This window comes from Candidatus Gracilibacteria bacterium, from assembly GCA_041661045.1.
In the GTDB taxonomy this organism is placed as follows: domain Bacteria; phylum Patescibacteriota; class Gracilibacteria; order UBA1369; family 2-02-FULL-48-14; genus 2-02-FULL-48-14.
This window is the reverse complement of sequence record JBAZVE010000001.1, coordinates 576,717-634,387: the sequence shown is the minus strand read 5'-3', so window position 1 is coordinate 634,387 and position 57,671 is coordinate 576,717. Positions and strand designations below refer to the sequence as shown.

58 protein-coding genes, 1 tRNA gene and 1 pseudogene (2 of these 60 cut by a window edge) are annotated in these 57,671 nt (G+C 48.0%); 29 read left to right on the top strand and 31 right to left on the bottom strand.

The window, feature by feature from the left end; translation table 25 throughout:
• The 5 genes in view from rplO to WC777_02990 are tightly spaced (at most 24 nt apart) and all read left to right on the top strand, a layout consistent with a single transcriptional unit that may run on beyond the window.
• On the top strand, positions 1 to 383 hold the 3' portion of the coding sequence (gene rplO / locus WC777_03010; protein ID MFA6024159.1) for a 50S ribosomal protein L15. 55 nt of this gene lie to the left of the window's left edge; the window shows 383 of its 438 coding nt (coding positions 56-438); the start codon falls outside the window, past its left edge; the stop codon is at positions 381 to 383.
• Between the two features lie 13 nt (positions 384 to 396).
• The gene (secY, locus tag WC777_03005) at positions 397 to 1,719 is read left to right on the top strand and encodes a preprotein translocase subunit SecY (protein ID MFA6024158.1); all 1,323 of its coding nucleotides are present in this window, start codon (positions 397 to 399) and stop codon (positions 1,717 to 1,719) included.
• A 24-nt stretch (positions 1,720 to 1,743) separates the two neighbouring features.
• Entirely contained in the window at positions 1,744 to 2,400 is a 657-nt protein-coding gene (locus WC777_03000) for a nucleoside monophosphate kinase (protein MFA6024157.1), read from the top strand.
• Positions 2,379 to 3,155 (top strand): type I methionyl aminopeptidase, encoded by a 777-nt coding sequence (gene map / locus WC777_02995; protein MFA6024156.1) that lies wholly within the window; start codon positions 2,379 to 2,381, stop codon positions 3,153 to 3,155. The genes WC777_03000 and map overlap by 22 nt, the downstream gene beginning before the upstream one ends.
• Before the next feature lie 12 nt (positions 3,156 to 3,167).
• Entirely contained in the window at positions 3,168 to 4,031 is an 864-nt protein-coding gene (locus tag WC777_02990; GenBank protein ID MFA6024155.1) for a hypothetical protein, read from the top strand.
• A gap of 18 nt (positions 4,032 to 4,049) precedes the next feature.
• Here the strand turns inward: WC777_02990 and WC777_02985 are convergent, their stop codons facing one another.
• Together WC777_02985 and WC777_02980 are read right to left on the bottom strand one after the other, a co-directional pair.
• Entirely contained in the window at positions 4,050 to 4,811 is a 762-nt protein-coding gene (locus WC777_02985) for an LCP family protein (protein MFA6024154.1), read from the bottom strand.
• Positions 4,697 to 6,196, bottom strand: coding sequence for a hypothetical protein (locus WC777_02980; protein ID MFA6024153.1), 1,500 nt, complete (start codon positions 6,194 to 6,196; stop codon positions 4,697 to 4,699). Before WC777_02980 ends, WC777_02985 begins: the two co-directional genes overlap by 115 nt.
• 120 nt (positions 6,197 to 6,316) lie before the next feature.
• On the opposite strand from WC777_02980, the pseudogene infA reads away from it, so the two are divergent.
• From infA to WC777_02920, 12 genes and pseudogenes are all read left to right on the top strand, one after another.
• Positions 6,317 to 6,544 (top strand): annotated as a pseudogene (gene infA, locus WC777_02975) (translation initiation factor IF-1).
• Between the two features lie 137 nt (positions 6,545 to 6,681).
• A complete protein-coding gene (gene rpmJ, locus WC777_02970; protein ID MFA6024152.1) occupies positions 6,682 to 6,795 on the top strand; it encodes a 50S ribosomal protein L36 in 114 nt (37 codons plus the stop codon).
• A 20-nt stretch (positions 6,796 to 6,815) separates the two neighbouring features.
• Positions 6,816 to 7,196 carry a 30S ribosomal protein S13 gene (gene rpsM / locus WC777_02965; GenBank protein ID MFA6024151.1) on the top strand — a complete coding sequence of 127 codons (381 nt, stop codon included), beginning with the start codon at positions 6,816 to 6,818 and terminating at the stop codon, positions 7,194 to 7,196.
• Between the two features lie 16 nt (positions 7,197 to 7,212).
• Positions 7,213 to 7,680 carry a 30S ribosomal protein S11 gene (gene rpsK, locus WC777_02960; GenBank protein MFA6024150.1) on the top strand — a complete coding sequence of 156 codons (468 nt, stop codon included), beginning with the start codon at positions 7,213 to 7,215 and terminating at the stop codon, positions 7,678 to 7,680.
• Between the two features lie 20 nt (positions 7,681 to 7,700).
• Entirely contained in the window at positions 7,701 to 8,315 is a 615-nt protein-coding gene (rpsD, locus tag WC777_02955) for a 30S ribosomal protein S4 (GenBank protein ID MFA6024149.1), read from the top strand.
• Between the two features lie 23 nt (positions 8,316 to 8,338).
• Positions 8,339 to 9,319: a DNA-directed RNA polymerase subunit alpha gene (locus WC777_02950; GenBank protein MFA6024148.1), complete on the top strand. Its 981-nt coding sequence runs from the start codon at positions 8,339 to 8,341 to the stop codon at positions 9,317 to 9,319.
• Between the two features lie 34 nt (positions 9,320 to 9,353).
• Entirely contained in the window at positions 9,354 to 9,746 is a 393-nt protein-coding gene (rplQ, locus tag WC777_02945; protein ID MFA6024147.1) for a 50S ribosomal protein L17, read from the top strand.
• Positions 9,747 to 9,754: 8 nt separating this feature from the next.
• Positions 9,755 to 10,195, top strand: a complete 441-nt coding sequence (rplM, locus tag WC777_02940) for a 50S ribosomal protein L13 (GenBank protein MFA6024146.1) — start codon at positions 9,755 to 9,757, stop codon at positions 10,193 to 10,195.
• A gap of 16 nt (positions 10,196 to 10,211) precedes the next feature.
• Positions 10,212 to 10,610 (top strand): 30S ribosomal protein S9, encoded by a 399-nt coding sequence (rpsI, locus tag WC777_02935; GenBank protein ID MFA6024145.1) that lies wholly within the window; start codon positions 10,212 to 10,214, stop codon positions 10,608 to 10,610.
• 66 nt (positions 10,611 to 10,676) lie between these two features.
• Positions 10,677 to 11,423: a tRNA (guanosine(37)-N1)-methyltransferase TrmD gene (gene trmD, locus WC777_02930; GenBank protein MFA6024144.1), complete on the top strand. Its 747-nt coding sequence runs from the start codon at positions 10,677 to 10,679 to the stop codon at positions 11,421 to 11,423.
• Positions 11,327 to 13,963, top strand: a complete 2,637-nt coding sequence (locus WC777_02925; protein MFA6024143.1) for a cation-translocating P-type ATPase — start codon at positions 11,327 to 11,329, stop codon at positions 13,961 to 13,963. The genes trmD and WC777_02925 overlap by 97 nt, the downstream gene beginning before the upstream one ends.
• Positions 13,948 to 14,235 carry a DUF167 domain-containing protein gene (locus WC777_02920; protein MFA6024142.1) on the top strand — a complete coding sequence of 96 codons (288 nt, stop codon included), beginning with the start codon at positions 13,948 to 13,950 and terminating at the stop codon, positions 14,233 to 14,235. Before WC777_02925 ends, WC777_02920 begins: the two co-directional genes overlap by 16 nt.
• Here the strand turns inward: WC777_02920 and WC777_02915 are convergent.
• The 8 genes from WC777_02915 to WC777_02880 all read right to left on the bottom strand — a co-directional run bounded on the left by WC777_02915 (position 14,232) and on the right by WC777_02880 (position 23,275).
• Positions 14,232 to 14,522: a hypothetical protein gene (locus WC777_02915; protein MFA6024141.1), complete on the bottom strand. Its 291-nt coding sequence runs from the start codon at positions 14,520 to 14,522 to the stop codon at positions 14,232 to 14,234. The two genes, WC777_02920 and WC777_02915, sit on opposite strands and share 4 nt — an antisense overlap.
• A gap of 247 nt (positions 14,523 to 14,769) precedes the next feature.
• Entirely contained in the window at positions 14,770 to 15,876 is a 1,107-nt protein-coding gene (pyrF, locus tag WC777_02910) for an orotidine-5'-phosphate decarboxylase (GenBank protein ID MFA6024140.1), read from the bottom strand.
• 9 nt (positions 15,877 to 15,885) lie between these two features.
• On the bottom strand, positions 15,886 to 16,530 hold the full coding sequence (pyrE, locus tag WC777_02905; GenBank protein MFA6024139.1) for an orotate phosphoribosyltransferase: 645 nt from the start codon (positions 16,528 to 16,530) through the stop codon (positions 15,886 to 15,888).
• A gap of 3 nt (positions 16,531 to 16,533) precedes the next feature.
• Complete coding sequence (locus tag WC777_02900; GenBank protein ID MFA6024138.1) at positions 16,534 to 17,346, bottom strand: dihydroorotate dehydrogenase electron transfer subunit; 813 nt, start codon at positions 17,344 to 17,346, stop codon at positions 16,534 to 16,536.
• Positions 17,333 to 18,274, bottom strand: coding sequence for a dihydroorotate dehydrogenase (locus tag WC777_02895; GenBank protein ID MFA6024137.1), 942 nt, complete (start codon positions 18,272 to 18,274; stop codon positions 17,333 to 17,335). Before WC777_02895 ends, WC777_02900 begins: the two co-directional genes overlap by 14 nt.
• A gap of 106 nt (positions 18,275 to 18,380) precedes the next feature.
• Positions 18,381 to 20,432: a hypothetical protein gene (locus tag WC777_02890; protein ID MFA6024136.1), complete on the bottom strand. Its 2,052-nt coding sequence runs from the start codon at positions 20,430 to 20,432 to the stop codon at positions 18,381 to 18,383.
• An 87-nt stretch (positions 20,433 to 20,519) separates the two neighbouring features.
• Positions 20,520 to 22,505 (bottom strand): aspartate carbamoyltransferase, encoded by a 1,986-nt coding sequence (pyrB, locus tag WC777_02885; protein MFA6024135.1) that lies wholly within the window; start codon positions 22,503 to 22,505, stop codon positions 20,520 to 20,522.
• Positions 22,506 to 22,564: 59 nt separating this feature from the next.
• Positions 22,565 to 23,275: a hypothetical protein gene (locus WC777_02880; GenBank protein ID MFA6024134.1), complete on the bottom strand. Its 711-nt coding sequence runs from the start codon at positions 23,273 to 23,275 to the stop codon at positions 22,565 to 22,567.
• Positions 23,276 to 23,396: 121 nt separating this feature from the next.
• Between WC777_02880 and carA the strand changes: the two genes are divergently transcribed.
• The 3 genes from carA to WC777_02865 are packed head-to-tail and all read left to right on the top strand — an operon-like array spanning position 23,397 to position 28,698.
• Positions 23,397 to 24,482 carry a glutamine-hydrolyzing carbamoyl-phosphate synthase small subunit gene (gene carA / locus WC777_02875; GenBank protein ID MFA6024133.1) on the top strand — a complete coding sequence of 362 codons (1,086 nt, stop codon included), beginning with the start codon at positions 23,397 to 23,399 and terminating at the stop codon, positions 24,480 to 24,482.
• A gap of 21 nt (positions 24,483 to 24,503) precedes the next feature.
• Entirely contained in the window at positions 24,504 to 26,792 is a 2,289-nt protein-coding gene (locus tag WC777_02870; protein ID MFA6024132.1) for an exonuclease domain-containing protein, read from the top strand.
• Entirely contained in the window at positions 26,773 to 28,698 is a 1,926-nt protein-coding gene (locus WC777_02865; GenBank protein MFA6024131.1) for a quinone-dependent dihydroorotate dehydrogenase, read from the top strand. Before WC777_02870 ends, WC777_02865 begins: the two co-directional genes overlap by 20 nt.
• On the opposite strand, the gene WC777_02860 is transcribed toward WC777_02865, so the two are convergent.
• From WC777_02860 to WC777_02810, 11 genes are all read right to left on the bottom strand, one after another.
• Positions 28,625 to 29,035, bottom strand: a complete 411-nt coding sequence (locus tag WC777_02860; GenBank protein MFA6024130.1) for a F0F1 ATP synthase subunit epsilon — start codon at positions 29,033 to 29,035, stop codon at positions 28,625 to 28,627. The genes WC777_02865 and WC777_02860 overlap by 74 nt on opposite strands.
• 5 nt (positions 29,036 to 29,040) lie before the next feature.
• Complete coding sequence (gene atpD, locus WC777_02855; GenBank protein MFA6024129.1) at positions 29,041 to 30,429, bottom strand: F0F1 ATP synthase subunit beta; 1,389 nt, start codon at positions 30,427 to 30,429, stop codon at positions 29,041 to 29,043.
• A 27-nt stretch (positions 30,430 to 30,456) separates the two neighbouring features.
• Positions 30,457 to 31,350: an ATP synthase F1 subunit gamma gene (gene atpG / locus WC777_02850; protein ID MFA6024128.1), complete on the bottom strand. Its 894-nt coding sequence runs from the start codon at positions 31,348 to 31,350 to the stop codon at positions 30,457 to 30,459.
• A 2-nt stretch (positions 31,351 to 31,352) separates the two neighbouring features.
• Positions 31,353 to 32,861, bottom strand: a complete 1,509-nt coding sequence (atpA, locus tag WC777_02845) for a F0F1 ATP synthase subunit alpha (protein MFA6024127.1) — start codon at positions 32,859 to 32,861, stop codon at positions 31,353 to 31,355.
• A 6-nt stretch (positions 32,862 to 32,867) separates the two neighbouring features.
• Entirely contained in the window at positions 32,868 to 33,503 is a 636-nt protein-coding gene (locus tag WC777_02840; protein ID MFA6024126.1) for a F0F1 ATP synthase subunit delta, read from the bottom strand.
• 5 nt (positions 33,504 to 33,508) lie between these two features.
• The gene (locus WC777_02835) at positions 33,509 to 34,018 is read right to left on the bottom strand and encodes a hypothetical protein (protein ID MFA6024125.1); all 510 of its coding nucleotides are present in this window, start codon (positions 34,016 to 34,018) and stop codon (positions 33,509 to 33,511) included.
• Positions 34,019 to 34,063: 45 nt separating this feature from the next.
• Entirely contained in the window at positions 34,064 to 34,294 is a 231-nt protein-coding gene (gene atpE / locus WC777_02830) for an ATP synthase F0 subunit C (GenBank protein ID MFA6024124.1), read from the bottom strand.
• A gap of 49 nt (positions 34,295 to 34,343) precedes the next feature.
• Positions 34,344 to 35,198: a FoF1 ATP synthase subunit a gene (locus WC777_02825; protein MFA6024123.1), complete on the bottom strand. Its 855-nt coding sequence runs from the start codon at positions 35,196 to 35,198 to the stop codon at positions 34,344 to 34,346.
• Between the two features lie 355 nt (positions 35,199 to 35,553).
• Positions 35,554 to 37,527, bottom strand: coding sequence for an excinuclease ABC subunit UvrB (gene uvrB, locus WC777_02820; protein MFA6024122.1), 1,974 nt, complete (start codon positions 37,525 to 37,527; stop codon positions 35,554 to 35,556).
• On the bottom strand, positions 37,508 to 37,780 hold the full coding sequence (locus WC777_02815; GenBank protein MFA6024121.1) for a hypothetical protein: 273 nt from the start codon (positions 37,778 to 37,780) through the stop codon (positions 37,508 to 37,510). Before WC777_02815 ends, uvrB begins: the two co-directional genes overlap by 20 nt.
• Positions 37,781 to 38,059: 279 nt before the next feature.
• Positions 38,060 to 38,671, bottom strand: a complete 612-nt coding sequence (locus tag WC777_02810; GenBank protein MFA6024120.1) for a hypothetical protein — start codon at positions 38,669 to 38,671, stop codon at positions 38,060 to 38,062.
• Between the two features lie 231 nt (positions 38,672 to 38,902).
• Between WC777_02810 and WC777_02805 the strand changes: the two genes are divergently transcribed.
• From WC777_02805 to WC777_02790, 4 genes are all read left to right on the top strand, one after another.
• Complete coding sequence (locus tag WC777_02805) at positions 38,903 to 39,697, top strand: inositol monophosphatase family protein (protein MFA6024119.1); 795 nt, start codon at positions 38,903 to 38,905, stop codon at positions 39,695 to 39,697.
• A gap of 17 nt (positions 39,698 to 39,714) precedes the next feature.
• Positions 39,715 to 41,832: an S-layer homology domain-containing protein gene (locus WC777_02800; GenBank protein MFA6024118.1), complete on the top strand. Its 2,118-nt coding sequence runs from the start codon at positions 39,715 to 39,717 to the stop codon at positions 41,830 to 41,832.
• 60 nt (positions 41,833 to 41,892) lie between these two features.
• Positions 41,893 to 41,969 (top strand) — tRNA-Arg (locus tag WC777_02795).
• A gap of 435 nt (positions 41,970 to 42,404) precedes the next feature.
• Entirely contained in the window at positions 42,405 to 45,701 is a 3,297-nt protein-coding gene (locus WC777_02790; GenBank protein MFA6024117.1) for a helix-turn-helix domain-containing protein, read from the top strand.
• 210 nt (positions 45,702 to 45,911) lie between these two features.
• On the opposite strand, the gene WC777_02785 is transcribed toward WC777_02790, so the two are convergent.
• Positions 45,912 to 46,577 carry a hypothetical protein gene (locus tag WC777_02785; protein ID MFA6024116.1) on the bottom strand — a complete coding sequence of 222 codons (666 nt, stop codon included), beginning with the start codon at positions 46,575 to 46,577 and terminating at the stop codon, positions 45,912 to 45,914.
• 103 nt (positions 46,578 to 46,680) lie between these two features.
• On the opposite strand from WC777_02785, the gene WC777_02780 reads away from it, so the two are divergent.
• Together WC777_02780 and WC777_02775 are read left to right on the top strand one after the other, a co-directional pair.
• Positions 46,681 to 47,091: a hypothetical protein gene (locus tag WC777_02780; GenBank protein MFA6024115.1), complete on the top strand. Its 411-nt coding sequence runs from the start codon at positions 46,681 to 46,683 to the stop codon at positions 47,089 to 47,091.
• The gene (locus WC777_02775; GenBank protein MFA6024114.1) at positions 47,084 to 47,734 is read left to right on the top strand and encodes a VTT domain-containing protein; all 651 of its coding nucleotides are present in this window, start codon (positions 47,084 to 47,086) and stop codon (positions 47,732 to 47,734) included. Before WC777_02780 ends, WC777_02775 begins: the two co-directional genes overlap by 8 nt.
• Here the strand turns inward: WC777_02775 and WC777_02770 are convergent, their stop codons facing one another.
• From WC777_02770 to ndk, 7 genes are read right to left on the bottom strand one after another with little or no spacing between them, the layout of a single operon-like run.
• Positions 47,735 to 47,902: a hypothetical protein gene (locus tag WC777_02770; protein MFA6024113.1), complete on the bottom strand. Its 168-nt coding sequence runs from the start codon at positions 47,900 to 47,902 to the stop codon at positions 47,735 to 47,737.
• Between the two features lie 33 nt (positions 47,903 to 47,935).
• Positions 47,936 to 48,592, bottom strand: coding sequence for a ribulose-phosphate 3-epimerase (gene rpe, locus WC777_02765; GenBank protein MFA6024112.1), 657 nt, complete (start codon positions 48,590 to 48,592; stop codon positions 47,936 to 47,938).
• The gene (rpiB, locus tag WC777_02760; protein ID MFA6024111.1) at positions 48,582 to 49,025 is read right to left on the bottom strand and encodes a ribose 5-phosphate isomerase B; all 444 of its coding nucleotides are present in this window, start codon (positions 49,023 to 49,025) and stop codon (positions 48,582 to 48,584) included. Before rpiB ends, rpe begins: the two co-directional genes overlap by 11 nt.
• On the bottom strand, positions 48,959 to 49,966 hold the full coding sequence (locus tag WC777_02755) for a ribose-phosphate pyrophosphokinase (GenBank protein MFA6024110.1): 1,008 nt from the start codon (positions 49,964 to 49,966) through the stop codon (positions 48,959 to 48,961). The genes rpiB and WC777_02755 overlap by 67 nt, the downstream gene beginning before the upstream one ends.
• A 38-nt stretch (positions 49,967 to 50,004) precedes the next feature.
• A complete protein-coding gene (locus tag WC777_02750) occupies positions 50,005 to 51,114 on the bottom strand; it encodes a 1-deoxy-D-xylulose-5-phosphate synthase N-terminal domain-containing protein (GenBank protein MFA6024109.1) in 1,110 nt (369 codons plus the stop codon).
• A gap of 7 nt (positions 51,115 to 51,121) precedes the next feature.
• Positions 51,122 to 51,541 (bottom strand): hypothetical protein, encoded by a 420-nt coding sequence (locus tag WC777_02745; protein MFA6024108.1) that lies wholly within the window; start codon positions 51,539 to 51,541, stop codon positions 51,122 to 51,124.
• Between the two features lie 2 nt (positions 51,542 to 51,543).
• A complete protein-coding gene (gene ndk, locus WC777_02740; GenBank protein MFA6024107.1) occupies positions 51,544 to 52,014 on the bottom strand; it encodes a nucleoside-diphosphate kinase in 471 nt (156 codons plus the stop codon).
• 123 nt (positions 52,015 to 52,137) lie between these two features.
• Between ndk and WC777_02735 the strand changes: the two genes are divergently transcribed.
• Complete coding sequence (locus WC777_02735) at positions 52,138 to 52,614, top strand: hypothetical protein (GenBank protein ID MFA6024106.1); 477 nt, start codon at positions 52,138 to 52,140, stop codon at positions 52,612 to 52,614.
• Here the strand turns inward: WC777_02735 and WC777_02730 are convergent.
• Positions 52,611 to 53,879 carry a pitrilysin family protein gene (locus WC777_02730; protein MFA6024105.1) on the bottom strand — a complete coding sequence of 423 codons (1,269 nt, stop codon included), beginning with the start codon at positions 53,877 to 53,879 and terminating at the stop codon, positions 52,611 to 52,613. The genes WC777_02735 and WC777_02730 overlap by 4 nt on opposite strands.
• Positions 53,880 to 53,940: 61 nt before the next feature.
• Here WC777_02730 and WC777_02725 point away from each other — a divergent pair, with 61 nt between their 5' ends.
• Positions 53,941 to 56,238, top strand: a complete 2,298-nt coding sequence (locus WC777_02725; GenBank protein ID MFA6024104.1) for a penicillin-binding transpeptidase domain-containing protein — start codon at positions 53,941 to 53,943, stop codon at positions 56,236 to 56,238.
• Here the strand turns inward: WC777_02725 and WC777_02720 are convergent.
• Complete coding sequence (locus tag WC777_02720; protein MFA6024103.1) at positions 56,235 to 57,224, bottom strand: hypothetical protein; 990 nt, start codon at positions 57,222 to 57,224, stop codon at positions 56,235 to 56,237. The genes WC777_02725 and WC777_02720 overlap by 4 nt on opposite strands.
• Positions 57,225 to 57,286: 62 nt before the next feature.
• On the opposite strand from WC777_02720, the gene WC777_02715 reads away from it, so the two are divergent.
• On the top strand, positions 57,287 to 57,671 hold the 5' end (the start) of the coding sequence (locus tag WC777_02715) for an S-layer homology domain-containing protein (protein ID MFA6024102.1). It continues 986 nt past the right edge of the window; 385 of the gene's 1,371 nt are visible here — the first part of the coding sequence; it begins with the start codon at positions 57,287 to 57,289; its stop codon lies beyond the right edge, outside the window.

Below are 57,671 nucleotides of genomic sequence, written 5' to 3'. Positions count from 1 at the left end.
GTGGCCGTGGCCGCACCAAAGGAAATTTCTCCGGACGAGGAGTGAAAGGAGCGGGCGCTCGAACAGGCGCCAAATCCCGAGCAGCGTTTGAAGGAGGTCAAACTCCATTGGTTCGTCGAATGCCAAAACTGAAGGGATTCAACAATTTCAACAAAGAAGTTTACCGAACCGTTAACCTCAACCAGTTGGATGTGTTTGAAGATGGAGCAACGGTAAATGCCGAAGCTTTACATGAAAAACGCATCGTAACTCGAAAAGGAAAGATCAAATTGCTCGGAACCGGTGACCTTAAGATAAAACTCAAAATCACTGTTAACGCCGCTTCTGAAAACGCCAAAAAGGCGGTAGAAAAAGCTGGTGGTGAGTTGACCTTGATTCAGTAATTAACCCCCACTCGTGAAAGTTTTAAAGCAAATCTGGCACTCAAAGGATCTGCGAAAAAAGATTCTTTTTACTTTGGGAATCGTTGCGGTTTACCGTTTGATGACTCACATCACAATCCCGGAGGTAAATATTGAGGCTCTTCAATATGTATTTGATAAAAACTCTCTTCTTGGAGCTTTCAGTCTCCTCACCGGAGGAAGCAGCGAGAACTTCTCCATCGTTTTGATGGGGCTTTCTCCATACATCAATGCGTCCATCATTATTCAATTGCTCACCGTTATTATCCCCCGTTTGGAAGAAATTTCCAAAGAAGGAGAAGAAGGCCGCCGAAGAATGAATCGCTGGACCCGTTGGCTCACCTTGCCTTTGGCCTTTTTGCAGTCTTATGGAATGATCACCCTCATCAATGCGCAAGCCCAAGTGCCCATCATTGAAGGTCTCGATGGAAGCCTCGTGGGCTGGGACTACTGGGCAACCATGCTCCCCATCATGCTCACCATCTCCGCAGGAACACTCGTGCTCATGTGGCTGGGTGAAGTGATCTCGGAAAAAGGAATCGGAAACGGAACTTCCGTACTGATTTTTGCGGGAATTATTGCCGCAATGCCCCCCCTCATCGGACCCACTCTCACTCTGGCACAATCTGAACCCGAACGACTTTTGCCACTCGTAGCCGTGCTTTTGTTCTCTCTCCTCTTCACTCTTGTGGTGGTGCTCTTCACCGAAGGACAGCGCCGGATCCCCGTCACTTATGCGGGACAACGAGGTCGTGGAAAAGTGGAACAATCCTTCTTACCTATTCGAGTGAATCAAGCCGGAATGATCCCTATCATTTTTGCAGTCTCTTTGGTGACCTTCCCTTCTATCATCGGACAATTCCTTTTGTATGCTGATTCCGAATGGGTCAAGGCACTTGGCCGCTTCGCAACCACTCAATTCAACGGACAAAGCTGGACTTACATCGGAATCTATTTCTTCTTGGTTATCGCCTTCACCTTCTTCTATGTCAGCATTGTCTTCAACCCCGATCAGGTAGCTGAAAACATTCAAAAACGAGGTGGATTCGTACCTGGACTTCGACCGGGAAAAGAGACCTCGGAATACCTGGCAAAGGTGTCCAATCGTCTCAACTTATTTGGAGGTACCATGATCGCTTTCGTGGCTGTTCTCCCCATCGCACTTCAACTTATCTTCGCAAAATTAAGCCTCGGTTCAATGCCAATGGTCGTGAGTGGAGCAGGAATCATCATTGTGGTGGGAGTGGTATTGGATTTGGTTCGTCGCATCAACACAGACCTCCTCACGCATCACTACGAGAGGTTTTACAAAGGATAGCGAGCCCCCTTCACTCTCAAAGCTATGGATCTCATAATGTTTGGAATGCAGGGCTCCGGAAAAGGAACTCAAAGCCAAAGGATAGCCGACCGTTGCTCTCTGCAGATTTTTGAAACCGGTGCGGAATTGCGTCGCCTCGCAGCAGAAAACAGTGAGCTCGGGATGCGAGTCAAAAGCATCATCGAATCCGGACGACTCGTACCCACGGAAGTAGTGATGGAAATCATTGCAGATTTTCTACACCACTTACCCGAAGGCAAAGCCGCTTTGTTCGATGGAATTCCACGGTCAGACGATCAACAAAAACTCTTCGACGAACTCATGCAAAAAGAGGGCCGCTCTTTTGTGGGTTTACTCATTGAACTCACCGAAGAAGAAGCCATCAAGCGGCTCACCACTCGTCGTCTGTGCCCGGAGTGTAAAACCATCTACCCCGCTTTTTATGAAAAGGAAACTTGTGAAAAAGATGGAAGCACTTTGATCACCCGCCAAGACGACACGCCGGATGCGATCCGCGTTCGACTCGATACTTTCGTGGAAAAAACCGTCCCTGTCATCGAAGCCTATAAAGCACAAGGAAAAATGTTGATTGTAAAAGGAGAACAATCTATAGATGAGGTGACCAAGGATATTTTTGAAGTCCTTAAACCTCATTTCTCATGCGAGGAAAAGTCAGCATAAAAACACCAAATCAAATCCGTGCGATGCGCGAATCCGGCAAAGCTCTCGCGGTGATTTTGAGTGAACTCGAAAAAGTTTTAGAAGTCGGAATGAGCACCATGGACCTGGAAAGAAAAGCCGAAGAGCTATTCAAAAGATATCAAGTACAACCGGGTTTTAAAGGGTACAACGGCTACCCCAACATTCTGTGTACTTCGGTGAACGATGAAGTGGTCCACACCATTCCCAACAAAATCCCCATGCAAAAGGGGGACATCCTCTCCATCGACTGCGGAGTGATTATTGATGGAATGAACAGTGATTCCGCTGTGGCCTGCATTGTGGGAAACGAGACCATCAGTGAAGCCAAACGACTGGTGGACACTTGTATTACCGCTTTATGGAGCGGAGTGGCACAGGCCAAACCCGGAAACCATGTTGGCGATATCGGTCACGCCATCCAAACCATTGTGGAAGCGGCGGGATTTTCAATCATTCGTGAACTCACCGGACACGGCATCGGCACTCGTCTGCACGAGCCTCCCTTCGTTTGCAACTATGGGGAACCCGGAGAAGGAGAAGAATTGGTTCCCGGTATGTGCATCGCCATCGAACCCATCATTGCCATGGGCCGTCCCGAAATTCAAACGCTCGACGACGACTGGACCATCATCACCGAAGATGGCTCCCTCGCCATTCAACACGAACATACCCTCCTTATCACCGACCGTGGCAACGAAATCTTAACTCTGCGGGAAGGAGAGAAACGCCAATAAGCTCAACAGCCTATGTTCACTCACAAACTTTCCAAGCTCAAAACAAGGTTAAGCGGACTGATCTTATTTTCTGGAGGAATGCTCTTTGGATTCATCTGTTTGCTCCTTTCCCTGTCCTCCGGCTCACAGTTCACTCCAATGACAGCCATTATTGTCCCACTCTTTTTCTGTACCTTTATGGAGAATGGATATTCCCTGATGAAACAGACTGTCTACCGAACGGAGAGCTGGAACGAAACACAAGCTCAAGACAAGTTCCAAAGTTTTGGGAAAGGTCTCAATCATTTTCTTCTCGTAAAGAATTTCTTGGGGACCATTCTAAGTTTAATATTCTTATCCACCATCATGGTGGGCATCAGTTATTTCATTTTAAAGTACGAAAAGGACTTTAGCCTAAATCGGGAGTTCTACATTCAAATCGCCACCTATGGCGTATATATCGCCATTTTGCGCAGGATGATGGACCCCATCCTAAACAAACTCAAAAAATGGGGACAGATTTTATTGCCCAAATACGAACTGGATCCTACAGGCATAAACTTCATTTTTACCGACAAAGACCTCTCCCACCCAGATAGAAAATTCACCATTCATGTAAGTTTTGATGAGATCATCGAAATGAGACTTCTAAACTTTCAAGAAGCAAAAGCGTATTTGCGGTACGAATTTGCTCCCAACCTAAAACAACAAAGCTCCGCTCCAAAAGAGTGGTATGCCTTTCTGAAAAACAATATTCGACCCAAGGTCTACACAAAAATCCAATCCGGTGGGAGCACTATCCTTTTGCGAGGAGAAAATCTTTTTTATCTCATCACCGTCAACAGCCCCGATTGCACAGATATACTGGCGGCATATGAGAATCGCACAAAATTGTAAAAGTAGACTCGCCCTCACCTATTCATCCAAAAGCTGCTGAACAAAGCCTCTAATCAGGCCCCAGTTCGAATCAATGGGCATAAGAGTGTCGATGGCATAAGTTTGTGTACATGTTTCCGGACGACTCTCATCCAAACAGGTTTGGATGGGATGCGAAGTAAGGTAATCCACCGGAACCGGCACGGCATCGAGCACATTGGCGGTGGAGATCACATTACCATTATTGAGTTCAAAGTTTTGGTAGCGGAAATAGTACCTTAAGGCACTGTCCACCGAGATGTCCGTTTCCGTGGAGTCGATGAGAGTATTTAAAATAGACATGAGCGCCGCGGCATCCCCAATGCCCAGGTTCATGGCTTTGTCTTTAATCCCCTCTAAAATCAGTTGCTGGCGCGCCGCGCGCGAATAATCCGAAGTGCTGTGCCTGGACCGAGCAATGCGAAGCGCCGCCGTGCCATCCAAATGATGCAATCCCGCCTCATAATACAGAGTGGAACACACCCCGACATCGCAAGTTTTGTAAGTGGGATCAATCAAGTCTTCTTCCAGTATAATGTCCACTCCACCCATCAAATCAATAATGTCTCGAAACACATACATGTCGATCAAAATAAAGTTATCTATCTGCTGCCCAACAATTTCTTCCACCCAACTCACCTGCTCTTCTATGCCATACTCGGCATACACGCTGTTGATTTTTCTTCCGTTAAAATAGAGATCTCGGGGGATGCTGATCAAAGTGATTTCACGCGTTTCCTCATCCACATTCGTAAAAATCATGGTGTCCACATTGCTGCCATGTTTCCCCATGATCAGCACATTAAAATGCCCATCTTCATCCACAATTTCTCCTGAAGAACTCAGGATAACGGAGGGGTCGAAAGTTTTTTTTTACCCGTCAGATCAATGAGGCTTATCGCCATCGAAAGCGTGTGAGTGTCTGTTCCGGTGGGCATTTCCACTTTCACTTCCCCACTGGTCTTGTCTATAAAGATAATCCGTAAAACCTGTCCATCCTCCCGAATCAAAGGGTAAGAAATGCGAGTCTCGGTCTCTGTTTTAGGCCCAAACTGAAGTTCCAATTCTCCCAAAACGGCCTTAAAGGCCCGATCCTCAAAAACAGATTCCATCTCAGCTTCCTGTTCATCCACCCGTTTTTGCAAAGAGCTTCGGCTGTCCACTCCATTCTGCAGGACATCCACCAGCACCGCCTCCGCGTCCTCAGTCAAAGCAATTTCCCCCTCATAAGGTTCAATAGGAGCCTTTACATTCAACACCAAGTCGCTGTCCCCTTTTTCTACAAAAAGGGCCGCCAAAGGCTCACTCTCCGTGCTCTTGAATTCATAATAAATTTTATTGGAGGAGCTCAGCTCCGCGGAAACCTTGAGTCCCCGCTCATTCAAAACTGCCTGCACGGGAGCCGCAGCCACCAGGGCGGCCATCTCGGCTCGTGCTTCCTGTAAATCTGCCACCTGAACCCTCAAACCTTCCAAGTCACTCTCCACCAAACTCTTGAGTTCAGAAAGCACTTGCGCGCTGTCTTCTCGTTCACTCAAGCTAAACCCTTCATCCAAAGCCTCTATTTTAAAGAATCCATTGTAACCCAAATGCACCGCAAACAGTTCCACCCCTCCCATCGCAGAATCTTTAAAGCTAAACACCATGGCCTCCGTGCCCGCCTGTCCGGCCTTGTCCACACTCAAGCCCTTTTCAGCCCAGTACGGCTCCCCCAACCCGGTTTGGAAAGCAGCCAAATTCTCATTGTAACGAATCTGATTTTGCTCATAAGTCCCCAGCTTTTCAATATAAGTGAAGAGCTCCGTGGTCAAATCCTCTCCCTCTTCCGCAAGCTCCACCTCCTCTCCCCCAAAATCTCCAAAGTGATAAGGCTTTGTGGGCAAGAGTAAAAACTGTCGAATCCCGTTCAAATCTTCTCCAAAACTACTCAAATATTGTTTACTTTGGTCCAGATCCTGAAGCACTGCACTGTTCTGCGCCCGGAGCCTCTCCACAAACGCAATTTCATCCTTAAGTTTGTAAAACTGAACCGTCTGATTCAAGAGCAAAAGCCCCAGCACAAGCAGCAAAACCGCCTGAACGCGTTGCGTCGTCACCAGTTTTACTAGTTTCTGTGCCGGTTTTTGCTGCTTCTTCGATTGAGCCATAGTAGGCAAATTATACTCGGTCCCCTTCCAAAAGAAATGCAGATTTTAAGTAGCCTTTCAAAATTGGCTTGCATTTGTCATATTCGCCGTGTAGAATCCCCCTGCTTTTGCCTTAAATTAATGACAAAACAAGTCATCCAAGTGAAGGGGATTGTGGTAGAATGTCTACCCAACGCAACCTTCCAAGTAAGACTGGATGACCCGGCTTACCCGACTGACCACGAAGTGCTTTGTCACCTCTCAGGAAAGATGCGAATAAACTATATTCGAATCATTCCCGGAGATGCGGTCACCGTCGAGCTTACGCCTTACGATCTCTATAAGGGACGTATTGTTTTCCGACATAAAAAGGGGCAACCCCTACCCGAGCATCTCGGCGGCCCATCGGCCACTCCGGCTGCTCCCGAAGCGGTTCCTGCAGAAGCAAGTCCTGAAGCCCCCGGAGAAACAGGCCCTGAAGTATCAACTGAATCAACTCCAAAACAATGAAAGTCCGAGCCTCTGTAAAAATCATCTGTGAAAAATGCCGCAAGATTCGTCGCAATCGAGTGGTTCGCATCATCTGCGACAACCCTAAGCACAAGCAAAGACAAGGTTAACCCTTACTACTCTCTATATTATGGTCCGTCTCGCTGGAGTACAACTGCCAATGGAAAAACGCGTTGAAGTAGGTCTCACCTACATCTATGGCGTTGGACGAAACTTGTCTAAAACAATATTGAACGAGTTGAACATTTCTCTAGACACAAAGATTAAAGATCTGACTGAAGACGAACTGGCCAAGCTCCGTGATGCACTCACCAAGCTTCGAACTGAAGGAGATTTACGACGAAAGGTTCAAATGGATGTCAAACGACTTCAAGACATTTCCTCTTATCGAGGATACCGTCACAAGAAGCGCCTCCCTGCCCGTGGACAACGCACCAAGACCAACGCGCGAACCAAACGCGGTCGCCGTATGACCATGGGAAGTGGCCGTGTAAAAGAAAGTAAAACTTAATTAATTTTTTTGACCTATGGCCGAAGAGACTAAAAAACCCGAAAAGGAACTTGCCCCCGCTGCTGTTGCGGAGGGTACAGCCGCTGTAGAAGGCGCTGCTGAAGAGAAAAAGGCCGTTCGCCGAAGCAAGAAAAAAACAGTGACTTCCGGAAAAGTGTTTGTGAATGCAGGCTTCAACAACACCATCATCACGATTACAGACCCCGATGGAGCTGTTATAGCCTGGTCCACTTCCGGAACCTGCGGATTCAAAGGATCCAAGAAGGCAACGCCTTTCGCCGCTCAAATGGCGGCAGAGAACGCTGCTGAGAAGGCGAAAGCTTACGGATTCGAGAAAGCGGACATCTTTGTAAAAGGGGTTGGACATGGTCGCGAACAAGCGCTCCGTGGACTCATTGCTCAAGGAATTGCCATCACTCGCATCATCGATACCACTCCTATCCCTCACAACGGGTGCCGACAACCTCGCACTCGAAGAGTATAATCTTATCTAACTAGAATAAAATGTCACGATACACTGGACCCAAAGGCCGCTTAGTACGACGCTTCGGAGTAGATATCTTCGGAACCACGAAGATGGCTAAACTCTTGGAGAAGCGCCCACATGGCCCCGGTATGCACGGAGCTGCCCGAGCCGGAAAGGCTTCCGAATACAAGAAACAACTTCTTGAAAAGCAGAAGCTTCGTCTCATGTATGGTCTCACCGAGAAACAACTTCGAAACTACTATCTCAAAGCCGCTTCTCGCAAAGGAGCTACAGGCACGGAACTTTTGAAATCAATCGAGAAACGCATGGACAATGTGGTGTACCGAGGTGGATTTGCAAAAACTCGTGCCCAGGCTCGTCAAATGGTGAATCACGGTATCTTCACCCTCAATGGAACTCGCGTCAGCATCCCTTCCATTCAAGTTCGTGAAAATGATGTGATTGAAGTGCGCCCCCGTCTCAAAGAAAGTCCTCTCTTCATCGCGGTTAAAGAGGATAAAGATTTCGATCACGCCCGCTGGCTAAAATCTGATCAGAAAGCCCTTAGAGTTGAAGTGGCCTCTCTCCCAGAAGACGGAGACCTCGATCAACTGATTGAAACTCAACTCATTGTTGAGTACTATTCTAAGTAATCCATAACCTTAACCTTCTTGATATGCATATCATCCAAGAAGAAATCGGTCTCCCAAAAATTTCTGAACAGAAAATGGGGGATTTCCACTTCTCTTTCACCATCAGTCCACTTCCGCAAGGTTATGGGACTACGCTGGGAAACAGTTTGAGAAGGACGATGCTTTCTTCCCTGCCCGGAACTGCTGTTACAGGTATTAAAATCAAAGGTATTACCCACGAATACACCGTGGTTAAAGGTCTAAAAGACAGCGTTCTGGACATTATGCTCAACCTCAAGCAATTGGCGGTGAGTATGGATGGCAGCGAGACGCGTTTGATTTCTTTGAAGGTTAAGCAAGCGGGAGTGGTGACCGCCGGAGACATTGATCTTCCTTCCGGAGTTAAGGTTCACAATCCGGATCTTTACATCACCACCCTCGATAAGGGCGGTGTGCTCGATATGGAAATCCGAATCGAAAAAGGAGTGGGATACCGCGCCGCTTTGATTGGAGACACCAAAGATGGAGATGCAGAAATGATCGAGATCGATGCCGCATTCTCCCCTCTTAAGAGAATTCACTACACGATTGAATCCACTCGTGTGGGTCAAAAAACAGATCTCGACAAACTTATTTTGGAGGTGAAGACCAATGGTTCACTCACTCCGGACGAGGCACTGAAGTTTGCGGGAGGCGTGTTGGAGTCATACTTCAACCTCTTCAACCGCAACCAAGAGCCTGTAGAACCCGAATTCATGAGTGATTTTGAAAAGATCGCTGCAAAGGCAAAGGCTGAAGAAGACAGTGCCAAGCCTCAACAACAGTCCTACACTCCAATTGAAATCCTGGGCCTCTCTCCAAGAACACTCAATGCACTCATCAATGGTGGCATTGGATCTATTGAGGAATTGACCAAGGCTTCAGAGGCCAAACTGGCAAATCTACGCGGTTTTGGGAAGAAAGCCCTCACGGAAGTGGCCGAAGCCCTCGAAAAACGCGGATTTGCACTTGCTCTTGAGGAATAATTGATTTAGCATTCATCGCCCAGCAATTTAAACTATGCGACACGGAAAGAAAAATCTCAAACTGAACATGCAACGGGACCACCGCGAAGCGCTGCTTCGTAACCTGGCCACCTCTGTAATCCTGTTCGAAAAAGTAAAGACCACCGTGGCCCGTGCTAAACAAGTGCGTCCCATCGTGGAAGGTCTGATCACCAAGGCTAAAACCAAGACTCCCGTAGCAGCGATTCGTCAAATTGATCGGATCGTTCAAGATCCAAATGCCGGAAAGAAGCTCCTCGAAGTGCTCAAAGAGCGCTACAAGGACCGTAACGGAGGTTACACTCGTATCGTAAAACTCGGTTACCGAGCGGGAGATGCGGCAGAAATGGTATCTATTCAACTACTCGGCGAAGCCGAGCCTGCTCCTGTTAAAAAGAGTAAAAAATAAACTATTTTATGAGACAAACCACTACACACCCAAAATCAAAGGAAATGAACGCCACTGAAAAGTGGTTCATCCTTGATGCGGAAGGAAAAGTACTCGGACAAGTCGCCACTAAATTGGCGGATGTGGTTCGTGGAAAACACAAACCTCTTTGGCATCCCTCTTTAAACTGTGGGGACCATGTGGTTGTGATCAATGCCGACAAAGTGGTTTTGACCGGAGCTAAAGAAGCAAACAAGGAGTACATCACCCACACGGGTTACCGCGGAGGACTCAAAGTTAAGGCGGCCGGAAAAATGCGCACAGAAAAACCTGAGAAAATGATCGAGCTTGCCGTAACAGGAATGATCCCACGAAATAGAATCCGTCAATTTGCTCTCGAAAAACTCCATGTGTATGCCGGAAGCGAGCATCCACACAACGGACAAAACCCTAAACCTCTAACGATCTAGTAAAATGGCTGACGCAATGACATTCACCGGAACTTACTTCTACGCAAACGGAAAGCGAAAATCTGCCGTTGCCCGAGTTCGTTTATACAAAGGAAATGGACGAGTGGTGGTGAATGGAATGGATGCACGAGAATACTTTGGAACCGATGAAAGCGTGAATGTGTTCATGGCACCTCTCGTCCTCTTGGGTGTAGAGAAAAATTATGATATTTCCGCAATTGTAGAAGGTGGAGGAAAACACGGGCAAGCCGATGCACTCCGCCACGGAATCGCCAAGGCCATGCTCGAAGTAGATTCCGAAAATCGTGCACGACTCAAACCGGAAGGCTACCTCACCCGTGACAGCCGTATCAAAGAACGAAAGAAATTCGGTCTCCACAAGGCTCGTCGCGCTCCACAGTTCAGCAAACGATAAACCCTGGGCGAAGCACAGTCTCCCTGTCTCTGTTCCCTTTTGTCGTGAGTTCTGTAATATGAACGCATGCGCTTCGACATCCTCACTCTATTCCCGTCGCTAGTCCTCCCCTATTTTGAGGACTCTATTTTGCAAAGGGCCATTCAGAGCAAAAAAATCGAGGTGGCCGTGCACAATATTCGTGAATTCAGTAAGGATAAGCATAAAAAAGTGGACGATACACCATACGGAGGCGGGGCGGGCATGGTGATGAGCTGCCAACCCCTCTTTGACGCCATAAAAGCCGTTAAAAAGACGAATAAAGGGCCTGTGATCTACCTTTCACCCGTGGGGAAACGATTAACCCAAGAAAAAGTGGAAGAACTGGCCGAATTGAAGGAAATGATACTGCTCTGCGGCCGCTACGAAGGAATTGACCAAAGGGTGATAGAGGAACTCGTGGATGAAGAGATTTCCGTGGGCGATTTTGTACTTACCGGAGGTGAATTGCCGGCTCTCTGCATTGTGGACAGCGTGAGCCGCTTGATCCCGGGAGTTTTGGGGGATGAGGAAAGTGCTCAAGAAGAATCTTTTAGCCTGGCAACCGGCCGTATGCTCGAATACCCCCATTACACCAAGCCGGCTGACTACGAAGGCTTAAAGGTACCCGAAGTATTGATGTCCGGAAATCACGGAGAGATTGCCCGTTGGCGCAACAGCAAACTCAAAAAACCTTTATGAACGATTGGTCAACGGCCTCCATCCCCACTGTTTTGAAGGAATTGAAGAGCTCTGAAAAAGGACTCAGCTCCGCTGAAGCACGAGCTCGTTTAAAACAGTATGGAGCGAACGAGATTAAAGAGAAAGGTGGAGTGAAATGGACGACCATTTTGCTAAGCCAGTTCATCAATATACTGGTGCTGATTTTAATTGCGGCCATGAGTGTGAGCTTCATCATAGGAGAATCGTTGAATGCTCTCGCCATAGGATTCGTCATTTTGATCAACGCCACCGTGGGTTTTATTCAAGAGTATAAAGCGGAAAAAGCAATTGAAGCTTTACGAAAAATGACCGCCCCCTATGCATTGGTTCGCCGTGAAGGTGAAGTACAAAAAATAGCCGCACACGACTTGGTCCCAGGAGATATCGTTGTTTTGGAGGAGGGTGAGCAAATTCCGGCCGATCTTCGCTTAATCGACTTGGCTCAACTCTACACTATAGAATCCAGTCTAACCGGAGAAAGTTTACCCATCGAAAAATCCTTAACCCTAAGTAAAAAGATCAACGGGCTTGGAGATCTTAAAAATATGGCCTTTTTGGGAACGGTGGTGAGCCAAGGTCATGGGCTTGGAGTGGTGGTTGCAACGGGTATGCAGACGGAGTTTGGAAAAATAGCACACATGGTTCAAGTGGCGAAAAGTGAAGCAACCCCATTACAGAAACAAATGGGCCGCCTCAGTAAAATACTGGCCATTTTAGTGCTATCCATTGCAGTGGGAATGTTTTTGCTTTCATTGCTGAGAGGCAGCAATTTGCTTGAAGTTTTCTTGCTCAGTGTAAGCCTGGCGGTAAGCATCATACCGGAGGGTCTACCCACTGTAATCACTTTAACCCTAGCCTTGGGCGTGCAACGGATTGCAAAGCAAAACGCCATTATCCGTAAACTGGCCGCTGCAGAAGCCTTGGGCAGCGTGAGTGTCATTTGTACAGATAAAACCGGAACCCTCACTCAAAATGAAATGACAGTAAAGGTGCTCTGGGTCAACAATCGAACCATTGAAATCCCGGGCATCGGCTACAGTCCTGACGAAAAAATTCCAGTGGAAGACGACGAGCTTGAGCTCCTCATCAAAACCGCCGCTCTGTGCAACAATGCATCACTTTTCCAAAATGGAAATCGATGGAACATAGGAGGAGATCCCACTGAGGGGGCTCTGCTCACCTTGGCGAGGAAGGCAGGGATGGAAGCCGTCAGCCTAAATAAAAAATTCCCCCGTGAAACAGAATTGGTTTTTGATTCCAACCGTAAGCGCATGTCCACCCTAAACAAAGGCGTCCTGTACACAAAGGGGGCTCCGGATGAAATCCTTAAGATTTGTAGCCATATTCAAGTCGAAGGGAAAATCATTAAACTCAGTCCTGCAAAGAAAAAAGAACTACTCAAAGCCAATGAAGATTTGGCGAAAAAAGCCTATCGCGTTTTGGGTTTTGCCTACAAGCCGCCGAAGCAAAGTGGGGGTGATTTAAAAGAAGAGAATATGATTTTCCTAGGACTGGCTGCCATGATAGACCCCCCTCGCCCTGAGGTGAAAGACGCCATTCAAATCTGTAAACAAGCGCACATCCGAACGGTGATGATCACCGGAGATCATGCCCTTACGGCCACCGCAATCGGGAAACAAATTGGACTCTACAATGACGGAGATTTGGTTTTAACGGGCACGGAACTGGAACAAATGAGCTTCGCCAAACTCTGCAGCGTGGTGGAAAAAGTGAGCATTTACGCTCGAGTGAATCCCAGCGATAAAGTTAAAATTCTAAAAGCTCTGCAAAGCAAGGGGCACACAGTTTCTATGACGGGAGATGGCGTCAACGACGCACCCGCTCTCAAGGGAGCGGACATCGGCGTAGCCATGGGAATCACCGGAACGGATGTCTCCAAAGAAGCCAGCGACATGGTCCTTATGGATGATAATTTCGCCACCATCGTTGGGGCCATAGAAAGTGGCCGGACCATTTACCTCAATATCAAAAAGTTTATTCGCTTTTTGCTCGTCGCAAACTTTGATGAGGTGATTTTGGTAAGCGTCGTTTTCTTACTGGGGTTTCCACTTCCCTTTCTGCCTCTGCAAGTCTTATGGGTTAACCTTGTTACAGAAGCTTTGCCGGCCATTGCTCTGGGTACGGACACCGCGGAAAAAAATATTATGACCTTAAAGCCACGGGACCCCAAACAAAGTATTTTCAAAGAGCTCATAAGCTTCAGTCTCCTGGCGGGAATCCTTTCCGCGCTCGTGTCCATTTTCCTCTATTTCCGCGTCGTGAATGAATACAGCATCGAGAGAACCCGTACGATCGCATTCACCACCATCGTGATTTTTGAACTGTTCTTGGTGTTCTCGGTGCGCTTCAGCGATAAGCATTTCTTTACCGCATTCTTTAAAAACAAACTGCTGCTTTTCAGCGTGGTGCTGAGCTTGAGCCTTCAGCTCATGGCCATCTACACACCTTTTATGCAAAAGATTTTAGAAACGGAGCCACTCTCAAAAAGTGACTGGGTTTGGATGGTTGGACTCTGCATGGGCGCCGTAACCATACTCGAAGTTTGGAAACTTTCTCGTCCAAAATCCACCCATATATGATCCTCCCTATAAAAGTAATCACCCGTGCAAAAAAAACGGAATTCGTCGAAAGAATGAGCAATGGCTCATTTAAAATTCGCCTCAAGGCAGTGCCGGAGAGAGGTCGTGCCAATGAAGTGCTTCTTTCTTTTCTGGCAGAGTCTCTGCATGCCCAGAAAGAAGATATTGAAATCGTAAGCGGCTTTACCGATGCCAGAAAACTCGTTAGAATCCCGGACTCCGTAACCCTTCCCTGGTGATGCACGCAAAAAAAAGACTCGGACAAAACTTTCTCCACGATTTAGGGGTCTTGAGCAAAATCATTGAAGCCGGTGAATTGAGTGAAAAAGACACCGTGGTGGAGATAGGCCCCGGCCGTGGATTCCTCACCGATGAACTGGTGAAAAAGGCGGGGCATATCATTGCCGTGGAGTTGGATGAAGATCTCCTGCCCGGACTCAAGGCGGGCTACCTCACCCACAAAAACTTCACACTCGTCCATGGAGATGCCCTCAAGTTCACCCCTCCCACTGAGACCTATAAATTGGTGGCCAATATCCCTTATTACATCACCTCGCCTCTTCTCAATCATTTTTTGGTGGAACAATTCACCGGGGGAAATCCACCCGCTCTTTTGGTGGTCATGGTACAAAAAGAAGTAGCTGAAAAAATCATCGCAAAGAAAGGGAAGCATTCGGTGCTTTCCCTGCAAGTACATTTGTTTGGAGACCCTGAACTGGTTTGCCCCGTACCCAAACAAGCGTTTAGACCAATCCCTCAGGTGGATTCCGCGGTGATTAAAATTCGCGTGAACAAAGAGCCTAAGATTAAAGGGGACCTTAAAAAACTGTTCTGGCTTTTTCACATCAGCTTCGCCCAAAAACGCAAAAAACTCACCAACAACCTTTCCAGCGCCCTCCGAAAACCGGCACCCGAAATCCGCGAACTCTTGACCTCCCTTCAGATCAATCCGGACATCCGCGCAGAGGATCTAAATATGGAAGAGTGGCAAAAGCTATTCAACGAACTTGGTTGAGCTCTTCATTCATCTTCACAGCCGCCGCTCGAGCCGCTTCTCCAAAGTTCTTCCCGTCCTTATCACCAGATTCTGCATAGGCATAAATAATTCCACGGGCACTCACAATCAAAGCTCCTAGACCCTTTTCATCAAAGCAAGCTTTTGTGTCCGCCGCCGTTCCTCCCTGAGCCCCATAGCCCGGCACCAAAAAGAGCGTTTTAGGCATGATTTTACGAAGTTTGGCTGCCTCGGCGGGATAAGTGGCACCAACCACGGCCCCCACAAAATTATACCCACACTCTCCAACGGAATCATCTCCCCATGCCTCCACAAAGTGTCCCATCAATTCGGCAATGCTCATTTGCTCATCCACCGTCACCCGATCCTGCAAGTCTCCCGAAGACGGATTGGAGGTGCGGACAAGAATAAAAATACCCTTCCCTTCGGTCTCGCAAGCTTTTAAAAAGGGCCGAATTCCATCTAAGCCAAGGTAAGCGTTCACGGTAAGCGCATCCACGGCATTTGCCATAAGCTTCACTCCAAACACCTCAGTTCCCCCCAAAAAGGCATTCGCATACGCCTCTGCCGTAGAACCGATATCATTTCGCTTTCCATCGGCAATCACCAAAAGACCGGCCGCGCGCGCATATTTACAGGTTTCTTCAAAAGCCCAAATTCCATGGTGTCCCAGTTCTTCATAAAAAGCGATTTGAGGCTTCACCGCAGGGACCAAATCCTTAACCGAATCGATAATTCCTTTATTGAATTCTAAATACGCATGAGCCAAAGCCTCAAAAGTCTGCCCATATTCTTCCAACGCTTGTTTGAGCAAAAAGGCGGGAATTTTATTGGCCTGAGGGTCTAAGCCCACACAAATGACACTATTTTTTTCTTTTATAGCGGCGGTGAGTCTGTCAGCGAAATGCATAAAAAGGGGTTAAAGTCCGTGTTTTTCGGCCCAAGAAGCCGGGTCATTCCTAAAATCTGCCAAGATCATCTCCTTCTCGGAATCAATAAGCCCAAGATCTTTAGCCGCAGAAAGGATGACCGTGAAATTGGTGAGGGTGAAAACTGTTAACCCTGCAGCCTCAAATTGGTCCTTGGATTTTTGAAGTTCATAAGTATTGATGGCCACAATCGTGTCCACAAGGGCCTGCCCCTCTGTTCGTAGGGCCTCCACAGCAGAGATACTGCTGCCTCCGGTGGAAATATGGTCTTCCACAAGAACAACTTTTTGGCCGGGAATCAGACTCCCTTCAATTCGTTTTTTAGTCCCATGCTCTTTTGCGGCACCACGGATATAAACCATGGGTTTCCCAAGCGCCTCAGCGAGCCAGGCAGCCCACGGAATACCCGCCGTGGCAGTACCCGCAATCACATCAGCGGCAGCAACACCGGGGTACATTTTTTGAAACGCTTCTGTGATATTTCTCCTCGCCTCCACATTGGAAATAAGCGCTCTCAGGTCACAGTACACTGGAGATCTGAGTCCACTGGTCCAAGTGAAAAGAGGGTCGAGGGAAATTTTAAAAGCACCGGTGGCGAGGAGATCCTGAGCAATGGACAAAGGGTAGTTTTCCATGAGTTAGGTATTGTAATATTGTTTTTTGCCAAGTTTGTCACGGTGATAATTCCCAAAATCCTTGAGTTGTTTTACTTTTTCCAAAGGCATCACGGGGCCCTCAATACAGCTGGGAACTCCGAGTCCATCCACACAACAGTTCCCACAAACACCAAAACCGCATTTCATATACCGTTCAACGGAAATTTGAGCATCAATGCCGAGTTCTTCCGCCATTTGCATTCCTTTGAGCATCATGATCTCCGGCCCCACGGTATACACACAATCTATTTTCTCCTCCCCCAAAATTTTCTTCAAAACATCAGTATTGAAGCCGCTGTAACCATCACTGCCGTCATTGGTGGCGGTGTGCAGTCGCACGCCCTTGAGTTTTGAGATGCGATCGGTGAAGAGCAGCAGATCCTTGCGCCGCGCCCCCACAATAAATTCTACCGTACAGGCATTGGCCACCGCTTGATGCGCAAAAAAGTAGAGCGGCGCGGCGCCATATCCCCCGGCCAAAAAAGCAAGATGCTGGCCTTTTTCACAAGTAAACTGGGTTCCAAAAGGTCCACGCACTCCAACTTTATCACCCACCTTAAGTTCATGCATGGCATTCGAAAAAGGCCCAACCGCCGCGATGGAAAGATGCAATTCCAGGCCAGTATCCATAGCCACGGAAAAAGGTTTTTCATCGAGTCGTGGAATCCACACATTCACAAATTGCCCGGGCTTGGCCCCAATGCTTCCATCCAAAACAAAAGTCTTAACCTGTTCAGTCTCCTGAACGATCTCTTTTATCGTCATTGCTTTGGGCATGGTATTAATGATTTGCATGAACTTTTCCAATTAAGTCTGAAAGTTTTTTTACCCCGTTTGCATCACACCATTCATTCATTTCTTCTGCAATTTTTCCGAAGACGCCCTGGCCTCGTTGCCACACCGCGCTGCCCACCCCCACAAGCGTAGCTCCCGCCATCATCATTTCAATAGCATCTCTTCCCGTGGAAACGCCACCGGTTCCAATGATCGGACACTTGGAAGCCTTATAAATGTCATAGACATATTTAACGGCCAAAGGCTTGATGGCCGGGCCGGTGAGCCCCCCCACACGATTCGATAAAATCGGCTGCGCAAAATCAATATCAATGGCCATGCCCGGCCCCACAGAGTTGATCGCTGTAATTCCATCCGCCCCTGCCTCCAAAACACTCTGTGCAATGCTCACAATATTTTCTACATTCGGAGAAAGTTTCACCACCAACGGAATCCCTTTTCCTCCATTGGCATCCAACTGAGCTCTCACCAACCGCGTAACCTCCGCCGACTTCACAATGGAGCACGCCATGGGTTTTCCCAATTCATCTTCCACATTCGGGCATGAAATATTCAACTCCACAATATCCGGCCGCATCGAAGCCACCTCAGCCGCAATGGCGCTGTAATCTTCCATAACTCCCCCCACAATATTCGCAATAAACGGCGCCTTACACACCTCCCGGAATCGAGCCATTTCCTCCCTGGCTTTTTCAGGTCCCGCATCAGGGATACCCACCGCATTGAGCATATAATGCTCCGTGGTCACAATAACAGGATTCGGGTGCCCTTGATGCTCATAAGGCCAAAGACTCTTGCTCGTCACTCCTCCGGCTCCATTCCGCACCACTTGGGCCATGCTATCCGCCGTAACACCTAAAATGCCGGAAGCGAGAACGATAGGGTTCTTGAACTTCACACCGCAGAATTCTACTGAGAGGTCAGCCATGAATAAGGGTTCACCAAGCATAAAACCATGCCGCCTTTAAAAAAGCAATAATGAAAAAGCCACTAGTCTTTAGTGGCTTTCCCAAGAACCCGTAATACGAGGTCGATTAGTCCAAAAGATTATAAAGGAACTCCACAAAGTTTCCGCGGCTCATGGTGTCTTCCACTTCATATCCATCCGCATCCAACGATTCTCCAGCTTCATTGTCTCCCAAAAGCATTTCCAAGCTTTCGGCAATTTCCAAAGCTGTCATGGAATCCTTGGGTCTAAAGCTGGACTGAGAAATCACTTCCACATAACCTTCTGCTTCTGACTCAACAAAATCAACACTGAACGAATCGGTATCGGCATCCATAATACTTTCTTCCACCGCCAATTCCACATAGTAAGCCAAAGGATCCGTAGCTTCTACATCGACAAAGGAGCTTTCTTCTACCGCAGGAGTTTCTTCATAAGCCTCTTCCACATATCCAAACAAACGAGTAAAGATCTTGGACGCTTCATCTCGACGAATATCGTCTTCGGCATCAAATACGGCATCTGTCTTTCCGTGAAGGACATCAGCCGCCCACATTTCACAAACAGCAGTATAGAAGGAATCCTCCTCACTGATATCTTCAAATGCCATAGCGTCACAATTCACAACATCGTCATCAGAGCTCAGGTCCACCACTTGATCTTCCTCAACAGTTTCTTCAGTTTCTTCGGTCAAATCAACATCCTGATCTGATTCACTGGAGGAACCACCACTGGAACCACCGGAAGATCCACCACTAGAACCTCCATCACCACTGGAAGTTCCACTTACAGAAAGTTTAAAAGAGTCACACACTTCTTCACTGCCGTCATTGGCACAAACCGTAACGGTAAAAGTTTCGAGATAGGTGTAATAGTGGCTGCCACCCAAATAAATACGGTCTCCACTCACTGTTTCAACGGCAGATTCCAAGGCAGATCCATCCCCCCAGTTGATGCTGGTAGAGGTCAAAGAAACAGCATTTTCCGCGTAGGCATCCACAAGATTAAATGTGCCTCCAAGCCCAATCCCCTGATCAGGTCCGGCCTCAACGGTGAATCCATTCACCACTTCTCCATCGCCGGGACAAAGGTCCAAAACCGTTGAGTAAGTGTTGTTGCTTTCATCAGACTCCGTCACAAGCAAAGTGCTGTCCACTGTAGCCAATACATAAAGAGTACAGCTGATGAATTCTCCATCACTTGGACCAGAAGTCACCGTAGTCGCTCCGAGAGGAGTTCGGTATCCCGTTCCAAAGTCATCGATCGTATAATCCAAAGAAGATGCAGTGGAAAAGTCTGCATTCAAGAAATCAAAAGTAAAATTAAGGACAGGAACTTCATCTAGGCTAACGGTATCTTCTCCAATGTTTCGCACCACAAAGTCGATACTATTGTCAGTGGTATCAAAGGCCACTTGGCTCACAATAAGATCCGGAGAAGGAAAAGGAATGGTAACCGTATCAGTCAAACAGTTTGCGAGCCCCCCTTCACTCTCTCCGTGATTCACTGCCGCATCAATACACACCATGATGATGTGATCTCCGGGCGTAAGCTCAACTCCGGTTGCAATCTCCTCACTTCCAGCAGCGGAGAAAAGTGCTCCGGTCCAAGTCCCGGCACCCATTTCAATGTTCCAGTCATAAGTATAAAGAGCGCTGTAGCTTCCATCTCCCTCAACATAATCCACAAACACTTGCGTGGAAGCTTCGGACTCCAAAGTGTAATCCACAGAAAGGTTACCGGCATTCCCCGCGGTGTATGCCAAAATCTCATTTCCACCCAAAAGAACGGTAGAAATAGCAGTGATCGTCATATCAGCCACTTCAGCCACAAGAGGATCGGTACCAGCGGTCACCTCTTCCCCATCGCTTCGTCCGTCTCCATCCGTATCAGAAAAGGTGGGATAAGTACCATAAACATAAATTTCATCTTGAGTGCTAAGTCCGTCTCCATCGTAGTCATCCAAACCATCCAAAATACCGTTGCTGTTTTCATCGGGATTTAAAATGTCGAAACCATAAAACATTTCATCTTCATCCAAAATACCATCCTCATCGGTATCAAACTCAGAAGCCCCTACAGGAAGGGCAAGGATACTGAGCACAAAAGTACTCAAGATTAAGGTGCGAAGTAAACTCATAGGGGAAGGGAATTAAAAAATAGACAAGAGGGTATTGTACCTGAAAGAGTACAACCGTCAAGTCGAAAGCCCACGGAAATTGGCTTTCTACTGCGGATTAATAGGCCACCCCTTTAAAGTGCGTCCCACATAAGGGGACCATCCGCATTTGGATTGGATGTCTTCTTTATGGATGGTTTTCGTAGCATTCATGTCCACCAGAACCTGGCCCTGCACCGGGACCCCAAAGATTCGAGAAGGATTCACCGAAGTGAGTTCCACCAAGCGCTCCAGAGTGAGTCTTCCTTCGTTAACGGCATTCAGCATCAAGGGCAGCATAAACTCCACCCCCGGCACTCCGGCCGGTGCGTCCTCAAAGGGCAAGCTCTTTTCTTCCTCGGTGTGAGGCGCATGATCGGTAGCGATGCAGTCGATAGTCCCATCCCGAAGTCCCTCCCAAAGAGCAGCTTGATCCGCTGCTGACCGTAGAGGGGGATTCATCTTTAAAAAGGCGTCTTTGCGGTCTTCTTCCGTAAAAAAAAGATGATGTGGCGTCACTTCACAGCTGAGTTCGGGGCATTTGTGCGCACGCACAAGATCCAGTTCAGCCTTGCAGCTGATGTGAGCAATATGCAAACGATTCCCCACTTTTTCTCGAAGCATGATCGCGGCCTCAGTAGCCACCCGGGCACATTCACAGTCGCGCCTCCCCTGCTGAATCATGGATTCCGTCTCCGCGTGCACCACCACCGGCACATTTTTCTCCTTTGCAATTTTAAAAACTTCTTCCCAAACAACAGGATCGTCCAACAAAAGATTCCCCGTGGAAGACCCCATGTAAATTTTAATGCCACAAATGTTCTGGGCTTTGCGAATTTCCTCCAAATTGTCGCGCGTGGCTCCAAAAAATAGGCCAAAGGCCACCTTACTTTTTGCTTGAGCAATCGCCCGTTTTGCTTCCAAAGCCTCCACCGTGATGGTGGCGGGATTCGTATTGGGCATGTCCAACACCGTAGTCACCCCACCCGCCAAAGCCGCCGCGCTCCCACTTGCCCAATCTTCCTTTTCCGGCGCCCCCGGATCTCGAAAATGCACATGACAATCGATCAAACCGGGAATCCAAAACTTCCCTTCACCGGCAGTTTCTATTTTTAGTTCCATCTTTAGCATTATCGATCATAAGCCAAGTAAAGTCGCCAAAATCGCCATGCGCATGGCCACCCCATAAGTGGGCTGTACAAAGTATTTGGCCCTGGGGTCACTGTCCACTTCAGTGGCAATTTCGTCCACTCGAGGCAAGGGATGCAGCAAGATCGCATCTGCCTTTGCACGATTCATGAGTTCCGCGTTCAAAACATAAACACCTTTATATTTAAGATATTCCGCCTCACTCTCAAAGCGTTCTTTTTGAATACGGGTGTGACAAATCACATCCATCTCACTCAAGACCTCAGACAAATTTTCTGTTTCCACCACTTCATGTCCCTTGCCCTTCAACATTTCCACAATCTCCCTTGGCATTTTCAAAGCCTCCGGTGCCACAAAAATAAACTTCAAACCTGTGAAATGAGACAAATAGGCGCACTCGGAATGCGGCACTCGTCCATTTTTCAAATCCCCCACCATTCCAATGGTCAAATGTTCCAAACGACCTTTTTCCATCTTGATCGTCAGCAGGTCCAAAAGCCCCTGTGTGGGGTGATCTCCCGCCCCATCTCCCCCATTCACCACGGGCACACTGCTGCCCTTTGCAAGCTCAGCCACACTTCCTTTTTCAGGATGACGCATCGCAATAATGTCCGCATAACTGGACACCATCTTCCCCGTGTCATAAAGAGTTTCCCCTTTTTTAGCCGAAGAAGTAGTGCCCATATCCGCGTTGGAAATCACTTGTCCACCGAGCCGTAACATCGCCGTTTCAAAAGAAAAGCGTGTTCGCGTAGAAGGTTCATAAAACAAGGTGGCCAAAATTTTCCCCTCCGCCAAACCAAGCCGCTTTCGCTCCAAAACAGTTGGCAAAAACTCCTCCGCCCGACTCAAAAGACCCAAAATGTCATCGCGAGTCAGATCTTGAGAAGAAAGAAGGTGTTTCATAAGCCCTTTTACTAGGATTCTACACAACGCAAAGCCCCGGGGCAATGGGAGCAAGCACTTTAATTTTCAGAAAAATGGACGCCGTGCACCTCACTCAATCTTCGAGCAAATTCCTTCAATCTAGGTTCATCTCCAACAGAAAAAATGGGAGTCTTACCAAACGATATGTTCTCTATCACCACTTGTGGCCCAGGGAGATCACTCGGAAGATAAACAAAGACACTCTCACGAAGCTCAGTTCTGACAGCCCTCTCCTCCATCTGCACACTCAAACCAAATTCTTGAACTAGAGTATCAAAAGTTGCCCAAAAAGAAGTGACCCTTTTCAACTCATCAGCAATCGCTTTAGATCGGGGAAGCAGGTCCCCATCCCATGTGCGCATAAGCACCTGGGCCCATCCATTTGGGAAACGCGATTCAAAAGGAGCTGTACCTGCACTTTGAGATCCATAGGAAGAAAAGTATAATCGAGCAACGGAAAGGTTAAGTCTGGGCGGCAGAGAGAGTCCACGCACTTCTTGAGCTTTTTCAGGGCTGATCCCAAAGAAAAAGCCTTTTTTGCGAAAGACATCATGACAATAAAGAAGAGCCTCTTTCTGATAATCAATCGCAGCACGGACCGCACAAAGAGTAGGATTGGAGGTGGAAGCCGGCTCAACCAAGAGAAATGGGGGGAATCCGGGGAGAGCAGCAGTTACTTCCTCGCTAGAATAACTCACCCTAAATTCATCTGGACAAGACAGAGCTTCTTCTATCGTAGGCTTTGACATTTATAATAAAGAGGAATTACGGCGAAATCATAATACATATACCTAACTCCGTCAAGCCCTTCCTCCTCCTCCGCCACCCCTCCCCCTTTTCTCAAACAAATGGCATGCTAAACTGCCGGAGATGGAAAAACTCACTCTTACTCTCAAAGACGGCACACAGTTCACAGGAAAGGCTTTTGGCGCTCTTGAAGAAAGTGAAGGAGAAGTGGTCTTCACCACGGGCATGGTGGGCTACCCGGAAAGTCTCACCGACCCTTCATTTAAAGATCAAATCTTGGTGATCACTTTTCCTCTAGTCGGCAATTATGGAGTACCCGCGGAAGAGCTGGATGAGGAAGGAATAAGCAAGTTTTTTGAAAGCGATCGCATGCACATCAAGGGCCTCATCGTGAGTGATTACAGTGAAATTTATTCTCACTGGAAAGCTGCAAAGAGTCTTTCGGACTGGATGCGTGAATACAATGTTCCGGGAATCACCGGTATAGACACACGAGCGCTCACTCAACTTTTACGCGAAAAAGGGTCTCAGCCGGGGAAAATCCATCTCGAAAGCGTCAAACCCAACAAAGAGTTTTATGACCCCAACACGGTGAATCTAGTGGCAAAAGTGAGCCCAACGGAAATCAAAACTTATGGGACGGGTAAAAAACACATCGCGGTGATCGACTGTGGGGTTAAAAACAATTCCTTGCGCAGCTTTCTAAACCGAGGGATAAAAATCACCCGCTTCCCTTGGAACGCCAATCCTTTTGACTACGAAGATAAAACCGGAGAAAAATTCGACGGCGTGTTCTTCTCAAACGGCCCCGGAGATCCCAGCATCATGAAAGAAACGGTGGAAGTGATGAAAGAATGCATGAAGAGAAAAATACCTTCGTTTGGGATTTGTCTTGGGACACAGATCATGGGCCTGGCGGCGGGTGCAAAAACCTACAAATTGCAATATGGCCACCGTGGACAGAATCAACCCTGCATCAACACTCAAACCGGTCGCTGCTCCATCACTTCGCAAAACCACGGGTACGCCGTAGACCCCAAAGGTCTTCCCAAAGAGTGGGAGGTGTACTTTGAAAACGCCAACGACGGCTGTGTGGAAGGGTTGAGGCACAAAACGCTCCCCTTCTTTTCCGTTCAATTTCACCCAGAAGCCGCACCCGGACCAACAGATACTTCCTACCTCTTCGATGAATTCGTGGCTTTGCTCTAAAATTCACGGTAGAATCCACGCATGTTTGTTTGTTTAGATTTAGAAACCACGGGGCTCAGCGCGCAAGATGACCACATCATTGAAGTGGCTATTGTTCGTTTCGACCACGAAAAGATTGTGGACGAATGGTCCAGCCTGGTAAAACCCTCTGTCAGTATTCCCGCCTTCACCATGCATCTCACGGGGATTAATAATGAAATGGTTAAAGATGCGCCAAGTTTGGCGGAACTCAAGGCCATCATCCTGGAAAAACTCGGCGACTACCCGATTATGGGACATTTTATCCCCTTTGATATTGGTTTTTTAAACGCCAAAGGATTCGGCCTTACGAATGCTCCACTGGACACCTGCCAATTGGCCCAAGCTTTTTTGGCCAAAGAGCCCAGCTACAGCCTGGAAGTCCTCTGCCAGAAGCTTAATATTTGCCAGGTGAGCGCTCACCGCGCCCTGGACGATGTGAAGGCGAATATAGACTTATTCTGGCGCATTTCTTCTCATGTCCGTGCACTCTCACAAAACGAAAAGGAAACCGTGCGCCCCCTTCTTGAAAAGAGCGACTGGCCTTGGGCTGTACACTTGCTCCCATTATTGGACGAAACCGGCGGCGAAAAAATCCCTCCCACGGAGGACGCCGATCGTGCCGTTCACAGCGAAGTGCACGCCAATTTGAGTGAACTCAGCCAAGACCTTACCCCTCCATTTTTGCTCGAAGAACGGAGCCACACCTACCAAGATCTTTTGGCGTACGCCCTGGCCCAAGATAAAAAATCTCTCCTCGTGGTGGCCGCTCCGGAAAAAGTACCGCCCCATGCGGACGCAGGAATTTTAAAACATCCGAGCTATTATTTGGATGAAGAGCGCTTCCATTCTTTCCTTAAAAAAGAGCGCCTCAATGGAGTGGAAACCATGATCGGGGTGAAAATGAGCCTTTGGCTTTTGGAAACCGAAACGGGAGAAAAATCAGAGCTACGATTCATCAAAGAGGAAAAGGAAATTTGGTTCGACCTGGCTTGCCAAGAAGGTGGAACGCCTCAATCCTTTTTTGCCCGTGCGCAAAACAAAGGACTGGAGAAAAAAGTGATGGTGGTGAGCCATCAATATCTTTTAAAAGACCGCAGTCGCAAAGATCCACTGCTTGAGCTGCCCGAGCATTTGATTGTGGGAGAAGTCGAGCAATTGGTGCAAGCTCTGGAAGAAGCGTGGCACATACGACTCAGTGAAACACGGTTCATCCAAGATTTACACAGACTCAAAAAAGACAATCCCACTGCCGAAGAACTCATCGACGCCTTGGCCACAAAAGTGTCCATCCTCTTTGGATTCCTCGGCATGATGCTGCAAAATCAAGGGACCCCCAATGACCCTCGGCACGCCCTGGTTTTGGAAGCCCATCATTTCAACACCACGGAATGGAACAAAGTGAAAGGTTCCGCCCAGTCCATCGAAAATGCGGCGGCGGCGCTGGGTGAATCATGCAAAGAAACACCAAACCTGGAAGAATTCACGCGGTACCTCCTCTACCTCACCAAAATCCTACAAATGGACAGTCCGCTCCTTTGGCTTTCTTTCAGCAAAGAAGGTCAGCCCATTGTTCATGCCTTTCCAAAAAATACGCATGAAATTTTTGTGGAACGCGTATGGAAAGCCGTGCCGAACTTACACCTTTTTGCAAACCATGGAAACTTAAAAGATGACTTCGCTTTCCTCAAGCAAGAGCTGGGACTCCCACCGGAAACTCTGTTCAAATCCGCGGAAGAAATCTTTCCCCTCCCCCTCTACTATCCAGAAACCCCCATCAAAAATCCGAACGATGCGCAAAACATTGAAGAAGCCGTAAACGAACTTAAAAAGTGGCTGACGGAACAAGAGGGAAATGCCATCATCATCGCCAATTCCATGACCACGGCGGAACAATTTTTCTACAAACTGGCGAAACCCTGCAAAGAATTGGGCCGCAAACTTTTGGTCCAAAACCTAAGTGGAGGGATGGGCAAAATCACAAAGCTTTCCGGAAAAACCGATGGGAAAAATGTATTCGTTGGGAACGAAAGTTTCTTGGACTTCCTTCTGGAAGAGGGCATCAATCTCTCCTTTTTGGCCCTGCACCGCATTCCATTCAGCAGCCCGGAGGACCCCATACAAAAAGCACGTACCGCTCGCTTGAAAGATGCCTACAAAGAGTTCACACTGCCCCAGGCGGGATTGCGGTATGCAACGCTGCTCCGGCACTTTTTGGGCAATGAATGGAAGGGCAAAAAAATCCTCGTTTTAGATCCTCGCATCCACGACTATGAAGGACACTTTAGTTAAAATTCGAAACAAATTCCTGGGCTGGAAATATGCTCATTTCCTCAAGCCGATTTTCTTTAAAATGGATCCGGAATTTGTGCACGACCGCTTCACTTTTATGGGCCGTTTACTGGGAAGCAACCCCGTCACTCGCGGCCTCACCCGAGTCCTCTTTGGTTATTCCCACCCCATGCTTGAGCAAACCATTCTCGGCATTCACTTTAAAAACCCCATCGGCCTTTCCGCCGGTTTTGACAAAGACGGCCTCCTCACTAAAATCATTCCCTGCACAGGCTTCGGCTACGAAGAAATGGGCTCCATTACCGGAGAGCCTTGTGAGGGAAATCCCAAACCCAGGCTCTGGCGCCACCCCGATAAAAAAGCGTTACGAGTCTATTACGGCCTCAAAAACGACGGCGCAGTCGCCATTGCCAAACGGCTCAAAAAACAGCGCTTCGCCTTCCCCATTGGCACCAGCATCGCCAAGACCAATTGCAAGGAAACTTGTGAAACGGAGGCGGGCATCCAAGATTACGCCAAGGCTTTCACAGCCTTCGCCCACATTGGCGACTACTTCACCATCAACATAAGCTGCCCCAATGCCTTCGGCGGACAACCCTTCACGGATGAGGACCGCCTTGAAAAACTGCTCACCGCTCTCGATCAAATCCCAACCCAAAAACCCATTTTCATCAAACTCTCCCCGGACCTCACCCACTCCGAGCTGGACACCATTGTGGACTGCGCAAGCCGCTACACCGTTCACGGTTTCATTTCCACCAATCTCACTAAAAAACACGATTTGGGCCTCGGCGGCCTCAGCGGAAAAGCCGTGGAAGATCTTTCCAATGAACAGCTTAAATATCTCTACAAAAAGACCCGCGGAAAATTTGTACTCATCGGCTGCGGTGGCATTTTCACCGCAAAGGATGCCTACGAAAAAATCAAAGCCGGCGCCTCCCTACTCCAGCTGATCACCGGGATGATCTACCAAGGCCCCCAAAGCATCAGCGAAATCAACCGCGGCCTCGTCCACCTCTTAAAAAAGGACGGTTACTCCTCACTCCAAGCGGCTATTGGCAAAAGCGTGGATTGATGTATAGTAAAGCCTATGGCAGAAAAACGCATCCTCGCAATAACCGGCTTCGAAAATTTTTCTATCCCAAAGCCACCTGAGGGCTATACGGGGGAACCTATTGGAATCATCACAAATCCATCCGGTGCAATCATTGAAGAAATACGAGAAAACCCAAAACTCAAGCGAGTTTTAATGGAAGCCGCGGAAGCAGATACCCTCCTCGTACAAATACTACGCCTTCCTCTACCTAATATAGGGAACCCTCAAATCGCCAGAGACTTCTTGGAGTCCGAGCTTATTAGGGGAGTCTACAGAAAGCTCGGTAAAAAGGGAGCCATACTTTCCCTTGGCCAGGGCCATCTTGAAAAAGGCCCACTCATTGAACAGCAATTCGGCAATAAACTCATACTACCGGGAGGAGACACCGCCATTATAAACGCATCAGAAGACCCCGAAGCCAGGACGGAGCCAAGAGAGGGTCCAGCGCGAGTAGTAACTGCATTAGAAGCGCGGTTCCCTTCCGTAGCATTGAGCTCAAATGCGGGACCTTTTTATTGCAATGAAGCCGGAAAACTCAATGATGATAAGTTTGGTGACAAAGCTCTATTTGTGCATCTACCTATGCTAACAATCGAGAGACAAAGACGAATATATTTCGACATGTTCCCAGAGTACTGTGCGTCAAAAGGCCTCACGAGAGTAGAGCAAATCCCCTGTCCCTCCACGGCAGAAAATCTAGCCTTCGTAGAAGCACTGCTCAAGGTTTGGAAACCGTTTACTTGACCGCCTTCATCTGCTTTTCCACCGCCAATCTTTCTCCTTTGAGGAAGAGTACTTGGAAATCACTAAGATCTCCTTTCGCCAATTCAGCGGTGAGGAATTTCAAGTATTCTTCAGTGGTCTGGTAGCTCACTTGGCTTTGTTCTTCACAGAATAGACACAAGAGCAAAGCCTCGTTCTTTTTGTGATCAAAACTAAAGATTCCACTGCGGGCTAAAAAGTTCTGATCCCGATTGTCCACCGGGTCTTCTATTTTCACCGGCGAAAACTGCAAAGTCGTGGTGAAATTGGCATGATGCGCCAAAATCTGCACCCGCCCGAGCTCCGTGTTGAAACTCAGCGAGCTCACTTTGCCATCAAAAACATCTTTCTCCGGCGTCCGAATTGTAAGGTGAAATTCACTCATGGAAATTATTTTTTAGAAGCCTCATGTTTAGCAATCACATCTTCGATGGAAACGGCCATGTAGAAGAGTTGTTCGTCGATGTGGTCGTACTTACCTTCCAAGATTTCCTTGAAGCCACGAACGGTGTCGGCCACCTTGTAGAATTGACCAGGCATGCTGGTGAATTGTTCGGCAACGAAGAAGTTTTGAGAAAGGAATTTTTGGATCTTTCGAGCGCGATACACGGCCTTTTTATCTTCTTCGGAAAGTTCATCCATACCCAGAATCGCAATAACATCCTGGAGTTCTTTGTAGCGTTGGAGCAACTGACGAACTTGCGTAGCCACAGCGTAGTGTTCCTCTCCCACGATGTCCGCCTTGAGAGCGGTGGAAGTGGAATCGAGGGGATCCACAGCCGGGAAAAGACCCATGGATGCTTGTTTTCGTGAAAGCACGATGGTGGCATCCAAGTGAGCGAAAGTCGTAGCGGGCGCAGGATCGGTCAAATCGTCCGCAGGTACATACACCGCTTGCACGGAAGTAATAGAACCCTTTTTAGTGGAGGTGATGCGTTCTTGAAGTGCAGCCATATCGGTTGCAAGCGTAGGTTGGTAACCCACAGCGGAAGGCAAACGGCCGAGCAAAGCAGACACCTCGGCTCCGGCCTGAGTGAAGCGGAAAATATTGTCCACGAACATCAGAATGTCGAGTCCATCATCACGGAATTTTTCCGCGATGGTCAGACCCGTGAGAGCCACACGCATGCGCGCCCCGGGAGGTTCGTTCATTTGTCCGAACACCATGGCGAGCTTGTCGATAACGCCGCTTTCCTTCATTTCTCCAATCAAATCATTTCCTTCACGACTTCGTTCCCCCACTCCGGCAAACACGGAATATCCTCCATGCGCCATCGCCACATTGTGAATCAATTCTTGCATGATCACGGTTTTTCCCACTCCGGCTCCTCCGAACAGCGCCACCTTTCCTCCCTTAATGAAGGGACACAAAAGATCCACCACTTTAATACCCGTTTCAAAAATTTCTACCGTTGGATTTTGTTCGGAAAGGGTTGGAGGTTCCGCATGAATTCCTCGGTATTCCGTTCCGGCAGGCAACTCGGCTCCACCATCGATCAAATCTCCCGTCACATTGAGCACTCGTCCGAGCACTCCCTTTCCAACCGGCGTTTGAATTTGCTTTTGAGTATCCACAACTTCGAGTCCAACCGCGAGTCCGTCCGTGGTCGTCATCGCTACCGTTCGAACCACTCCATTCCCAAGGTGAGCCAACACTTCGAGCACCACTCGGCCGGCAGGGCCTTCCGTGTGAAGCGCGGAATATTGAGCGGGTACATGGTCTGCAAAATACGCATCCACAACCACTCCAATGATACGAACGATTTTACCAACGGGCATTTCAGTTTTTTCTGACATAAGAAAAAGTTAGTTAGATATTGCGGCACTCGCACCCACCAATTCGGCAATTTCTTGCGTGATGGCTTGCTGACGAGCTTTGTTGTATTGAAGGGAGAGAGCGGCCGTGATTTTGTCGGCGGCATCGGTGGCACTTTGCATGGCCATCATACGGCTGGAATATTCGCTGGCTTTGAGTTCCAAGAAAGATTCCAAGAAGAGTGAGGACACCACTTGTTCGTGCAAACGACTCACCACAAATTCTTTGCTGGGTTCGTAAATCATCAAATCGTCGGGCTTTTTATTGCGACGGTGCTTGTTTTCTTCAGTCCCAATATTGCTCTCCACCATCTCCCGAGTGAACGGGAGGAAAGTCTTGAGCACAGGATAAAAAGTGAAAGAGTTTTTGTAGTGCGGAGCCACCAGAATAATTTCCTTAGCCGCCCCACTGCGCCAAAATCCAAGCAGTTCATCCACCAATTTCAGCGCCTCCACATTGTTCATTTTTTCAGGCACTCCAATAAAATGCTTGTCGATGTGAATCTTGTTGTTGCGGGCAAAGTCAGTTCCCTTTTTACCCAGGGTCACGAGCATGCGTTCATCCTCTGCCAAACTGTTCCATCGCTCGCTGCGGAAAAGTCCGTTGATGAGCTTGGTGTTGAGGGATCCACACAGTCCTTTATCGGAAGTGTAGAGCACAAAGAGCACCTGTCCTTTTTCTCGTTTCTCGGTGTACGAGCTTTGCACTAAAATATTTTCTTCCAAAAGATCAATAAGATCCCAGACATATCGTCGTGCAGAAACAGCGCGTTTTTGGAACTGACGCATCTTGCTCGCAGCCACAAGCTGCATAGCCTTGGTGATCTTGCGCGTATTTTTTACGCTGCCGATCCGCTTTCGAATTTCGAGTAATGAACCGGACATTTTTAAGCGTTAAAGAATTTCTCAATAATACCTTTCATGCTGCTTTCAATTTCAGCACTGAGTTCTTTTTTGGTCTCAATTTCCTTCACCAAATCTGAATGGCTACTTTCCACAAGAGCGTAGAGTGCCTTCACTTTTGGACCCACTTCTTCGGCCTCAATGCTATCGAGGTAACCCTTGGTCGCGCTGTAAAGCACAAAGGCTTCTTGCCACAACTTGAGGGGTTGATTCACGCCTTGCTTCAAAGCTTCCACCACGCGTTTTCCACGAGTGAGCTGAGCCTTGGTCGAAGCATCGAGTTCAGAAGCAAATTGAGAGAACGCTTCCAATTCGTAATACTGCGCAAGGTCGAGCTTCACAGATCCGGACACTTTCTTAATGATCTTGGTTTGAGCTGCACCTCCCACACGGGAAACGGAGATACCCACATTAATAGCGGGACGAATACCCTTGTTGAAAAGTTGAGGTTCCAAGAAGATTTGTCCGTCTGTAATAGAAATCACATTCGTAGGAATGTACGCGGAAACATCCGCGGCCTGCGTTTCAATGATGGGCAAAGCCGTGAGACTTCCTCCTCCATTTTCATCGTTGAGCTTAGCGGCTCGTTCGAGCAAGCGGGAGTGGAGGTAGAATACATCTCCAGGGTACGCTTCGCGTCCGGGAGGTCGGCGGAGCAGCAAGGACATTTCACGGTAAGCCACAGCGTGCTTGGAAAGATCGTCGTAAATCACGAGCACATCTTTTCCTTTGGCCATAAAATATTCTCCAACGGCACATCCGGCATAAGGCGCCAAGTATTGCATAACGGCGGAAGAAGCGGCGGGAGCAGACACCACAATGGTGTAATCCATGGCTCCGTGTCGTTTCAAGGTCTCAATAACCTGAGCAGTGCGAGATTCGCGTTGTCCAATAGCGACATAAATACAGACCATATTTTGGTCTTTTTGATTGATGATAGTGTCGATTGCAATCGTTGTTTTACCGGTCTGACGATCTCCAATAATAAGTTCGCGTTGTCCACGACCTACGGGAATCAAAGAGTCGATGGCCACGATTCCGGTCTGCACCGGTTGGTGCACGGATTTTCGAACCATCACGGATGGAGCCGGAGCCTCATGTGGCATCCGCTTGTCCCCTTTAATGGGGCTTTGTCCATCGAGCGGAGTCCCAAGAGGGTCCACCACGCGTCCGAGGAGTTCTTCACTCACGGGAAGAGACATGGATTGTCCAGTCGCGCGAACGAAGAGTCCTTCACGAACTCCACGATTAGCCTGCAGTACCAGAGCGTACGCAGAGTCTTTTTCAAGATTCATCACGAGCGCTTCCACTTCTACACCTTCAATTTTCACTACCTCGTTCATTTTTAAATTGGAAAGGCCTTTAATCCAAATTACTCCGTCTTTATAAGACTGAATAACCCCATGGTTTCCGCCGGCCTCACTAGCTTCTTCAGACTGCGTGAGCGCGGTCTCAATGTGAGCCAGAAATTGATGTAAAGTTTCTTTAGCCATAAATTGTTAAGATTTTAGAGAAGTGAGTTTTTGAACTTGAGAGAACCAAGAAAGGTCATGAGACTTGCCGTTAACAAAGACTCGAAACCCGCCAATGAGTTGACGGTTGATTTGAAAAGCGGGAAAAGTGAGCGGAAAATCCGCCGCAAGTTTCGCGCGCATTTCTTTTTTAAGTTCGGGATCAATGTCCCGGGGTGTCTGCACCACAATGGTACCTGCATCGGCAACACTTTTGGAAAGTTGTTCAATGGCTTCGGTGATTTCCTGGTATGAATTCGTAACCAAAAGATCTCGAAGCGCCGCTACCGTGTGGGAGTCGCCCTCAATGAGCTGCTCTGCCTTTTTCTTGCGTTCTTCATAGGGGAGCAAATAGAAACTGCCCCCCAGTGCATCCAGTTTAGAAGCGAAATCTTCAGCAAAGAACCGTAAAGTGCTTTTAAAAAACGCACTTCCTTTTAGGTTGAGGGAGTTGAGGTCCATCCCGTTGATCACTTGAAAGACCAAACGGAGATCACTCATCAAATCCTCTTCACTCACACCGTCCAAATAATCTTTGTAGATTTTTGGGCCCGCGAAACCACCTTCCTTTTTGAAGGAACGAAGGATTTCTAGAACGAGTGCGCTGAGGAAATCTTTAAACATTTTGATTAACGCCTGTCGGCGCTGTTAAATTGCTTCCAACTGTCCTGGATGCTGGCTTCCACCACTTCTTCAGGAACTTTATTCTGAACAATGTGGAGCACAACTTTCTTGATGAGGTCCATGGTTGCCCGTTCGGCATCTTTCATGAGCTCCTCTTTTCGACGAGTGATGTCTGCATCCGCCTTGGCCAGCATTTCATTGCGGGCCATTTCCATTTCGGCAGTCAACTCAGCGCGTTTGTCCTCCGTAAACTTGCGGAGATTTTCCATTTCGCGTTTGAGCGTTTCTTCTGCTTTCTTGGAAGCTTCTTCAGCTTCAACGGACTTTTTATCGAGCTCGACTTTCAAAAGTTGTGCCTCTTCCACGCTCCTTCTTATTTGATCTCTTCTTTGATCGAGGTAGCGAAGAATTGGCTTATAAAGAACGTAAATTAAAACGACAAGAAGCAGCCCCGTATTGAGCAGATACAATAGGATACTCAGCGGATCAATTCCGAGGGTAGCTAAACCTTGCATAAGTAAGGGGCTGTTAACACCCCGCTAAGCGGGGTTAAATAAAAATTACAAAACGAACATAATGATCAAAGCAACAAGGAAGGAGTAAACTCCAAGAGATTCCACGAAGGCCATGCTGATCAACATGTTGGTGAACATCTTTCCTCCCATTTCTGGGTTACGGCTAACAGATTCCATCGTCTTAGCGGCGATGTGGGCTTCTCCGAGGGCCGGAGCGGTAACTCCCACTGCAACTGCGAGCGCAGCGGCGAGCATTTTCATCATTTCTGCATCCATATAATTTGGGTTAAGGGATTAAAGGATGAATAAAGGAAATTTTTTGTTTTTAGTGATCATGCGAAGTCGCGTGAATCAAATTGTTTGATATAAAGATCGTGGACAAAAGCGTGAATACAAAGGCCTGAATAAGCCCGGCAAAGACCGCCAGAATAATGAATGGAATGGGCACCACAAACTGAGTTGCGAACATGAGCCCGGAGATCACAATAATCACCACCTCCCCGGCGAGTAAGTTTCCAAACAAACGAGTTCCAAGGGAAATGATTTTAATAAAGTCTCCCAAAATTTCGAGCACTCCAAGGAAGATTTCAATCCCGGCGTTGAAGAGTTCAGAAACCGGCCTTTTACCCGTCAAAACTTGAAACAAAGGTTTCACTCGAATGTAATTTCCAATGTGCTGAAGTGGAGACGCCGTGAAGGCGATCAAGTGAGCTGCACCCATCGTGATGATGGCGAGCGCAATCGTTAAACTGTAATCCGTGGTGGGCGTGCGGAAAAAGTGTCCGTGCTCCGTAACAAAACTGCCCAAAATAGGAATTAAAATAAACGAGTTGGCCACCAGCACAAAAAGGAACAAGGTCACAACGAGAGGAGCAATCATGCGAGCTTTCTTTTCCCCCACCGCATCCTCAAGTTGAGTAAAGAACATCATAAAAAGATCTTCAAAAAGCACCTGCATACGGCTGGGGATCACCCCGGCCTTCCATCGAACCATAATAGCAAAAACAATAACCAGAAGCGTGGTAACCACCGTTGCGGTCATGGCATTGGTCACGGTGAAGTTGCCGATTTCAAAAGCGGGTTCAGTGGCGAGCTGAATGTGCATGCCACTTTCTTCTTCGTGCTCAGCCTCTTCGGCTATGGCACCCGTTTCGTCGATATCGAGAACTTCTGCAGACATCAATCTTGAGGGTTATCTTTTAAGTATTTTTGCATCAATTTTATGGTCGCAAATTGTGAAATCGGTAGTGAGAGTACCAGGACAATGCCGAAAATCAATGGGAAGCTGCCAATCCACTTGTCCAAAAAGTAAGCGGGAATCCCCAAAATCGCAATGGTCCCCACCGTGGCGGCTAGAACACGAGAAGTGATCTCTCTATAGTGTCTCCACGCGCGCAGCATAATGGTTTTCTGGGATTCGTTTTTGCTGTTCATAACGGAGGAATGGCTCATTAATGCGTAATTGAGACGCCGATAGTGTACTCATCTTCACAAGAAAATCAAGGCCCTTAAAACTCACTCTAACTTCGAGACATTTAGAGCCTTCCTCGGAGTTCTTCAATCTCATCTCGAAGCACGGCGGCCTTCTCAAATTCCATGTTTTGCGCCGCCAAATCCATCTCCGCCTCCAAATGTTGCGCCAATCGAAAGAGTTCTTCTTTGGGCACTTTTTTGGTGTCGTAGCGGCGCACCTGCTTGGCTTCTTCCTGCTTTCGATGCATTTCAATATCCTTCACCGCTTTCTTAATGGTTTGAGGAGTAATCCCATGTTTTGTATTGTACGCCACCTGGATCTCACGACGACGATTGGTCTCATCAATGGCCCCTTGCATGCCGGCCGTCACTCGAGTGGCATACATAATCACAAAGCCATCGGCGTTTCGCGCGGCCCGTCCAATCGTTTGAATAAGCGCCGGCGTGCTCCGCAAAAATCCTTCCTTGTCCGCATCCAAAATCGCCACCAAAGAAACCTCCGGCAGATCCAACCCCTCACGCAAAAGGTTGATCCCCACAAGCACATCAAAAATTCCCAATCGAAGGTCCCTCAAAATTTCGATCCGTTCCAAAGTATCAATATCGGAGTGCAAATAACGCACCTTCACCCCCGCTTCCGTCAAATATTCGGTCAAATCTTCCGCACTGCGCTTGGTCAAAGTGGTCACAAGCACACGGTCTCCTTTTGTCGTTCGTTTTTGGATTTCACTCATAAGATCATCGATCTGGCCCTCCTTGGTCCGCACCGAGATTTCCGGATCAATGAGCCCCGTGGGACGAATAATCTGTTCCACCAAATTGTCTTTTTTGCCCATTTCATATTTGGCGGGCGTGGCAGAAACATAAATCGTGCTCTTCATGTATTCCTCAAACTCCTCGAACTTAAGCGGTCTGTTGTCAAAAGCGGAAGGAAGCCTAAACCCGTGTTCCACCAAAGTTTGTTTGCGTGAAAGATTGCCATTGAACATCGCTCCAACCTGAGGAATGGACATGTGAGACTCATCAATCACCATCAAAAAGTCGTCGGGGAAATAATCGAGCAAAGTAGCGGGCCTTCCCTTTGGACCGGTTTCATTAAAGTACCGTACATAGTTTTCAATTCCAGAGCAGTAGCCCGTTTCAAGCAAAATCTCAATGTCGTATTCCGTACGACTTCGTAAACGATGCGCCTCCACTATTTTACCCATTTCTTGAAGTTGTTTCACTCGCTCCTCAAGCTCCTCTCGAATGTGGACAACCGCCACTTTGATTTTTTCTTCCGTCGTCACCGCATGCTTGGCGGGGAAAATTGCAACCTCTTCCAGCTCACCCAAAAGTTCCCCGGTGAAAGGGTCCACTTCTGAAATTTTTTCGATTTCATCGTCCCAGAATTCCAAACGAACCGCACTGTCTCCCCCGGGAGGAAAGATCTCAAGAACATCTCCAAGCACATGGAACATCCCATGCTTAAAATCCATGGCTGCTCGCGTGTACTGCAAATCCGTCAATTTCCTCAAAAGCGCATCGCGTTGAATGTGTCCGCCCTCCTTAAGTTCAATGCGCATGTCCAAATATTCTTTTGGAGAACCGAGCCCATAAATACAGGAGACCGAGGCCACCACAATACAGTCCCGGCGCGTCAGCAAACTTTCCGTCGCCTTGTGCCGATATTTATTGATTTCGTCATTAATCTGCGCGTCCTTTTCTATATAAGTATCCGTGCTGGGCAAATAGGCCTCCGGCTGATAGTAATCATAATAAGAGACGAAGTAACACACCGCATTGTCCGGAAACATTTCCTTGAGCTCCGTGCACAGTTGCGCCGCCAAAGTTTTATTGTGCGCCAAAACCAGAGTGGGCCTCTGTACCTGCTGAATCACATTGCCGATCGTAAAAGTTTTTCCGGTCCCCGTGGCTCCCAAAAGCACCTGGTCATGCAGGCCCTTTTCCAGACCCTTCACCAATCCTTCAATAGCCTTGGGCTGGTCTCCCTTGGGCTGCATCGCCGTGCTGATTTTAAATTTCTTCTTGAGCATAAAGCCCAAGGATTTTAGCAGAACTCACGCAAGAATCAAACTCTCTTAAAATATGTCCATGGCGAAAGCCTTTCAAGAGAAGTGAAGGTCCTCCCATCCCAAAAAGTCGGCTCAAGGTCACTCTGCAAAGGACGGCGTAAAAAGCCTGTGGACGCAGTGACCGGAGTCCTTCTATCACTCCGGAGCGCTGCGCTAAGAGATAAAGCAGGGAGCCAAGCTTGATGATCAAACCCGCCTGGAGTTCGGGCTTCAATCGTGCCGAGGTCTGGATACCCCCTTTCCGTAACCCGGTCCGCAAAAATCGCAGCCGCCTCATTGGAATGCCCCAAAAATGCGGGATCCAGTCGAAAAAAGGCCGCGGCACCCAAAACTTTTCTGAGCTCACCCACCACCTCAGGGTCCACGAACAAAGGCAAAAAGGCCTCCCAGTCGCGCCGAACCGCCGGCCGAGAAAAATCCATTTGAGCCATTTGCAAAAGATCTGCCACACCCATTTGGGGTTCAGGGGCTCTATACCGGTTTCGAACTCCTTCTAAAACGGCTTCCCGATCAAGGCGTGAAAGTTCAGAAAGCCTTCGTTTATGTCCTCTCATTTCTTAGGATTAGGGGGCCTTACAAAAGTCAGTGGAGAAGCGGCCTCCAAAACTTGGAAGTTAGACTCGGCACAAAAAAAGGGTTCAGGTTTGGAGCCAGACGGTCCACGAACCATTTCCACAAAGCCCGGCCATAAACGCCCAAGCGTTTTCGGCCCTTGAGTCCGAAAAGAAACCTGTAAAGCAGGCTGTAAAGTTTCTTGTAAAGCTCGTTGAACACAAATGCCCATGGAAAGATCTGGAAAACCTCCGAGCATCGCTCTAGTGGCCAAAGCGTGACGAGAAATGGGCGCTTGGGACATAAATCTTTCATCCAAAAGTTGCCAGCCAGAGCGCTGAAGAACCTGGTGCAAACGAGGCCCAAAACTCGGCAAAAAAGTCCCTGTTTTTAAGTGCTGCCACCACAGTTGCTCCACTTCACCAAAGTCTGATCCCAAAAGTGACAAAAGGAGATCTCCATCTGCGCGCTCCTTCCTTTGAGAAACTTGAAGGTGCTCCGCAAGCGGCCCGACAGGAGCATCCAAAGGATCTTTCCCAAGAAGTCTGTGCATAATCAACGCGTTAAAGTCCGGTGTTTTCTCTCCACAGAAATCACTTGTGCGAGTCGAAGTTGCGCCCGTGCACTCAAGTGAATACCCAACAGCTCGGCCAGAATCAACCCGTAAAGACTTTGTAGGAAAATCATCGTACTGGAATATTAACATTTTATCTGTATTTGTCAATGCTATCCCCTGCAGAAAGCGCTTACATCAAGTATGATGGCAGCAAGCAATTTTAATCCTATGCCAACTCATCTCCTCCAATTCGCAAAAAAACTCGCGTACGACGCGGGTAAAATGGCCCTGACTTATCAGAAAAAAGGCTTCAATATTGAAACAAAAAGCAACTCCAGTGACCTGGTCACTGATGTCGACAAAATCTGCGATGAATTCCTCACCAAAACCATTCACAGCCATTTTCCAGATCACTCCATCCTCAGCGAAGAGTCTGGGATTTCAGGGGGAACCGGTGAATACAAATGGATCATCGATCCCATCGACGGAACCACCAATTTTGCCCACGGTCTTCCCCTCTTCGGCGTATCCATTGCCGTGGTTTATAAAGGAAAGCCCATCATCGGCGTGGTTGAAATTCCGGGCTTGGGTGAAACTTTTTGGGGACAAGAGGGCAAAGGCGCGTTCATGGGCATGAAACCCATTCAAGTTTCTAAAGTCGCCACCCTGGAAAAAAGCTTATTGGGGACCGGTTTCCCTTATGCCCGTGAAGCCCGCTACAAAAAGAATATTGAACTTTTCGATGCCTTTTACAGCAAAACTCAGGGCGTACGCCGTTTTGGTTCCGCTGCCGTAGATCTGTGCTTTTTGGCCTGTGGCCGCTTCGATGGTTTTTGGGAATATGACCTCGAACCTTGGGACATCGCGGCCGGAAAAATCATCCTGGAAGAAGCCGGCGGAACGCTCACCAATATGGATGGAAGTTCCTTCAATCCCAAACTCAAAAACATAGCCGCCAGCAATGGCATCCTCCACTCCGAGATGCTCAGGATCATCAAAGATCTCGGTGGAGACAAACTTTAATTCTATAAATCAATCCCATGAAAAAAGCCCTCCTGGCTCTCGTCAGCCTTTGCAGTCTACTGGCGGTTCCCACCGCACTGGCGTTCACCGATACGAGTGGCCACACGAATGAGGCGGCCATCGACTCCCTCTATGCAAGTGGAGTGGTGGAGGGTTATGCCGACGGGACTTATCGCCCGGACAGCACCATCAACCGAGCGGAGTTTGTTAAAATTTTAATTGAGGCAAAATATCCCGGCCAGTCGGAGGGAACATTCTGTTTCAATGATGTAACGGCCGCTTGGTACGCCCCCTACATTTGCAAGGCTAAAACCCTTGGCATTGTGGATGGTTATGATGACGGCTCCTTCAAACCCGGAAACCTCATCAATCTGGCGGAAGCTTTAAAAATTGTGCTCGAAGCCGATGGCGTGGTGATCTGTGAATCCTGTTATTCCATATGGTACGAGCCTTACTATTGGTGGGCGGCTCCGCGAGGAATTTTGGAAAAAGTAAACACGGACATCGCTCATTCGGTGACTCGGGGTGAAATGGCTCAGCTGATGGTCAATATGGACTCCTATGTAGCAACGGATTTCCCCGAAGGGCCTTCTTTGGACACTTCCGGATCCCCCGCAGATATCACCTATCTTTTTGCCTTTGCGCACACCGAAGATCACATCAATCACGAACTCTCCGAAGACCGTTATTGGAACATTGGAGGCTACTTGGAGGACATCATGCCTTCCTATCCCGATTCAGACTTCACATGGACCATCCAATTTCAAGGAGCCGACGCGCAAACCGTCTCTGAGCGCAATTCCGAAACGGGACTTGTGGATTATTTGGAAGACCTTTCGGACAACGGTTGGGTTGAATTCGGCTACCACGGTCACCACGAACCCACATATTTGAATCGTCCACAAAAAGATCTTGGCGAAACCTACAGCTATCAAGAAGCCTTTGATGCCATCTCCTCTTGGGTCCGTTGCGAAAAAGACCCCGTTTACGGGGGTTGCGTGGATGAAAGTGGCGGAGGAATTGAAGCGGTGCTAAACGCCTTCGGCACAGTCGAATTGGTCAGTGGCGTGGGGTTGTTTGAAGGCTTTTTAATGGAACGAAGCGGGGGCAGCGACGCCATTCATGAACTCCTTCCCAGTCGAGTTTTGGGCTTTGGATTCTCAGATCACGGAGCCAGTCTTTCACAAGCGGACTACGAGAGTAGCCGAGATGCCATCCTCGCAAAACTGGACCCCACCAACGAAACCGATACGAGTATTTTTTGGCTGAACAACACGCTACGAATGAATGATGGAATCCCCGGTATGGACATTGGAATTTTGGACCTGGAAAAAGGCGCCACCTCCGTTGAAACGGTACTGGAATCACTGGAAAATACCGGGCCACATGTGCTCAATACAAGTGTGGTGAGCAAATGGGTGTACGCAAAAACCGGCATCAGCCCCACTCAATGGGCTTATCAATATCCCGAAACTCCGGAACTGCCCAGCAGCCAAATCAATTCAACCAGCACCATTGCGAGCAACTACGCTAAAATCAAGGATTCTTTGGAATTTTTGATTGAAAAAAGCACCAACGACAGCAAGATCAACTTTGTGGATAGCGACGAACTGGTTTCCTTGTTCACCTCAACAGACTCTGAATCTTTAAGTGCCGAAGAGCGCCAAAACCTAGCGCTTTGGCTCCTCAACAGCTGGCGATCAGGACCCCCGGACTGGGCATATGACGGAGAAGATTTCTATACCCTCACCGAGTCCTTCTACGCCTTGGCGGAAGGTTACAACAGCACAAGCTCTGTTTCCTTGGAATGGATGATCGGGCCTTGGTCTGCAGACGGCAGTGCAAACACAGCGGGTGCAATCGACCTCGAAGACTTGGAGACTTGGATCGGAAGCTGGAACGGCGAAGAAATCCCCGAAAGCTTCACCCTTTCCGGAGCTGAGTGGAACCCCGCACAAGTGCTTTATGCGCTCGCCTACGCAACCGTGGGCAAAGCTGAGGGATGGGACATCAGTGAAATCCAGATTGGACAGAGCACTCCTTACAACAGCTTCTACCCTCTTTTGGAGGATTTGGGCTGCGTGGACTGCCTGGACAGCAGCTGGTCCCTAAAACCCGCCCGCTTCCAAAACTAGGCACCGCATCCAAGCTGATCTTGCCTAAATCCATCTTTTGTCTTAGGATGCGCCTACCGTGGTCGCGTAGCTCAGTTGGATAGAGCATCAGCTTGCGGAGCTGAGGGTCGCAGGTTCGACTCCTGCCGCGACCACCATTTCGATGGTGGCTTGCCCACCAGTGAAATGGTGTGCTTCGTCAGAAGCGGTCGAACCGTAAAAGGTTCGTAAGGGAGCTTTAGCGACCGTCTAGCGAACGAAGTGAGCGTCCTCCTGCCGGCGATCACCAACAATACTGTTTGGCTCTTTGTCAAGAGCCTTGTTTACCTTCGCACTAAAGCAGAAAAAGAAAGATGAGTTGGCTTACCTCACTATCAAGTGGATGCAAGGAAAATTTGAGCATGAGACCTTCTTCGAGTTTGAGGGCAAAAGTGTAGTAAGTATGGCGACTGCTGCAAGGAATAGACTGATAAACACAGTTGAAAAGGTTGATGTTTAACCTGTTGGGTTCAATTTAGTAGCTCTTTTTATACCACTAGCCTTGACGGGACTACAAGCTACATGATATACTGGGGGCACTCTTTAATTCTTCTATGAGAAACATCGGACAAGAAATCGCGGAGGCTAGAAAGAACCGCGGACTGACGCAAAAACAACTAGCAGAGAAGTCAGAGGTGAGCCTTAACACCCTCTTCAAAATCGAGCAAGGGCGTAATCAGCCTACCTCAAAAACTTTAGACAAGTTATCAAAAGCTCTTGGAGTCACTTTTGGGGGTCAGCAGGAGTCAAGGCCCTCTGTGATGATTGAAGGATCACTCCCTCTGAACGGCCTCAGTGCAGATCGTTTTGAAGATTTAATTCTTGGACTTGTAAGCCGCGTCGGTAAATACCCCAACCCTCTCAAGTATGGAGGGCCTGGGGATAAAAACCGTGATGTAATATCAAGAAAAGAAGGAGGGTTTGTCCTTTTTCAATGCAAACGGTGGAAATCTAATTCAACTGCGGAACTCAAGAAAGAACTGGATGGTATAAAAAATCGTTACTTCAATCAAACGCACATAGACGGTAAGCCTGCCGAAATCATTTTTTGTTTGTCGTGTACCGCATCTCCAACGAGTAAGGACGAAGTGCGAAAGTATGCAAAGGGAATCGGACTGCCTTTGCCAGAGATTTGGGATGTTGAAAACTTAAGCAGCCTTGTCGTTGAGGACGAACACTTAATGAGGGAATTTTTCAAAGGCACGAACTTTGAGCTCCTCCATAAGCAAGATCAGATCTTAGAGGAAAGCCTTGAAACACAAAGTGAGCTCCATGACATCAAAGCCGTTGGGCTCGCCTCGCATGAGCTGCTCCTCTCTCAATTTGATGTCTTGAAAGGGAAGGAGCGAATCTTCCGAGAGGTTCAGGGCTTACTTCAAAGAGATGTTGAGGAGGCAAAAAAGAAACTTCACATCCTCATAACAGGATTGGAGAAGACAAGTCCCGAAGATCCTGACCTGGCGCGTGCTTATAATAATTTAGGAGCATGTTACAACAGATCCCCTTCTGCTGGTGGAGACTTTGATAAAGCCGTGCAGTGGTTTAGAAAGGCCCTTGAGGTTGACCCTGAGCAGAAAAATGCCCAAATTAACTTGGTGAAAGCGCTGCTGAATGTGGCAACCAAAGAGACATTCAAAGAGGCTGAGAAGCGTATTACCGCGTTAATGGCGGGCAAAGATCAATCTGCAGAGCTTCAGGGGTTAAAACTTCAAGCCTTCTTGAGAGCTCAAAAGCTTGATGAGATGAAGCTGTTTGTATTTGACCATCTGGATGAGCTTAAAAAACTTTCTCATGATGACGAGTTCCTCGCTGCGGGGTTGATCGACTCGCTTCTGATTTTTGATGAAAGCACAGATGCATTGGTTCTTTCTACAGAACTAAAAGAGGTGTTTCCACAGTCCTCCCAAGTTAGATACTCACATGCTCGTGCACTCCTAGTCGTTGCTCAAAAGGAAGATGTAGATCGTGAAAAACCTACCCCAATTCCTTTCCTTAAAAATGGCAGCAAAGTTGCCATGGCCGCCAAAGAAATAGAGGAAGCGATTGAGTTGGCAAAGTCAGAAGGACAGGGCCCTCGTCTTGTGAACAACATGAAGGTAGATCTCGTTATCTGCCTTGAGTGGCTAGGGAAAAAAAGCGACTCCCTACTTAAAAGCATCACTCTTGAAGACTTGGGTGAAAATCAACTCCAACAACTTCGGGTTGCTGTATTTCACAAAAAGTTAAATGAGCGGCTCTTTGATGAGGCTTACAACTCTTTGATGCAATGGGAATCTTACAATGACATGGATTATCGAGAAAAATTTTATATTGCTCACAAGTTCTTACAGAGCGGCGCACCACAGCAGGCAATCAAGGTACTGAAAGAACTCAAGGCCTACGCCGTGGAAGCAGGAGACCCCAACTACTGGCTCAACCTAAGCACTGCATATGCCTTGGCTGATGAAAAAAACCAGGCGATTGCCACTATAGAAGAGGCAAAAAGAATTTTTGAAGAAGATAAGGAAGTGCTGCCACAAATACTCTCTCAGTACATGGCTCTGGCAATGAGGTATGGCTCTACAGAGGAAACCGATCGTCTTGTTAAAAATATGATGGAGTTGAATAAGTATGTAACGGTTATGAAACCAGTTAGAGTCCTGGATGCAAACGATCAACTCAGTGAAGAAGCTTTAGATATATTCAAAAGACAAAAGGAATTTTACGAAAAGGGAAAGAAGCTCTACCAAGAAAAAAAGCTCACTACCTATTGGCTCCAAAGGTACTTCGGGAAGAGCTACCCAAAGGCTCTTGTGGTTGGGGCAGCGAGCGGTGATACCACTTTTACGATTGACTACCACGACTGTCCACGCAGTCCAAAACAAAGGAAATCCTTCCTGGCAAAAAACTTGGTAGTGATGGATTACAATGCGCTGATCAATCTTTCCAAAAGCAACCAGCTGGGTCTTTTAATCATGTTCAATAAGACTCTCGTCATTCACCGTGAACTTTTTCAACAGGTACAAAACGACCTTCTTTCGGAAGAAGATCCAGCCCTTCGCAGACTATGGCAGTTCATCAATGCAAACTCAGAGAGCGTCTTACTCTACGACGACGACATTACCAGTGGGGTGTTCAATGTGAAAGGCATCGAAGAGCTTTTCCCAAGATGGCTTATAAACAGCGTAAGGATCGCTGAAAGAGATGGGATTACATTCATTACCGACGACGCTCAACTTTCCATAGCTCTCGAGAACGAAGGCATCGCAACTTCCAACACTTTCGCGATCTTTGAAGAAGCGCTGGAGGAAAAGTACATTGATGAAAAGCAGTTTGCGTTAATCAAAGGAGGGGTAGCCGAGCTTCTTTATAAATTCATTCCTTATAACGGTGCAGACCTGTTTTACATTGCTCTCGACGATTTAGAGAAAATTGAACGGAAACAGCTTCCTTCCCTTGAATTTAAAACTCCCACTGGGGTGACCTTCACTATTTCGATACGGATGTATCACCTGCTCAATGAAATCACCTTTCCAGGCTCAACTGTTTCGAGTTTTTACGGGGTAATTTTGAACTTCATAGAACGTTTCTTCAAAACTGGAATCCTCTTTGAGGACAAGGTAAATATGCTCAAAGCCATGACTCGCATTATGCTAGGTCACTACAAAACACTTGCCCTTCAAGAGGATAGTGAAAAGGAACTTTTCAAGGACTTTATCAAAGCTCTTTGGCTGACTGCCTACAGGCTCTCATCAGAGAAAGAGCGCCCCCAATTCAAAGAATTGGCGGAGGGCTGCCTAACTGGCGACAGTACGACCGACGAGCTCGGACTACTTCAAGAGATTAAAACGCTTTTAAAGCTGGACTCATAAGTGCCTACTTCCCCTTTAAGATCCAATATTTCAAACTGCTAGGCCCCTGAAACTCTGTGGGCCTTTTCAGTGTTGCACGGAGGGTAATGAGAAAGTAACCTTTCCGTAGCTGGACACCATTTCGATGGTGGCTTGCCCACCAGTGGAATGGTGTGCTTCGTCAGAAGCGGTCGAACCGTAAAAGGTTCGTAAGGGAGCTTTAGCGACCGTCTAGCGAACGAAGTGAGCGTCCTCCTGCCGCGATCACCATTTTTGAACATCAGGTCCCTCCACACTCGCCAGAACTGTCTGTCGCCTTAAAAAATACGGGGTGCGGTTTTCTCGACCAGGTTTCGAAGGAGCCGTGGGTGTAAGTGAATCCTGAGACTCCTGTTCTTCAAAGACCCAAGCTGTCCCTTGCTTAAACAACGCAAGCGCCAGTGCATCCAAATCCTCAATCACCACAGGGGAAACTACAATTTGCCCGGGATGATCTGCATTTGGGGAAACCGGCGCAAGCGTAGACAACGGCTCTCCATCAATGGATTGTATCGGTGCTTCAGGACAAAAAACTTGAGCCCTTTGGAGTTCTCTTACTACTTGAGGCTGGATCTCTTCATGAGACTGTCTACAAGCCTCGTCTCCTCCACACATGCTCAAAAGGAGAGGAGAAAGGTCTCTTCCCCTAATAACATCAATGGCGTTGCCAATCGATTTTTCTTCCTTCTTATCGCAAGGGTCACATAAATTTGAAAGTCGGCTCAGTGGATACCCATCTTTCCTCAACCCATCAAAACACTGGACAAATCCATTCCCCTCATCCGCACGCGCATCCGAAGCCGTTAAACCCAGTGCCAAAACGCTTGCGAGCCCTATTTCACGAGGAGAATTTTTCATAATAAAACTGGAATAGCCTTAATCATAACACTCGAAATTATTGAGTCAATATTTCCAAAAACTCACCATTGAAAAGCCGCCGGGAAAGGGGTACAAAGAACCCATGAAGAAATCTTTAAAAAATCCCATGAAAAACCCTCAACTCTTGATGCTCGCCGGTGTTTTAGTTTTAGGTCTTGGCGCCTTTGCCCTAAGTGACGCAGACTTCTTGGAGGGTCGTTGGGGTAAAGTCCAATCCGTGGACACAGATGGAGACGGTTTGACGGATGCCCTTGAGGCGGATTTGGGCACCGATCCAAAAGAGAAGGACAGTGACGGCGGAGGAGCTCCCGATGGAACAGAATTAGCAAACAAGATGGATCCACTGGATTCCGCCGACGATGTGATAACTGCACAAATCATGCAAGGAGGCAATGACGGTGATCTTGATGACGCTCAAATCGACCAACCCAAAGAGGACGCAAACGGGCCTGATAACACGCAGCCCAACCCTACGGGGTCTATAAATGAGTAAAAAGATTCAAGTCAGCCTAGTGGCTTTCTTGGCCTTTATCTTCTTCGCTTTTGTAGTGCCGTATCTTGTTTTCCAAGAAATCCCCGACCGTGAAGCCCTGCAGGAACTTATCCAAGGATGGGGCGTCTGGGGTTTTCTGCTCTACTTCATCATAACCACCATCACAGTGATTGTGGTGCCGCTCAACTCCACCCTGGTGGGTCTGGCGGGCGGTTTTGTGTATGGAACGCTCCCCGCCTTCTTGCTCACTTGGGTCGCCCGCATTGTGGCCACCGAAATCAATTTCTTTTTAGGCCGTCGCTTTGGTCGCAACATTTTAAAAATATTTGTGGAAGAAGAAGAGCTTCACAAATACGATGAACTCATTGAATCAGAAAAAGCAGTCTTATTCTACTTTGTCCTTTGTTCCATCCCCTTACTCCCCGGCGACTACGCCGCCTATTTCATGGGATTTTCTAAACTAAAGAAACGGGTGTTTGTCCCCGTTTCCATACTCGCCAATGCTATCTGCGCCTTCAGCCTTGCCTATATTGGAAGTGGCGCGGCCTTCACCGACCCCCTCTTCCTCACCATCTTCACCCTCCTCTTCTTCGGCGGAATCTTCTGGATTCACAAAGAAAAGAAGAAACTGAAGCTGGGGTAATTAATCGTGCGCTCCGTCAGAGAGAGGAAGCAGCTCGCGAACCATATCACTAATTTGTTTCTCCTCTGATTCTACACCGGCAGACCCTCCATCACACAAAGTAGGAGCTCCTCTTCGCTCTACATGCTCATCTCCAAGATCACACTCTGTATGCATTTTATCACCCATAAATTAAAAGTTAATAATAAAAGCACCCATACGCTAACACAGGAGGGGTTTTGGTCAAGATCTTAGGCTTGCGATAGCGGAAATTCGGTTGTCCGCGGTAAAAATAGTTGAACCTGCCACCAAGATGTTGGCTCCGGCCTGGACGCAGAGTTTGGCGGTCTCGGCATTGATCCCCCCATCCACAATAATATCCAGATCCGGTTTTTTAGCTCGCAAAAAGGTGATTTTTTCCAGAGCTTGCGGCATGAATTCCTGTCCGCCAAAACCGGGTTCCACACTCATCACCACACAGGCATCCATAAGCGGCAAAAATTCTTCAATAGCAGCGGCGGGCGTAGCGGGTTTAATGGCCAAAGATGCACGACAACCCAAATCACGGATTTTTTGGAGAACGGCGGCTGTGTTGGCACCGGTGGCTTCAAAGTGAACGGAAATGATGGAGGCCCCTGCCTTCGCAAAACCTTCAATGTAGCGTTCCGGGTTCTCAATCATCAAATGACATTCAATGGGGAGTTTGGTTTTGATGCATTTCACCACGGGCATGCCCACCGTGATGTTTGGGACAAAATGTCCATCCATAATGTCCACACTAATAATGTCCGCGTATTCTTCCACACTCGCAATTTCTTCATTGAGCTTCCCAAAATCAGCCGACAAAATGGAGGGGGCGATTTGAATTTTATTCTTCATTCTCAATGGCGGTTATTTTTGCGATGCGAGCCTCATGCCGTCCACCTTCAAAAGCGGTACTTAAAAAGATGTCCACCACTCCTTTTGCGGTGTCTTCATCCATCACTCGTCCTCCAATCGTCACAATATTGGCATTGTTGTGTTTTCTGGAAAGCTCGGCCTCGCTGCGGTCGTGCACATTGGCGGCACGAATACCTTTGAGCTTATTAGCGGCAATCGCCACCCCAATACCCGTGCCACACACCAAAACGCCGCGGCTCTCCCGATTTTCCCGCACTTTTTCCCCCACCTCCCTTGCCAAGTCCGGGTAATCCACAGAGTCTTCGTTAAAAGTCCCAAGATCAATCACCTCATGCCCCTGCCCTTTTATATGCTCACGCAAAATTTCTTTAAGAGGAAACCCAGCGTGATCGGCCCCAATATAAACCTTCATAATGCATCGGTTACAGATTTATCTTCATGCACACATTGAATCACTTTCGCGAGCATGGGCGCCACCGAAAGCACGGTGAGGCCGGGGAATTGTTTTTCTTTTGGAACCGGAATCGTATCGGTTACAATCACTTCCTTGAACTTGGTTTTCTTGAGCCGTTCCACAGCGGGACCGGAAAACACCGCATGCGTCGCCATCAAATAAATGTCTTTCTTGGCCCCACTCTTGAGCAAAGCTTGGTGAGCGGCACAAACCGATCCGGCCGTGTCGACCATGTCGTCCAACAAAATACAAGTTTTCCCTTCCACATCCCCCACCACCGAGGTGACCTCCGCAACATTGAACTTGGGTCGCTCTTTGGTGAGCACCGCCAAAGGCATGTCCAAAAAGCTGGCGAGCCGCCCGGCTTCCTTGGCCGCACCGGCATCCGGAGCCACAATCACCGCATTTTTGAGTTTTTTCTTCTTCAAATAATCCGCAAATAAGCGTTTGGTCTTCAAGTTGTCCATTGGGAAAGGGAAAAATCCCTGCGTTTGATCGCTATGAAAGTGAATGGAAATCACATGATCCGCCCCAGCGGCCGCAATGAGACTGGCCATGAGTTTGGCCGAAATCGGTTCTCGTGGTGAAGCCACGCGGTCTTGCCTCGCATATCCAAAATGGGGAATCACAAGGTGCACCGTCTTGGCAAAAGAACGCTTGAGCGCATCAATCATGATGAAAAGTTCCATGTAATCTTCATTCACATTATCCGTACAAGTTTGCACCAAAAACACATCCATGCCTCGTACCGTTTCCTCCGGTTTCGCGTAAATTTCGTTGCAGGCAAACCGAGTGATTTGCATCTTAGAAAGCGGCAGTTTCAATGCCTTGGCAATGGCCATCGCCAATGCGGGATTGGAAGAGCCGGAGAAGACGCGGAGATTTTTTGCGTTAGCCATGTCGTTGGAGGGTTGTGGCCGAGTGCCTACAAATTACTTTAATCTTCCTCAGGAATCAACAAAACCGCAGGGCCAAAAACTTTGAGCTCTTCTTCAAGGATATCCCATTTGCCTTCGGGCCCCTCCTCCACCAACTTCACATTGAGCGTGCGATCCGGCAATTCACAGTCGTCACTATCCATCCCATAAATAAGTACAATTTTCCCAAAAGCGGAAAGTCCTCCTGCAAAAGGGAGGGCCAACTCCGTGCGACCGGGCAAATGAATGAATCGAGACTCATAGGCTTTTTTGAATTCCGGGAATTTTCCGGTGGGAAAACTGAGGTCCAGAATCACCAGATTTTTTATCTTGAGGCCGAGTTGAGTGAGTTTGATGTCTAGCAGCATAAAAAGGGGTCAGAGAAGATGGGTACGGATTTCCTGCAGTTCCATTTCCGAAAAAACAGCGTCATCATATTCAACTTTTCGCTCCGCAAAAGGGACTCCGGCCGATTTCTTGGTGGGTGCCCAGATACAAGTGGGTTTTCGCAGCGTGAGGCGAGCCTTCATGATTCCATACACAATTTCATCGTGATCGTGGGCATCCCGCAGTTTAATCACTTTCCACCCAAAAGATTCAAAGCGTTCTTGCCACAAAATGTCATTGGGACTGTTCTCATCCAAAATCAAACACAAGCGATCCAGCTTTCGCTCCGCCGCAACCATAATCGCCTCCCAAGCAGAGCCATGATCCAATTCATAATCTCCAACCAAACAAAAAACATGTTGATTGAGTCGCCCAATTTGAATCGCCTGCGCCATCCCCACCGCCATACAAAGTCCATACCCGTGTTGCTCTGTGGTCACTTCCACTCCCGGGACCTTACGATTTGGGAAAAAGGGCAACACCTCCGGCAAAGAATATCCCGCTTTTTTCAAAACCGCGTGGAGTCCCGGCAAAGCTTCAATTTTTGAGAGTACAAAATAATCTCGCTCTTCCCACTGGGGCAAACGGGGGTCATGTTTAAAAATCTGTCGACCATTTTCTTCTCCAAAATAAAGCCCTTCAATAAGATCAATGGACGAAAGCATCCGCCCACTGGACCCCTCTCCCATTCTTGAAATGAGCTCCAACGCCTCGAGTCGAAGTGCCTTTTGCCTTGAATTCATATGAGCATTATGCCTGAGCCAAAAGCGCTTTCAACGGCTTTTTTAAAACGGGATGGACAAAATCCGGCGACAGTTCCAAAACACCTTCCCATGCAAAGGATGGAGCCTCAAACGCCTGGTCTCCATAAAAAATCACCCCAATGCTGATGAGCCCGGCACTCCCCGGCACGGGAGCTCCAAACTTCACATTCCCAACCGGGATCTCCACGGAACTTCCCATTTCCTTCTCCACGATCCTACAAACCAAAATCAGGTCTGCAAGAACAAGCTCCGTGCCACACTCCACCACTTGATGCGCCCCGTTTTCTTCAAAAACATTCGATTGTCCAAGCACCAAAACATCGTGCTTCATCAAAAGATCTCGTGCCGTGACCAGATTCATTTCCAAGTCCCCCGATGAACTTTCCAGACTTAAAAAGACATGCATGATTAAGCTCTCTCTTCATCATTATAAACATGCTCAAATTCACTTTTGTGATATTTGAACAAGTCATCTTGAGCAAAGAATCGTGCCACCTCTTTTTCAGCGTTTTCAGAAGTATCGGAAGTGTGAATGACATTGCAAGAAACGCTCATGGCAAAGTCTCCACGAATAGTTCCCGCATCCGCAGCTCGTCCCTTGGTCACTCCCGTGATGAGACGAACAGCCTCCACACATTCAAGACCTTCCCAACACATGGCCAAGACCGGAGAGCTTTTCATAAATTGAGCCACCCCAGGGAAAAACGGCTTGTCCGCAATGTGCGCATAGTGCTCACGCAAAATCGCCTCATCCAGGCTCATCATTTTGCACCCAACCATCTTGAGACCCTTCTTTTCAAATCGAGTAATGATTTCTCCAACAAGTCCGCGTTGGATTCCATCCGGTTTAACCAGAACAAGTGTTCGTTCCATTGCCATAAAAAATTGTTAAAAGACGGCAGCACTTTGCAGCAAACTCTCCCTCTTGTCAAAAAGGAACCCCGCAGTTTTATTGACTTTATGGTAAAGTATTTTGTAAGATATGTGCACAAGAGGCTTCCCATGAATTCAATACTCAGTGATTCTCTCACCGAACTCGGTCTCGAAGAAAATTTGGGCGCATTTTTGGCGACAACACTGATGCAAGAAGAGTGGGACTCTGCACAACTGGAAGAACTCTCTTTGCAGGGGCTTGAGGTGCTTTTTTATATGCTCATGGAATACCAAAAAGATCAGTCTCACTACATACAAAGAGCATTAAAACAGATCAACTACAAAAGGAATCATCTTTCAAGGCCCTCGGAAAAGAGAATGCGAGACTTAAAGGACAACTACGGTTTGGCAGATAAAGAGTTTGCGCTCTCCCTTAGGCTTGAAAGAAGCCTCAAGGCGGCTATCCAAAGACGGGTCAACGAACTCGCCGCAAATCAAATGAAAGAGGTGGGACTCGGTGCAACAGATATCCCCATCATTCTAAAAGCGACGAGCACAGGCATTCTCAGGGTTTGCTGGAGGAGAGAAGAAAACCTGGAAGCTTAAACCGTCAATAAGGCTTCAAATTCCGCCTTGTCGTCGTAGGGCCCAATCACCGCCAGGTGGATGAGTTCTTCTTTTAGAATTTGTGCCGCCACCCGTTGAATGTCCGCCGCCGTCACTTTATCCACCGCCGCAGAAATATCTGCGAGCGTTTTGATTTTATCGTAAAGAAGTTCATTGCGCGCATGCATTTGCGCCACGCTTTCGCTATCTTCAAGAGAAAGCGTCAACTTCCCTTTCAAAAATTCTTTCCCTTTTTTAAGTTCGGTCTCAGGGACACCTTCCGCCGCCATTTTTTTATACTCCTCAATAATGGCCTTGATCGCATCCTTGATGCGAGTGATGTCCACCCCGGCACGGGTATAAAAGGTTCCCGTGTCCAAATAGTCTTCGGTTCCACAAGAAATGTAATACGCAAGGCCCTTTTCCTCCCGCACCGCAAGGAACATGCGGCTGCTCATGTTGCCGCCCAAAATGGCGGACAACACTTTAAGAGTGTAGTGGTCGGGGTGTTCCTCGGGGAAACCCGGCACTCCACACACCAAATGTCCCTGCTCCGTTTTCTTGGTTTGCAAAGACACGCGCGCTCGACTCGGCAGATTTTCTGCAAAAGGAAGCATCGTCCGAGTAGCCTCGCGCGCTTGGAGCGGAAAAAGTTCCTGAACCAAGGCCACCACTTCATCATGATCCACATTGCCCGCCAAACAAATGACCATGTTGGCCGGCGTGTACAAAGATTCCTTGTATTCCACAAAATCATCCCGTTGCAGGGCTCGAATCACATCCTTGGTCCCCACCTCGTCCCAACCGATCGGCTGATCTCCAAAAATCCCCCGTTCAAAGTTCCACGCCACTTGATACATGGGCGTATCTTGATACATATTGAATTCCTCCATAATCACGCCTCGTTCCTTTTCAATTTCTTCTTGATCAAATCGAGCATTCATCATCATGTCGGAGAGCACATCCATGGCCAAACGCATATTGGCGGCAGCCGTTTTGACATAATACCCGGCATACTCCTTGGAGGTGAAAGCGTTGAACTCGCCTCCCACGGAATCAATCGCCTCTGAAACCGCTTTCGCATTGGTGTACTTTTTCGCTCCCTTAAAGAACATGTGTTCCAAAAAGTGAGAAATACCGTTGATCTCTCGGTGCTCATACCGTGACCCTGCCTTCACCAAGACCAAAGCGGTGACCGCTGCGGTGCCTTGAATCCGATCTGTAATAACCCGAAGTCCATTCGAGAGTGTGGTTTTTCTATGCATAACGAAGCTGGTATTGAAAAGTATTGCGCGGCGATGCTAGCAAAAGGTAAGATCGAAGTCCATGGAATCTCGTATCGGTCTCAATCGACTTAGTGTTCTTTTCCTAGCCGTCTATTTGATCACCGGCCTCATTATTGTGCGGCTTTTTTACCTGCAAGTCATCTCTCATGGGTACTATGAAGAAATCGCGCAAAGTGAACAATACGGATACACCACCCTCCCCGCCCGCCGTGGAGAAATTTTAATTGAAGATTACCACTCGGGTGAAAGTTACAGTTTGGCCACCAACACCACACTAGCCATGGTTTTTGCGGACCCTACTTTGATTTCCGAACCGGACACCGTGGCAGAAACGCTCACTCCCCTGCTCTTTGACCTGGAAACGGAGAGGGAATTGGAGCAAAAACGCTACGACGAGGAATACACCGCCATCATGAAAATGGAGAGTGAAGTCTTGCGAAACGAAGCGCTGTCCAAACTCAAACTCAAGACCGATGAGGAACTCTTGGCTGCCTATGGAACCGCACTGGAAGACACTTTGGCGGACAAAACCAGAGACATTATTCTCCTTTTGGAGCAAGAAGATCCAGACACCATCAAGGAGGTCACCGATTTAAATCTGGAAGGAGTCGAAGTGACCAGCGATGGAGACATTTATGCCTACCCGGCAAAAATTGACAACAAAAAGTCCGCCGCGGAAAAACTGGGGGCCGTTTTGGATTGGGATACCAAGGATTTACAAACCGTGCTCCAGGGAACCAACCGTTACAGCGTACTGAGACGAAAGCTTGATCCCATGATTTCCGAACAAATTGAGACCATTCTTAAAGAGGACTTGGCCACGGCAAAAGCCGAAAAAACCGACCCCATCTTCCTGGGAATCCGTCTCGTGGATGAGTATTTTCGATTTTACCCGGAACAGGACTTGGCCGCACAAATTCTGGGTTATGTGAGTGGAAATGGAGGACAATATGGAATCGAAGGAACTTATGACGAAGTCCTACAAGGAGTGGATGGAATTTTTACCTCCAAAATAGATGCAAACGGCAACCAAATCACCGTGGGAGACAGTATTATTGAAAATGCCGTGGATGGGGCGGATGTGTGGCTCACCATCGACCGAGCCATTCAAACCAAAGTGGAAGAATTCTTGAAGGCCGGCGTGGAGGAATACCGGCCGGACAGTGGACAAGTGATCGTCATCAACCCCAAAACAGGCGCAATCTTGGCGATGGCCCAATACCCCAGCTTCAACCCCAACAGTTTTAGCGATGTCTTTGACAAGGTGGAGATAGACATTCCCGAAGACAAGCGCGACAAAATTGTGGTCTTTGGCAGTGAAGAAGAGCCTCGATATTGGTACTACCTGCAAGTGGAGCCTGATGTCCGTATCGAAATTTTTAAAGACCCCGAAATATCCAATAAATACTACTCCTACAAAAACACTTGGGGGCCGGAGGTTTACAAAAACAAGATGATCCAAGAGGTCTACGAGCCCGGATCCGTGTTCAAGCCCTTGGTGGCCGCGGCCGCCATCAACGCGGGGGAAATCACCGCTTCCACGACCTTTATGGACACTGGCGCCATTGGAGTGGACTTCAATGTCTACACCAACGAATACGACTACTATATCGAAACCTTCAACAAGCAATATCACGGTCTCGAAACCATGACTCAGGTGCTCGAACATTCCTGCAACACGGGGATGACTTTCATTTCAAAAAAATTGGGTGCGGCCTTATTTTATTCCTACATTAAGGGTTACGGCCTCCTTCAAAAAACGGACATTGGGCTCGATGATGAAGTGCGGGGCGATGTAGAACACTACGACGGCTGGACGGAATCCGAAATGGTCACCAAAGCCTTCGGTCAGGGTATTTCCATGACACCCCTTCAGCTCATTCAAGCCTACACCGCTCTGGCCAACGACGGCACAATGATGCAGCCCTACTTGGTGAAAAAAATTGAGTACGCGGACGGAAGCACGGAAGAGTTTGAACCGGAAATTGTGTCTCAAGTGCTCAAACCCGAAACCGCACAAATGGTCACCGCCATGCTCACTTCCGTGGTGGGTCAATACACCTCCCAGATCGCTCTGGAAGATCACTACATCGCCGGCAAATCCGGAACCGCTCAAACTTACAAAGGCAACCGCGTGCTCAGTGGACCGGGAACCACCATCACCACTTTTATGGGTTATGGCCCCATCGACGACGCAGAGTTTTTAGTCCTCGTAAAAATGGATCGCCCGCGCGCCACCGAATGGGCGGAAGGCACCTCCGGCCAAGTCTTTCACAAAATCATGGAATTCCTCTTCTCTTATTACAGCATCCCCCCGGACAAAGAGTCCCTCAATTAATCTTCCTCCTGTAAATCCTCCAAAATAGCCTGAGCATCAATTTCTTCCAAAAGTTGCGTGGGCATATCTTTGGCACGGGCCAGGCTTTGACTCTTATTATTGGCTCGTCCCAAAGAACCGGTAAGGTCCACCAAGGCAGCCGGAAGCTGTCTACCTCCAAGAAGTTTAGAGACTTTGGCGGCACCACCAAAAATGAAGAGCGTTCCTGCAATAAAAGAGATGGACGGAGCCACAAGTTCTTTTTTATCCATCTCCCGATACATGAATTTCAAAACCTTCACGCAAGAACAAAAATCCTCATAGCTCATGCCCGAAACCAGTTGCACCGCCTCGCGCATGTCTTCATAACTTTGAATGGGATGCGCGGCTAAATCCCAAACCCCGGAAAGGACACCCTCAATACCATTGGCCGGTGCCAAGATGATTTCCTGGTAATTCTCCAGATCTTTTTGCCCGGTTGCCCACTTGGTGAAACGATCCACATGCGTTTCGGGAAAAAGCTCATGCCACAAAAGTTCCGCAAACGCTCGGATTTCTTCTTTTTGTTCCTCCGTGAATTGCTCTTCAATTTTTTCGGCAGCCGTTTTCCCGGCAGACATCACGGCCTCAACTTCTTCTTCATTTTCAAGAATTTCCGCCAACAACCCACTCGATAAAACGCCCAGTTCATGCTTTTGCACACGCTCCAGTCCCTGATTAAAGTCCTGGGCTTTCTCATTATAAGTTTGAAGAGGACTGCTGAGCGTGGAAAGCAGCTCGCTCAACACCTGCACCTTTGCCAACAAACTGTTGTGCAATTCCGAAAGATGCGCGGGCAGCTCGTGGCCAAAAACCGCGATGAGCCGTTCGATCCACGCTTGAGTTTTACGCAAAATTTCTCCCGACCGTTTGAGTATTCCATTTACTTTTTCCAAAGCATCCGGGGCTTTTGCAAGCGTTTCGAGTATCTGCTGTACCGTGGGTCCGTCAGGCAATTGAATAGTCATAGAATGGAAGTTTATATATCGTGGACACTTTAACACAAGCTGAACTGCTGTATACTCAAGACATGAAATCCTTTCTTCTAAAGTGCTCGGCCAGTGTGCTCCTTTTGAGCCTTGCTTTCTCATTCACAGTTGAAGCCAGTTTTTCAGACATTGAAGGAAACCCGTACCAAGAAAGCATCGAGTTGTTGCAGGAACAAGGAATTCTCGAGGGCTATCCGGACGGCAGCTTTAAACCGGAAGCAAGCATCAACCGAGCGGAACTCTTAAAGATTGTTTTTGCGGCGCTCGATGAGGATGCCTCCGAGGGCCCCGGCGGCTGTTTCCCGGATGTTCAGGAAGAATGGTTTGCACCTTTTGTTTGCAGGGCCAAGGAACTCGGAATTGTACAGGGTTATCCGGACGGCTTGTACCACCCCGAACAAGAAGTGAATGCGGTGGAGGCTTTTA